Here is a 57,671-nt window from a genome sequence, read left to right as displayed (position 1 = left end):
GGTCAGCCATTGCGAAAGCATCGGCGAAGGTGGTCTTGTCGTTGGCGATGCGGAAGAGATTCTGGTTCGGAATGACGATAAGCGTATCGACATTCTTCTGCAGTTCTTCGATGCCAAGATCGGCAGTCTTCATGCGGCGGGCGCCTTCGAAATGGAAAGGCTTGGTCACGACGCCAACGGTGAGAATGCCACGTTCACGGGCAGCGCGCGCCACGACCGGAGCTGCACCCGTACCGGTACCGCCGCCCATGCCGGCAGTCACGAAGCACATATGCGTGCCGTTCAGGTGATCGACGATTTCGTCGATGCATTCTTCAGCAGCCGCGCGGCCAACCTCTGGCTGGGAACCAGCACCAAGGCCTTCTGTGACAGCAGCGCCAAGCTGGATCATGCGTTCGGACTTCGACATCGTCAAAGCCTGAGCGTCGGTGTTGGCTACGACAAAATCCACGCCGCGCAGACCGGCATTGATCATGTTGTTGACCGCATTGCCGCCGCCGCCGCCGACACCGAATACGGTGATGCGGGGCTTCAGCTCGGTGATATCCGGCTTTTGCAGATTGATAGTCATAGGTCCTTGTTCCTCTTAAGCCTTACCACCGCTTCGCCGCCGCGGTGTGGATTGGTTGTTACCCAGATGGTCACGCCCCAATAATTCAACACGCTATTTCAAAAGCTTACACAACACTTGCTACTCAGAAACTCTCTTTCAGCCATTGGCTGACACGTTGAATGCGCCCACCCGTACCGGTCATGAGACCGGAGGAAGCCGCTTTCACCGACCGCTCTTCTATCCCGGCCACCTGCGGGTAAATCAGAAGTCCAACGGTCGCGGCAAAAGCTGCCCCCTTAGCCGCCTCAGGCAATCCCGCTATTCCTAGAGGACGCCCGATTCGTACATTTCTTGCAAGGATTCGCCGGGCCGCCTCTGGCATACCTGGCAGCTGGCTTGCGCCGCCGGTCAGAACCACACGCTTGCCGACAATATGTCCAAGACCTGACTGGTTGAGCCTGTCGCGCACCAGTTCCAGCGTCTCTTCCACTCTTGCACGGATAATCCGCGTCAGCACCGAGCGCGGATATTGATTGGGTACATCACGCTCATCGTCGCCGATGGGCGGCACTGAGATGAGATCGCGGTCATCGGCAGCGCTCGGCAGAGCGGAGCCGTACATGACCTTGAGGCGTTCAGCGTCTTCCATCCGGGTGGAGAAGCCGCGAGCCACGTCCATCGTCACGTGATTGCCGCCGATGGCTACTGCATCGGCGTGAATAAACTTGCCTTCGGAGAAAACGGAAATCGTCGTCGTGCCGCCGCCCATATCGATGCAGGCCGCACCCATTTCAGCCTCGTCGCCGACCAGAGCCGCAAGACCGCTGGCATAAGGCGTCGCTACGATGGCTTCCACCGACAGGTGGCAGCGATTGATGCAAAGTTCCAGATTGCGCAACGGCGCTGCATCGGCAGTCAACACATGCATGTCGACGCCAAGGCTGTCGCCCAGCATTCCGAGAGGATCGCGAATACCACGTTCACCGTCGAGCGTATAACCGACAGGGAGTGAATGAACGAGGTGACGCTCGGCTGCGAGCGCCTGCTTGGCACCAGCGGCCAGAACGCGGCGAATATCAGTCTGCTCGACTTCATGGCCGCCCAGATTGACGCTTGCCGTGAAGGTTTCGCTCTTGAGGCGACCGGCTGAAATATTGACGATCAGGCTATCGACGGTAAGGCCAGCCATGCGTTCTGCTGCATCGACCGCAAGACGAATCGACTGCTCAGCCGCATCCAGATCGATGATGACGCCCGACTTGACGCCGCGCGAACGCTGATGGCCTATGCCCAGCACTTCCATACGATGCGTGCGACCCGGCAGCAGTGCGCCGCCTTCATGCGGACGCAACCGTGCGATGACGCAGGAAACCTTGCTCGATCCGACATCCAGAACCGTTAACAGGCGCACCTTGCGCCCTGCAGTTCCGCCTTGTGATGATCCCTTGCCGCCCAGAATACTCATACGCGCTTCCCCGTGCGGGATAGTTCTTTTTTACGCTCTGCCAGAAACTTCTGGCGCTGCTCCATGCCAGTTACCGTCAATTGGACCGTCACACGATCATCGAGACGAAGATCGACCGCAGCGATATCGCGCGACAGAAGATGCTGGTCCTGATCGAGCTTTTCGACCTGCGCCAATGCCTTCAGCGGATCGGTTTCCGGCAGCATGATGCGCACGCCATTATCGAGAAGCAGATCCCAGCGACGGTCGCCGACGCGGATGTAGGCGCGAACCTTTCCGGCCAGACCGGGATAGGCAGCAATCTCATCAACGAACCCTTTGACCTTCTTTTCCGCACCCTCACCCACGACGAGCGGCAGCGAATTGTAACGGCCGGAACGGAACGGAACGATCGTGTCGCCAGCGGCGTCGATCAGCGACAGGTCCTTGTCGTTCTGCCAGATGGCGAACGCCTTGCGCTCATGCAGCGAAACAAGAACGGTGCCGGGATAAACCTTGCGAACTTCTGCGCTTTCAACCCAGGGCAGCTTGTCGATGGACTGGCGCGCTTCTTCTGCGCTCAGGCCGACAAGAGACGTCTCGCCGTCGAGATCAAGCTGGCCCAGAACATCGATATCGGAGGTCTCGTTGTTTCCAACGACCTTTACATCCTCGATTGCAAAACCGAGCGTGGAAGCAGTCGCCTTGACCACCTCCGGCGTGTGACCGCCAACCGCCATGCCATAAAGGCCGGTAGCACCGAGGAAACCCAGCATGCCGACAGTGCCGGCATGGCGCGGAATATTAACATTGCCCTGGAAAAGGCGGACGGCAAAGCGGAACGGCTTGCGCAGGAAGCGCGGCAGGACAAAAGCAGCACCCATCGCCCCCGATGCATCCCGCATCGAGCCCGAGCGCCCATATCCGTCCGATTTTCCGTTCAACGCAAACAAGACGCGTCCTCCACCATCCAACTCAACAATTCACCGAAAGAGATACCAGCCGCTTTGGCGATATCAGGCACGAGCGAGGTAGGAGTCATCCCCGGCTGGGTATTGATTTCCAGCCAGATAACTTCGCCATCTTCAGAGAAACGATCATCGAAACGGAAGTCTGACCGGCTTACGCCCCGACACCCGATTGCCCGATGCGCCGTAAGGGCCATTGTTTGTATTTTTTGGTAAATATTTGGTAAAATTTTTGCCGGACACACGTGAGAAGACGCGCCTGCAACATATTTTGAATCATAGTCGTAGAACTGATGCCCTACCGGAATGATCTCGCACACGTCCATGACGCGATCACCCATCACAGCGCAGGTCAATTCCCGACCGGGAATGTATTGTTCGACCAGCACCTCAGCACCGTAATTCCACTCAGCCGAACTGATGATTTGCGGAGGATGCGCCTGATCCTCCTTAACGATCACAACACCAAAGCTCGAGCCTTCACGGACCGGCTTGACCACGTAAGGTGGCTCCATCGGATGCTCAGTACCGATTTCAAAACGGTTGAGCAGAAGCGAGGGAGCAACAGCAACGCCAGCAGCAGCCGCAACCTTCTTGGCGCGATCCTTGTCCATGGCAAGCGCCGAAGCGAGCACGCCCGAATGGGTGTAGGGAATCTGGAGATATTCGAGAACACCCTGAATAGCACCATCTTCACCGAAAGGACCATGCAGCGCATTAAACGCAACGTCAGGCTTCAGTTCGGCAAGAACGCTGGCAACATTGCGGTCCACATCAACACGCGTCACGCGATAGCCGCGCTCTTCAAGGGTCGCAGCGCAAGCTGCTCCGGAGGACAAGCTGACCGGACGCTCCGAAGAGAAACCGCCCATCAAAACGGCGACGTGCTTTCCCGTCATGTTAGCATCCCCTCTGCGCAATCCCCTGCGCATCAATTAAACAGAATCCGAGTAACCCAGCAGCACAGGCCGCAGGCACCCGCGGCAGGAAAATCCTGCCGAATCAAATCACTGTGTGGTTAACCCTAAAGAATCAGAGGATTGATTCCGTGACAAGACCCTATAGGAAGGGACGAACCTTACGCGTCGCTTGTGAAGGCAAAAAAGCCCGGAATATCAGGTAGAAAATCCGGGCAACTTTTTTATCAAAATTTTCCAAGAAACTCTTCAACCGGCTCACCCTCGCGGAACAAACCGAGACGTTTGATTTCCCAATGAAGGCGAATACCCGAATTTTCGAAAACTTTGGCGCGTACCGTTTCGCCCAAAGTCTCCAGATCATGCCCCGTTGCGGTGCCTGTATTGATCATAAAATTGCAGTGCATTTCGGACATCTGCGCGCCGCCGACACGCAAACCGCGACAGCCTGCCTTGTCGATTTCCTTCCAGGCCGACGTGCCTTCCGGATTCTTGAAGGTCGAACCGCCCGTCTTTTCGCGCACCGGCTGCACCGTCTCGCGATGGTGCTGCACCTCGTCCATGGCCTGCCTGATTGTATCAGGCTCGCCCGGATTGCCTTCGAACAATACGGAAGTGAAAATCAGATCCGGTGAGGCTGAGGAATGACGATAGGCGTAGCCCATATCGGCATTGGAAAGCACATGCACCTCGCCCTTTCGATCAAGTGCACGAACTTCCACGACGCGCTCGCGTGTTTCCACGCCGTTTGCGCCTGCATTCATGCGCAAAGCGCCGCCAATGCCGCCGGGAATGCCGTGGTAGAAATGAAAGCCAGCTAGCCTCGCTTCCAGCGCCGCTGCGGCCACACGCTTGTCAGGCGTCGCCGCCCCTGCCCGCAACTGCGTATCGGAAACCTGTTCGACTTCGCCGAAGCCTTTTGCAGAAAGCCGCACGACGAAACCGGGGACACCGCCATCGCGTACAAGCAGGTTGGAGCCAATGCCGACGACGAGGATCGGCATCTCTTCCGGCACGGCTTTCAGAAATACGGAGAGGTCCTCTTCGTCGGCAGGCTGAAACAGGACCTGTGCCGGTCCGCCAGCGCGGAACCAGGTGATTTTGTCCATACCGGCATCGGGTGTCAGCCGACCACGCAGGCCCGACAGTTTGCCGTCGAGCTTCTTCAGAAGCGTCTCGCCGCTTTCCATCTTACTTCTTACCCTGCTCAGCCAGTTCCTTCGGCAGTGCATATGCCCACTGCGTAATATTGCCTGCGCCGAGGCAGACCACGAAGTCGCCCGGCTCTGCAATCGACGCAACCAACGGTGCCAGCGCCTCTGGACCACTGGCATAGCGCGCATCGCGATGACCTGCGGTCTTGATGCGTGATACGAGCGTTTCGGAATTGATGCCGTCGATCGGGTCTTCGCCTGCCGTATAGACCGGCGCCACGATGACTGTATCGGCATCGTTGAAACATGCCGCGAATTCGTCAAACAGGCTTGCCAGACGCGTGAAACGGTGCGGCTGCACGATGGCAACCACACGGCCTTTCGTGGCTTCACGCGCGGCTTTCAGCACGGCGCGGATTTCAACCGGGTGATGGCCGTAATCGTCGAATATCTCGACGCCGTTCCATGTGCCGGTATGAGTGAAACGGCGCTTCACGCCGCCGAACGAGCCGAGACCGCGACGAATATCGTCGGGTGAAATACCCAGTTCGTGCGCAACAGCGATTGCTGCCGTCGCATTGGATACGTTGTGCTGGCCCGGCATCGGCAGACGCAGATCCTTGATCTCGGTCGCCTCACCCTTGCGGGAGCGGATCACGACATCGAACAGGCTCGCCGCACCATCCATGCGGTGATTGACAAAACGCACATCGGCCTGCGGGTTTTGGCCGTAAGTCACAATGCGGCGGTCTTCGATGCGGCTCACCAGAGCCTGCACTTCCGGATGATCGAGGCACATCACGCCAAAGCCATAGAATGGAACATTCTCGACAAACTGCGCGAAAGCCGCACGCACGGCATCGAAATTGCCGTAATGATCGAGATGTTCCGGATCAATATTGGTGACGACCGCGATATCGGCTGGCAGTTTGAGGAACGTGCCGTCGCTTTCGTCGGCTTCCACCACCATCCAATCGCCATCGCCCATACGGGCATTGGTACCGTAAGCATTGATGATACCGCCATTGATGACGGTCGGATCAAGATGCCCGGCATCAAGCAAGGCCGCAACCATCGACGTCGTGGTGGTCTTGCCATGCGTGCCGCCAATCGCGACCGCATGACGGAAGCGCATCAGTTCAGCCAGCATTTCGGCGCGGCGCACGATGGGCAGCAGCTTTTCGCGTGCCGCAACCAGCTCGGGATTGTTTTTCTTGATTGCAGTCGAAACGACAACCACTTCGGCATCGCCGATGTTTTCAGCCTTGTGGCCGACAAAGACCTCAATGCCTTTTTCACGCAGGCGCTGTACATTGGCGCTGTCGGACTGGTCAGAGCCCTGCACATGATAGCCAAGATTATGCAGCACTTCGGCAATACCGCTCATGCCGATGCCGCCAATTCCGATGAAATGGACAAGCCCGATATTCAGCGGCATTTTCATGGCCGAGTTCCTTCTTTAAATTCCTGAACTGATTTACCTGCTGCAATAGCCTCTGCCAGATCAGCAAGCAACCGCGCTGCATCCGGCCTACCAACGCTTTTTGCAGCTTTTGCTTGTGTTTCGAGGCGTTCGGGCTCATTCATCGCCGCCTGGAGTATCGTGGCCAAGCGTTCGGGCGACAATTCCGACTGGCGGACGACCTCGCCACCGCCGACAGCCGCGAGCGCTGCCGCATTCGCCGCCTGGTCATGATCGAGCGCATGCGGAAACGGCACCAGCATCGCCGGGCGACCGATCACCGTGATCTCGGAAACAGTCGAGGCACCGGAACGCGAAATCACAAACTGGGCATCCGCCATGCGTGCCGGCATATCGTTGAAAAACGGCGCAACATCAGCGGGAACACCAAGTTTCTTATAAGCTTCCCGCACGGCGGCTTCGTCTTCCTTGCGCGCCTGTTGGGTAATCAGCAACCGCGCCCGGTCTTTCTCTGGCAGCAAGGCCACGGCAGCGGGAATGGCTGTCGAAAAGAACTGCGCGCCCTGGCTGCCGCCAAAGACCAGCAGACGAAACCGTTCATCCGCCTTGACCGGTTTGTAGCGTGTTCCGGCAGCGGCCAGAACTGGAGGACGCACCGGATTGCCGGTCGTGACCGTCTTTTCAGCATAGGCCCCCCCGGTTTCGGGCAGGAAACCACCAGCAATTGCTTTCACACGACCTGCAAGCCCTTTATTGGCGCGGCCCATGACGGCATTCTGCTCGTGCACCATCGTCGGGATATTCATGTTGCTCGCGGCATAAAGCGGCGGCAGCGTCGGATAGCCACCAAAGCCCGCGACGAGTTTGGGCTTCAGCCGGCGGAATAATTTACGGGAATCGAGATTGCCCTGCCACAGCGACCAGAACGTCTTCAGGAGCGCTATCGGATTCCGGCCCGCAATTGTTGCCGAACGAATGACATGAACATGGTCTTCCGCGAAGGCACCCGCGAAACGCTGCGCGCGCGCATCAGTCGCCAGATGGACGTCCCAACCACGTGCCTTCAATTCATGCGCCAGCGCTTCCGCCGGAAAGAGATGGCCGCCCGTTCCACCGGCGGCCAGTACGATTACGCCTTTTGCCATCGGCTCCTCACAGCGCAGGAATGCGTTTGCCCATATCGACACCGCTACCGACCGTATGGGTCATCCGGGCTTCTGGACGGCGGCGCGTCAGAGCCAGAAGAATACCCATCGTGATGGCGATGGCGATGAGCGAGGAACCGCCATAGGAAATGAACGGCAGGGTCATGCCCTTTGCAGGCATGAGATGCAGGTTCACGGCCATGTTGATGATCGACTGGAAGCCGAACAGAATGACAATCCCCGAGACGGCCAGACGGGTGAACGGATCACGCTCGCGCAGCGCAATCGACAGACCGCGCACAACGATGAATGCGAAAAGCAGCATGATGATCATGCACAGAATGATGCCGTATTCTTCCGCCGCAACCGAGAAAATGAAATCGGTATGGCTGTCCGGGATGATGCGCTTGATAGTGCCTTCGCCCGGACCTTGTCCGAACCAGCCGCCGCGCAGGATCGCTTCACGACCGGCATCAACCTGAAACGTGTCGCCCTCGCCGGTCAGGAAGCGATTGACGCGCCCCGAAACGTGATCGAACACAAAATAGGCTGAAACACCACCGCAAACAGCAAGACCACCCAGGACCAGAATCCAGAACATCGGCAGGCCGGCGAGGAAGAACATGGCACCCCACGTACCTGTGGTCAGCATGGTCTGCCCAAGGTCAGGCTGGAGAACGAGCAGAGCGGCAACAGTGCCGAAAAGCAGCATGGCTAGAAAATTGCCGGGCATTTCGCCACCGCGTTCCCGCTCTGAGAACAGCCAGGCGCAAACCACCACAAACGCGGGCTTCATGAATTCCGACGGCTGGATGGAGATGCCCGCCAGATTGACCCAGCGCCGCGCACCCTTCACCTCGATGCCGAAAAACAGTGCGGCAACCATCAGCACGAGTGAAATACCAAGTAGGATCAATGCAAATCGCCTGATCTGACGCGGCGAGAGAAACGAAACGCCGATCATGACACCAACTGCCGGAACCATGAAGAAAATCTGGCGTTCTACGAAATGGAACCCGTCGAGGCCAATACGCTGGGCCACGGCAGGACTTGCGGCGAATGACAGCAGAATGCCAAGCCCCATCAGGGCCAGACATGCAGCGAGGAAGAAGCGGTCTATTGTCCACCACCAATTGGCGACAGGACCGCGATCGACACGGCTTACCATCAGCTTTTTCCTCCTATGGGCTCAACACCCGGAAGCGCCAGAACAGCGCTGCGGAATGCATCGCCACGTTTTTCAAAATTCTGGAACTGGTCGAAGCTCGCGCAGGCGGGTGACAACAGCACGACTGGCTCGGGAGCAGCATCGTTACCGGCATCGTGAGCCGCGTGTTCGACGGCGACCGCAAGCGTGTCGGAAATCTCAAACGGCGCTGCATCGCCGAGCGTTGCCGCAAACTGTGCTGCGGCTTCACCAATCAGATAGGCCTTGGCAATCCGCGGGAAGAACTCTGCCAGCGACGCAATTCCGCCAGCTTTCGGCACACCGCCTGCAATCCAGTAGATGTTTTGCGGGAAGGACGACAAAGCAGGAGCTGTTGCTTCCGCATTGGTCGCCTTGGAATCGTTGACGAACAAGACTTTCCCGCGATGCCCGACCTGCTCCATGCGATGAGCCAGACCAGGGAAACTCTTCAATCCGGCATGTATCTCTTCAAGGCTTAAGCCCACCGACAGACAGGCAACTATAGCCGCCAGCGCGTTCTGCGCATTGTGCGCGCCACGCAGCGAACCGATGCCTTCCAGCGAAGCGATTTCATCGATTTCGCCATCCTGCGACCAGAGCAGCTTTGCGCCGTCAGCAAAATAACCTTTGCCGAGGCGCTTTTCCTTGGAAATCCGCACGACATTTACGCCGTCACGATAGAGCCGGTCCGCAATGGCTTCGCAATAATGATCGTCAACGCCGACAATTGCCGTATCGCTCGCCACCACCAGACGTTCCTTGATCGCGGCGTAATTTTCCATCGAACCATGACGGTCGAGATGATCCGGCGTCAGATTCAGCAGGATGCCCGCCGTCGGGTTCAGCGAGGGCGCGAGATCAATCTGATAGGAAGAACACTCGACCACATAAAAGCGATCTGCCCGCGGCGGCTCCAGCGTCAGGATTGCCGTGCCGATATTGCCGCCCAGTTGCATATCCCGGCCAGAGGCCTTGATGATATGGGCGATCAAAGCAGTCGTCGTCGATTTGCCATTGGTGCCGGTAATGGCGATGAACGGGCAGTCGGGAGCAATATGATTGCGCTCGCGGACGAACAGCTCCACATCGCCGATGATTTCGACATCTGCGGCATGCGCCAGATCGACAGTCCAGTGCGGCTTTGGGTGGGTCAGCGGGACGCCCGGCGAAAGCACGAAGGCCGCGAACTGCGACCAGTCGGCCTGCCGTAGATCACCTGTGGCAATACCCGCGCTCTGGGCACGGGCAACGCTGTCTGGATTGTCATCCCAGGCAATGATCTTTGCGCCGCCCGCAAGAATGGCCTTGGCGGTCGCAATGCCCGACCCGCCCAGTCCGAAAAGGGCGACTGTCTTATCCTTGAGGGCGGTGATCGGGATCATTCGATATGCCTGTTATCTGAGCTTCAAGGTGGAAAGACCAATCATCGCGAGAATGATCGCAACGATCCAGAACCGGATCACGACCTGGCTCTCGGTCCAGCCCTTCTTTTCGAAATGGTGGTGGATAGGCGCCATGAGGAAGACGCGCTTGCCGGTCAGCTTGAAGGAGCCAACCTGAATGATGACGGAAAGCGCTTCGACGACAAACAGGCCGCCGATGATCGCGAGAACAATTTCATGCTTCGTCGCAACTGCAACCGTGCCCAGCATGCCGCCCAGCGCCAGCGAACCTGTATCGCCCATGAAGATAGCCGCGGGAGGCGCGTTGAACCATAGGAAGCCAAGTCCCGCGCCGATAACAGCGCCGAGAACCACGGCAAGTTCACCTGTGCCTGGCACGAAATGGATCTGCAAATAGTCGGCGAAGATCGCATTACCGGAAAGATAGGCGATGAAGCCGAAGGAGGCTGCAGCCACCATGACCGGCACGATTGCAAGCCCGTCGAGACCATCGGTCAGGTTTACGGCATTGCCTGCGCCGACCATGACGAAGGCGGCAAACGGAATGAAGAACCAGCTCAGATTGACGACGAACTGCTTGGCAAACGGGAATGTCAGTGAAGAGGAGAACGGCTCCTGCCCTGCCCGCATGATGACGAAAGCGGCAATAGCGGCGATCAGGAATTCGATGCCAAGACGCGCCTTGCCGGAAAAACCCTTGTCGGACTGCTTCGTCACCTTGAGATAATCGTCATAGAAGCCGATGGCGCCGAAACCTATCGTAACCAGCAGAACAACCCAGACATAGACGCTGGCCAGATTGGCCCAGAGCAGGCACGACACAAGAATGCCGGTCATGATCATGAGGCCGCCCATGGTGGGCGTACCGGCCTTCTTGAAGTGGGTCTGCGGACCGTCAGCACGGATCGGCTGGCCCTTCCCCTGACGCACCCGCAGCGAATTGATGATCGACGGGCCGAACAGGAACACGATCAGCGCCGATGTAATCATCGCGCCTCCGGTGCGGAAGGTAATGTAGCGGAACACATTGAGCGGTGTCATATGTTCGGCGAAGAAGGTGAGAAGCATCAACATGTAGAGAAAAATCCCTCAAATACCGCTTACTCCGCGGGTTCCACCGGCGGAAACTGGCTGATCAGAGCCTTGACGATTTTGGAAAAGCCGATCCCCTTCGACGATTTCACCATGATGACATCGCCCGGACGGACCGCCTTGATCACCAGAGGCAACAATTCGTCGGTGCTTTGCCTGTACTCGGTCTGAATTTCAACCGGCAAGGCATTTTTAAGTGCCGACATGTCCGGTCCACCGATAAAAAGCGCATTCACTTCGGCATCCACAATCGGGCGCGCCAGATCGGCATGAAGTTTGCCCGACTGGCGGCCAAGCTCCAGCATGTCCCCCAAAACAGCAATGCGACGGCCACGCGAGCCTTCCGGTGTTGTCGAATGCAGCAGCGACAGGGCTGCGCGCATCGAGGTCGGGTTCGCGTTGTAGCTTTCGTCAATCAGCGTGAACGTTCCCTCGGGATGCTGAAGCACATGGCGTGCGCCGCGACCACCTTCGGCGGAAAGCGTCGCCATGGCCATCATCACCTTGGCAATATCGGCCCCGACCAGATCAGCGGCACCGAGAACAGCAAGCATATTCTGCACGATATGACGGCCCGGCATGCCAACCTTCACCGCTGCTTCCTGCGTGCCGATCTTCACCGTCATGCACGAGCAGGTAGGATGAAGCTTCACTTCGCGCAGGCGGTAGTCGGAACGGGCATTTTCCCCGAATGTGGCAATGTGTTCGACACCGGCCTTTTCGGCCAGTTCTTCCAGCTGCTTGAAGCGCTTGTCGTCGCGGTTGAGAAGCGCATAACCACCTGGAACAATACCTTCGAAAATCTCCGCCTTGGCAACGGCGATTTCTTCCAGATTGGCGAAATGACCGAGATGCGCGGGTGCTATCAGCGTAATCAGCGCCACATGCGGACGCACCATCTTCACCAGCGGACGAATTTCATCGTGGTGGTTCATGCCAATTTCGAAGACACCGTAATCGGTATCAACTGGCATGCGTGCAAGCGTCAGCGGCACACCCCAATGATTGTTGAACGACGCCACTGAGGCATGAACCTTGCCAACTTCCGAAAGCACATGACGCAAGGCTTCCTTGGTCGTCGTCTTGCCGACGGAACCAGTCACAGCGATGATCTGCGCCTTCGAGCGTGCCCGCGAGGCAATCCCAAGCTTGGTCAGGGCCTCAAGCACATCCTCGACCACGATCATCGGCACTTTTGAATTGCCGAATGCGGGCAGACGATGCTCGGCCACCACGAGAAGACCTGCACCGGCAGCCATGGCAGAGGTTACGAAGTCATGCCCGTCGAATTGTTCGCCCTTGATCGCGAAAAATGCCTCGCCGGGTTTCAGCGAGCGGCTATCAATGGAGATACCGGTTATACCAGCAGGAAGGATGCCGAAGGGCCTGCCTTCCATGGCTTCAACCATATCGTTGGACGTCCAGAGCCAGTCACTCATTCCGAGCGCTCCTCAAGGCGGGCAGCAAGTGCTGCAGCAACTTCCGCATGATCCGAGAACGGCAGGGTAATATTGCCGACAATCTGCCCTTCTTCGTGCCCCTTGCCTGCAACGACCAGTGTATCACCCGGCTGCATCATGGACACGGCGGTGAAGATCGCTTCACGACGATCACCGATTTCGGTCGCACCCGGCGCTGCCGCCATGATTTCGGAGCGAATTTGGGCTGGAACCTCCGAACGCGGATTGTCGTCCGTGACGATCGCCACATCCGCCAGTCGCGAGGCGATCTCGCCCATGATCGGACGCTTGCCCTTGTCGCGGTCGCCACCGCAACCGAAAACCACGATCACCCGGCCCGTCGTAAACGGGCGCACGGAAGTCAGAACATTTTCCAGTGCCTCGGGCTTATGGGCGTAATCGACATAGGCCGGGGCGCCATCTTCCGTCGCGCCGACGAGATCGAGTCGTCCCGGTGCGCCTTTCAGGAGCGCCAAGGCACGCATTGCAGCTGCAGCCGGAACGCCCGTAACCATGGCAAGCCCGGCGGCAACCAGTGCATTTGCGACCTGAAAATCTCCGGCGAGCGGCAGTTCGATCTCAAAAATCTCGTCGCCGATGCGCACTTCGACATGCTGGCGGAAACGCTCGTGTTCCACGCGCTTGAGCGCAATGAAATTGCCTTTCCGGCCAACCGTTTTCACGTCGCATCCGGCAAGCGTTGCCGCTTCGATGGCCTGCGCCGAGAAATGATCGTCGGAGAAGATGATGGCTGGCGCGCCCTTCGGCAGCAACGTATTGAAGAGGCGCATCTTCGCACCAAGATATTCTTCGATGGTCGCGTGATAATCCATATGGTCGCGACCGAGATTGGTGAAGGCACCGGCAGCGAGCCTGACGCCGTCCAGACGGCGCTGGTCAAGGCCATGCGATGAGGCTTCCATAGCCGCATGAGTCACACCTTCATCGGCAAGCTCCGCCAGTACACGATGCAGTTCCACCGGATCGGGTGTGGTCAGCGAATTATAGTCACTGCGGGTCGGCGAGAATACGCCGGTCGTGCCGATATTCGCCGCAGGAAAACCGGCATAGGCCCAGATCTGCCGGGTAAAGGACGCAACGGAAGTCTTGCCGCTGGTACCTGTAACGGCAACCATAACTTGTGGCTGCTTGCCATAGAACTGCGCCGCAGCAACTGCCAATGCAAGGCGGGGATCATCGACATGAAGAACCGGCACACCTGCATCAGCGACAGCCGTATCCTTGCCTGCGATAATGGCGCTTGCGCCGCGCTTGACGGCATCGGCGACAAAAGCCGCACCGTCCGCTTTCACGCCCTTCAGCGCTGCGAAAAGAAAACCGCGTTCGACCTTGCGGGAGTCCGACGTAACGCCGGTGATCTCCACCTCACCGGCATTGCCGGAGGCCAGTTCCTTAAAGAGAGCGATTTCCTTCAGTTTCATGGTCATACCAAATCCAGATTCAGTTGTGCGCGTTTCGCTGCAAAGGCTGCTTTATGCGAATCAGTCGTATTCGTTGGAAACCATTGCTGGCGGCACTTCCTGTTGAAAATCAGGCCTGCCGCTTAAATTGCTAACCATTGCTGGCTGGGCTTCGAGCTGGAAATCGGGTTTCACACCGAGGAACGAAGCAGACCGGCGGATGATCTCCGAAACCATCGGTGCTGCATTAAGACCAGCGGTTGCGCTGAACTTGCCTTCTTCCGGCTTCGGTTCGTCAATGATGGTCAGGACGACATAGGTCGGATCATCCATCGGAAATGACGCCAGAAATGCGTTGAAGCGCACGTCCTTCGAGTAGCGGCCATGCACGACCTTTTCCGCCGTGCCGGTCTTGCCGCCGACGCGATAGCCCGGAACCGTGGCCCGCTTGCCGGAGCCGCCCTGGGCGGTTGCATTGAGACGGTAGAGGTAGCGCATATCCGCAGAAACCTGTGGATGAATGACCTGCTTGGCCACCTGATCGGCCTGAGCCTGCGATCGCATCAGGAAAGTCGGCTCCATCAGCTTGCCACCATTCATCAGCGCGGCAGCACCAACCGCCGTCTGCAGCGGTGTCGTCATCATGCCATGACCGAACGAAATGGTCATCGAATGGACCTTCTTCCACACGCGCGGCTCGACGGGACGCGCCACTTCCGGCAACTCCGTCTGCATGCGGTCGAGAAGGCCGATCTTCTTCAGAAATGCGCGATGACCTTCGATGCCGACAGCATCGGCTTCGCGACCCGAACCGATATTGGACGAGAAGATGAAGACTTCCGGCAGTGTCAGCCAGCGGCCCTTGCCGTGGAAGTCGCGGATCGTCTGGCGACCGAATACCAGCGGACGGCTGGCATCGAGTTTCGACTGCAGGTTGAACTTACCTGAATCGAGCGCCATCGCCGTGGTGAAGCTCTTGATGGTCGAACCCATTTCATAGGTGCCTGCCGACATGCGGTTCAGGCGGTCCTTATCCAACGCATGGACCGGATTGTTCGGATCAAAATCCGGCACCGATGCCATGGCAATCACTTCGCCAGTCTTGACGTTCAGCACCACCGCACCGGCAGCAATCGCCCGGTAGCGTTCCATGGCCTTGACCAGCACGTCGCGCATGATGTGCTGCACGCGAATATCGATCGACAGGCGCACCGGCTCCAGCGACTGGCCGGTCGCAAGGCCGACAGAGCGCAAGTCGGTCAGCCCCTGGCTGTCGATATATTTTTCCATGCCCGCAATGCCCTGATTGTCGACATTGACGAGACCGAGGATGTGCGAAGCGGTTGGGCCGCCCGGATAGAAGCGGCGCTTTTCCGTGCGGAAGCCGATGCCCGGCACGCCGAGCGCCATGATCTGGCTCTGCTGCTTCGGGGTCAGCCCGCGCTTCACCCAGACGAAACCGGCACCGCTTTTCAGACGCCTATATGTCGCTTCCCAATCGAGATCGGGCAGCACCGTCGACAGCATTTCGATGGTTTCGTCGGGATCGACAATCTTGCGTGGCTCTGCATAAAGCGAAGCAGTCTTGATATCTGTCGCGAGAATTTCGCCGTTGCGGTCGAGGATATCCGGCCGCGATGCTAACTGGTGAACCGCCGGGCCTGCATTATCCTCGTTTTCGCCGCCGATGACACCGAAATAGATAAGCTTGCCGCCCATCACACCATAGATGCCGACAAAGCAGGCGATAGCCATCCAGAGGCGATTGCGCGCGCGATTGCCATGCTTCTTGCGCGAGCCGACAAACGCCATGTTGCCGGCCAGCTTTTCATCGCCAACCGGCTCAACACCGTCACCTGCCCGCATATTCTTTTTTCTGAAAAGTCTCAGCCGCATGATCAGTGCCTCGCCCCGCTTTTCTTGACGCTGCCGGTCGTGATGGCATCCTTTTCAAGCACGCCGCTTGCAAGCAGTTCGTCGCTGCCGGAGATGATCTTCTGGATATCATCAACCGGGCGTTCCGGAATTTCGCTGACGCCCAGCACAAGCTGTTCGGCTTCGATCGGCTGGAGGTTGAGTTCCTTTTCGTAGACACCAACGAGGCTTTGCAGGCGGCCAGGCTGAGTCATCAGAGCCCAGTCAGCGCGCAGGAGCGTGATCGTGTCCTTTTCGGAGTCGATCTGTCGCTTCAGCTTGGCGATGACCGCGATCTGCTTTTCCGCGTCATATTTGATCGTGTAGGTGACGGTCGCCGCCACCAGCATCGCCGCTATCATGATGATGTCGAAAGTACGCAGCACTCGTTTAACTCCGGGCCAGTTCGTTCGTCTCGGGCAGTTTGGGCAGTCCGAAAAGGGATAGATCGTCTTCCAGTGGCGGATTTTCCGTCCTGATGCTTGCGCGCAGCTTCGCCGAGCGCGCGCGCGGATTTCGTTCTTCTTCCTCTGCGGTCGGGCCGACAGCGCCCTTGACCGCAGGTGTAAAGCTCGGCAGACGCACATGCGTTTCCGGTAGATGGCGCGACCCCGCACTGCCGCCCGCACGGTCCGCGAAATAGCGCTTCACCATGCGGTCCTCGAGCGAATGGAAAGTCACGACAACCAACCGACCGCCTGGCTTCAGGATTCGTTCGGCCGCAAGTAGCGCACGCGCCAGTTCGCCCAGTTCGTCATTCACATAGACGCGCAGCGCCTGAAACACCCGCGTCGCCGGATGAATAGGTACTTTCGGATTACGACCCACAAGCGTTTCGATAGCGTTGGCAAGATCGAGCGTGCGCGTGAAAGGCTGCGCGGTCCGGCGCTTGTCGATCATGCGTGCGATGCGACCTGCGTGGCGTTCCTCGCCAAGAAAATTGAAGATGCGGGCAAGATCACCGGTCTTGAGGCGGTTCACCACATCGGCAGCGCTTGGTCCTTTTTTCGACATGCGCATGTCGAGCGGACCATCCTTCTGGAAGGAAAAGCCGCGCTCGGCCTCATCGATCTGCATCGACGATACGCCAATATCGAGCACAACGCCGTCCACCTTGCTGCCCGTTCCCTTAACCTTCGAGACAGCCTCATCAAGAACGGAGAACCGGGACTCGACCAGATCGAGCCTGCCCGGAAATTGCTTTTCCATCGCCCGCCCGGCTTCGATTGCAGTCGGATCGCGGTCAATCGCGATCACGTCCGCGCCCCTTTCCAGTATGCGGCGCGTATAACCACCGGCACCGAATGTCCCATCGACAATCACTGCGCCAGGTACAGGCTTCAGGGCGTCGATCACTTCGGCGATCAGCACCGGAACGTGACGGACTTCAGCCCCTTCGGCTTGAGAATTGTCTCCGCCGAGGCTTGCCATCATTCCGATCCTTTCCCGGGTACGCAGCCCGTTATCTAAAGCGTGTGGTGCTTTAATCGTTTGTTTTCGCACATGTCCTTGCCCCAAAATCGGTTCCCATTTTTGGGAGACATGCTGTGATATCTGCTTGCGGATTCCGGCCATTTGCCGTCAACTTGTCGACATGGCGGATTCGTTCGTCAGTTATCGGATATTAAGCTTAATGAAGCGTTATCCTTTGGGTCAGGTCCGCTGCAGAGCCCTCCTATTATCAGAATTTTCAACAGAGATTTTTTAAACAACGTCAGCGCTGGCTGGCGTCGAAAGCAGGCGCTGGCTTCACTCCACACACAATACATCACGAGCTTATGATTTGTGATGCCCCTCCCCCTGTTGACGCATTCCCATCATTGGCATATTTAATGCAAATAGTTTGCAACTGCATAAACACCCAAGGCATAAATTATGGCACCCCATGGAGCAGGCCCCTCCGGCGCTGGTGAAGTTACATTTGAAGGCTGGCGGCGAGATCGTGGCGAGGCATCCATGTCCGATGTTCATCGCTCCATCAGAGTCAATCGTTCCAGTTCGAAGTTCCGCCGCGCATTATCATTTTTCGGACCAGGCTATCTGGTAGCAGTTGGCTATATGGACCCCGGCAATTGGGCCACCTCACTCGCTGGTGGTTCCCGCTTCGGCTACACATTGCTATCCGTCGTCCTGCTCTCCAATATCATGGCGGTTCTCCTGCAGGCGCTCTGCGCGCGCCTCGCCGTCGCCACGGGCCGCGATCTGGCGCAGGCCTGTCGCGATGCATATCCGCGTTTTCTAGCCTGGCCGCTCTGGCTTCTGGCCGAACTTGCGATCTGCGCCACCGATCTGGCGGAAGTCATCGGCACGGCCATCGGCCTCAACCTCCTCTTCGGCATTCCGCTTGAAATCGGCGTTATCATCACTGCTGCCGATGTGCTTCTGGTTCTTTATCTCCAGAACAAGGGATTCCGCCGCATTGAGGCGCTCATCATCACCCTTCTGGGCGTGATCGCGCTCTGCTTCCTCATCCAGATTCTGATGGCGCAGCCGCAATGGGGGGCCGTCATAAAGGGATTTGCGCCAACGACCGAGATTATCCGCAATCCGGACATGCTCTATATTGCTCTCGGTATCATCGGCGCCACAGTCATGCCGCATAACCTCTATCTGCATTCCGGCATCATCCAGACACGCGATTACGGCCATACGACCGCTGAAAAGCGCGAGGCTATTCGCTTTGCGACGTGGGATTCCACGATTGCCCTGACTTTCGCGCTTCTGGTCAATGCATCGATCCTGATCCTGGCTGCGGCAAGCTTCAACGCCACCGGCAATACCGGTGTCGAAGACCTGGACAAGGCGCATGCCCTTCTCAACCCGCTTCTGGGATCAGCCCTCGCGCCAACGCTCTTCGCCATTGCGCTTCTGTGCTGCGGTCTGAACTCGACCATCACTGCGACCATGGCCGGACAAATCGTCATGGAAGGCTTCATCGATATTCGACTGAAGCCGTGGCTGCGCCGTGCGATCACCCGCTTTGTGGCCATTGTTCCGGCTGCCGTCGTAACAATCATGTACGGTTCTCGAGGGACAACCGAGCTTCTGATCCTGTCTCAGGTCGTGTTGAGCCTTCAGCTACCCTTTGCCGTCATTCCGCTCGTCATATTCACCGCCGAGAAAAAGAAAATGGGATCGCTGGTCGCGCCGCGCTGGGTGACCTTGCTTGCCGCTATCACCGCTGCAATCATCGTCGTGCTGAATATGAAGCTGATCTACGATTTCCTGTCCGGCGTACCAATTTAAGCCCCTCCCGAGGCTTTTCGAATGGGCGACTTCATATCTCGAAGCCGCCCATTCTTTTACTTCACCGCCGCATTGCCGCCATCAGCATAAAGCGCCGAACCAGCGACAAAACTCGACATCGGGCCTGCCAGAAACAGCGCAGCCTGTGCGATTTCTTCGGGCTGGGCGATCCGTTTCATAGCATGCAGGCCAGCCGCCCATTCCTTCTGTTTCTCATCTCCGCCCATCGGCGTATCGACACCACCCGGCAAAAGCGCATTTGCCCGGATGCCGCGAGCGCCGTAGTCTGCGGTTATGCCCTTCACCATCCCCATGAGGGCTGCCTTCGAGGTTCCGTAAACCGACATGCCCGGAATGCCGACGCTGGTGCCGACAAATGTCGAGGTGAAGACAATCGAGCCCCCACCCCTTTCAAGCATCAGCGGGATTTGTGATCTCGCTCCCAGAAACGCCGAGGTCAGATTACCTGCCAGCACCCCCGCCCAATCATCGGGCGCGATTTCGGCAAGCGGCGCGATAGGACCCACCGTGCCAGCATTGTTGACTGCTACATCAAGCCCACCGAATTTATCCTTCGCTGCCGCAGCAAGTGCCTCATGGGTTTCAGCTTCAGAAACATCGCCAGCAACACAATGCGCCTTTCCGCCAAACGCCGCGATCTCCTCCGCAACACGTTCGAGACCGGCAAGCCCACGGGCATTCAGCACAATGGCTGCGCCCTCTCTGGCAAAAAGTAATGCAGTGGCGCGTCCTATACCCGACGATGCGCCGGTAATGATTGCGACCTTGTCTTTCAAGCTGGACATATTGAGCCTCCATGATTTCGTGGAGGTCCCAATTAGAGTTCCGACCGCAACGCAACCATCCGTTTCTTGCGTTCGAATGTCGAAACAGTCTTGTGAGAAAAATTGTCAGTCGGTCTGTAAGCCGGGTTCTGTATGGCCGGGCTTTCGCCCGACGTGGCAGCCATTCATCTGGGACGGATGTCGCCACCCGCCTCGTGCAACCCACCCGGACGGCTGATCCGGAAACCGATTGCCAGCCCTTGCGAGCCAGCGCGCCGTCCCTATTCGGTTTTGCTCCCGATGGGGTTTACCGTGCCGTCTGCATTGCTGCAGACGCGGTGGGCTCTTACCCCACCCTTTCACCCTTACCCCGTCATCCCTGCCGTTTCATCACGCAACGGTACGGAAGACGGGGCGGTCTGCTTTCTGTGGCACTTTCCCTGGGGTCGCCCCCGCCGGGCGTTACCCGGCATCGTGTTTCCATGGAGCCCGGACTTTCCTCACCTGCCGCCTTTCGGCACATGACAGGCGCGGCTGCCCGACCGACTGACAGCGCGCATATAGCAACGATAACGGAATAGCGAAACCGGATTCCGGAAAAAATCTCAACTCAGCGGAAACAGAAAAGCCGACAGTGTCTCCACTGTCGGCTCTCCGTTCACATCGGGCGGCCTGTACTCTACGCGACCGCCGACGTAAATCTGCGTTCACATCAGAGCGCGCGCATATAGGCCTTGACTGAGCTGCAATACTTTGCGGAAGTCGGGTTCATGCGCGTAGCGCCGTGACCGGCATTGTACTTCAGGATCGTGCCGCAGGTGCTTCCACCGCCGAGCTTCTGTGCCATTGCAAGGTATTTCATGCCGAACTGGATGTTCGTGGATGGCTCGTAAAGGCCCTTGGCGGAACCCGTATAACCGAGGCCGCGTGCGGTCGAGAGCTTGATCTGCATCAGGCCGATTTCACCGGCCTTGCCGCGCACGTTCGGCTGGAAATTGCTTTCGTGACGCACAACCGCATGTGCCAGCGCGGAAGGCACACCATAGGTCGATGCGTAACGGTTAATGATGTTGGAGTAGGTGCTGCCACCCTTGGCGCTACGGGCAGTCGTGTCTTTCGACTGCGCACGCTTGCCTGTGGACCCCTTGGTGGCCGGTGCCGCACGGCGGGTGACGACCGATGCCTTCTTAGGCGTTGTGGTTGGTTTTTCCGCCTCCGCAGACTTGTTCTGCTGGCGTGCCTTGAGGAGAGCTGCGAGGTTGGTCGGTTCAGTTGAAGGGGCACTCAGTGCTGGATTCAGGCCAAACGAACTCATCGCGCCGACAAGGGCGCAAACAACAACAAATTTAGTTTTCATAACCTACCGTCTTGGAACGTTTCTTTTGTCAGACCGCCCGTCTTGGGAGAGGCAGTCCTGTTTTTTGATCCCGCCCGATAAGGGTTGTTAGGCCCGTGTCCGCTGGGATTGAGCGATGAAGTGCCGGGCAAATGCAGCTGAAGATTGGTTGCAAAAGTAAAATAGTCTTACAGGTTGTAACATTTGCGATTCACGCATCGACAAGCGGAACCTTTGTCGAAATCCTCCGGCAGCCACCTGGATCAATCTATTTTTTTGAAATCATTACGGAAATGCAAATCAACGCTAAATAGAAAAGTTGCCCGCACACACCTGGTCAGGCGGTAACATTTTGCAGGGAAAAAATTAGCCTGTAGAGGGTATCTATAGTAGATACATCGGCCACACCGTCCACATTTTGTGTCCGAAAATGACGCTGAAAGGCCTTAATCACGGTTTCTGTGCCTTCATCGAAGACACCCGTGATGGCCATCTCATAGCCATAAAGTGCCAGCATGGATTGCAAGGCTTCGACAGGCTGACCGTTTTCGCCACGTGCCAGAAACCGTCCACCGCGGATCGATGTCGGCTCGATATAGTGCCCGACGCCCGCATCGTGGAGCCGCTTCCAGGGGAAGTTATGGCCGGGATCGGTCTTGCGCGACGGTGCTATATCCGAATGGGCCAGAACATTTTCCGGCTTGATGGCATAACGCTCGCATATATCGCGGCAGAGGCGGATGAGTGCATCGACCTGCGCATCCTTGAAGGGCGGATAATTTTCGAGATTGCCAGGATTGACGATCTCGATGCCGATAGAAGCGGAATTGATGTCCGTTTCACCCTTCCAGAAGCTCTTGCCCGCATGCCAGGCACGCGCCTTTTCCGAAACCATCTGTACGATCCGCCCATCTTCATGGACAAGATAATGCGCGGAAACTTCCATATCCGGCGATTTCAGAACCTGCACCGCTTCTTCGGCAGTCGCCAGCCCGGTATAATGGAGAATGAGAAAGGCGGGCACCTTGCCATCGCGGCGAGGACCGAAATTGGGCGACGGATCGAGCGTTACCCCGGCGAAATCGGGCTGCTCGAGCGCCAGCTCCTGCAACAATTCACTCTCGATTTCGTTCACGCTGCTCATGCAGCCTCCAGATTCTTCTCAATGCTCGCCCAGGCAGCGTTTATCGCCGCCAGACGCCTGTTGGCAATGGTTATGAATTCCAGCGGCAAGCCTTCTGCGACCAGCCGGTCAGGATGATGCTCCTTGACCAGCGAACGATAGCGCTTGCGGGCCATCTCGAAGGAAACACCGCGCTCCAGCCCCAGAATGGCATAGGGATCGTCGGCGCCACGCTGGACATGCCGGATAGCGATCCGATCGAAAGCAACTTCGTCATAGCCGAAAATATCAGCTACGCCCGCAAGAAAGGCCATTTCCTTTTCGTGCACATAACCATCGGCAGTGGCGATATGAAAAAGGCCGTCGAGAATGTCTTCCAGCAAATGACAATCGGTCTGCCCTTCGCTGCATAATCCGGCAAGCTGGCGCGCATAGGATTCATAGCCTGCGACGTCCTGCTTGGCGAGATCATAGAGCCGCGCGACATGCGCCGTCTCTTCCTTCGGCACGGAGAATATGTCCTGGAAGGCGCGGATTTCATCCTGGGTAACCACCCCGTCGGCCTTCGCCATTTTGGCTGAAAGCGCGATCATCGCGATGGAAAAGGCCACCCGACGACGCGTATCGGCATCGCCCTCGAAAACGGTGCGCACGGCTTCGATAACGCCAGTAATGGCATTCGACGCCACGGACGTTACAAACTCACCAATGCGAACCCAAATCGACATGGAACTTTTCTATAGAATTCCGAATGAACTGAAAACCGTCCACACAGACGAAAGCCGAAAAAACAAACATTTAGAAAGAATGAGAAGGCATTGGCTTAGATTGTTGCCGTGTTCCGCAACGAACGCTTACTGCTGAGGTTCGCGTTCATCGAATGAGCGCTGTGCGACCGTAGCTGCCGCGTCTCCCGCCGTCTGCGCCTGCTGATCCGTCTGCCCCACAGATTTTGCCGCAGCGACAGCATTTGTGCGCGCACGTTCAATGGCTGCCGCTTTCTCTTCCGGGCTTATTACACCGGAACTATCGCGGAGCGATTTGACCAGATCGGGGCCTTTTTCCGTGCTTCCTCTTTCTGTCGGTTTTGCAGGCTGCGATACCGCCGCAGCTCCCTGCTCGCCGCCGTTGGTTGTGGCAGCGGTCTCGTCACTTCCCTTGCCGCAGGCGGCAAGCGCAACAAGAACAATCGCAGAGATGAAAAACAGGGCGTTACGGTTCATGACAAAAGCCATAACCGAACCGAGCCTGCGTTGAAACACGGAAAACGCAGAATGCCCGTCTTTTCCCGACGTGGTTGCTTTAACGTTCATCTCAAAACCCATTGGCACGAATGGCGACCCGGAGACCGGATCGCCATCCAAATGCAGACGCATGATGCGTCACGGCTCTGCACCATTAGTTGGCAGGTGCCGTGCCCGTACCCGGCGTTGATGGTGCCGGATTGGTTGGGGCTGGCGTCGTCGTCGTGTCATTGTTCGAAGGCGCTGCCGGCGCGGATGGTGCCGGTGCGTTGCTCGTGTCATCCTTCTTGTCGTTGCAAGCTGCAAGGCCGAGAAGTGATACGGCGGCGACGGAAGCAATCAGAAACTTCTTCACGTTGGCTCTCCTTCCTAGATCAGGCTCGTTGGCCTGGTTTCAGGCATCAAATGGCAATATTGCCAAACGCCTCTCTCTGTTTTCTCCGTGCGTGACCGGTTTGTCCGGCCAATCACCTTTACGGTCGCTCATCGACACAGAAATCCTGTCGACTGGGACCGTCACACAAGAAAACGGCAACAGCGCGAAAAAGTTCTCTCAAATAGTCTTACCGGCCGTAATAAACCGACAGTATTAAAGGCGTATAGCGGCATTCATCAGGTTTAAAAATCCGCAGTTAATTCGTCACGCCCCTGTCATTGGACGATGTTTAACTTTGCGAAATCGAAGTCGGGATTCGTGCATCAGGGGAACTTTTAATGACAGAGCAAACATCAGCCGACACAATTCTCAAACGTGCCGTAACCCAGAACAGCGCCCTCTCGCGTGCGGGCTTTTCCGAAAGGTTGTTTGCCTGGCTCTTCAAAGGGCTAGTCTATCCGCAGATTTGGGAAGACCCCGAAGTCGATATGGCTGCTCTGGCCATCAAGCCGGGTCACCGCATCGTCACCATCGCGTCCGGCGGATGCAATGCCATGTCCTACTTGACCGCCGCGCAGATCGCATGACCGTGCAGAACGCGAGCTACACCGACTTTCTCGCTGCCAAGCCTGGCTCTTCCGTCGACCGTTACATTCTGCTGGACGCGCAGGACTGGATGAATGACGAACAGCTCAATGCCCTCTGGAGTGAAATTACCCGTACGGCAGCAGCAAATGCCCGTGTCATCTTCCGTACTGCAGCGGAACCGAGCCTGCTTCCGGGACGGGTGGCACCACAAATTCTGGACCGCTGGGAATATCAAGCGGATGAATCCCGCACCCTGCATGACCGCGACCGCTCGTCGATCTATGGTGGTTTCCATCTCTATACGCTGAAGGATGCCTGACATGTTGCGCAGCCCGTGGAGCGTTCAGGGTGTCAAACATGCCAATCTCATGGATCGGGTCTATCGCCGTCAGCGGCATTTCTATGATGCTACCCGCAAGTATTATCTTCTGGGCCGGGACCCCATGATCGCGGGACTGTCCGTGCCCAAGGAGGGCACAGTTCTGGAGATCGGCTGCGGCACAGGTCGCAATCTGGTGAAAGCTGCGGAAAATTATCCGGATGCGAAACTCTTCGGCATCGATATTTCAGCAGAAATGCTGGATACGGCACGCCGGGCGGCAGAGCGCGCAGGCATTGAAGATCGCGTCCGGCTTGATCGCGCAGATGCAGCCCAGTTCGACCCTGATCGACTGTTCGGACAGACCGGCTTCGACCGGATTTTCATTTCCTATGCCGTATCGATGATCCCGCAATGGCAGTCGGTCATTCGTGAAAGCATCCGGCACCTTAATGCAGATGGGGAATTGCATATCGTCGATTTTGGAAATCAGGCCCGCCTGCCGCGCTGGTTCGGAAAGGCACTCTTCAAGTGGCTCGAATGGTTCCATGTCACGCCGCGTTTCGACTTGTTCTCGGTTTGCGATCAGTTCGCGCAGGAACGCAGTGCTGTCGTTGAAAAGCGTATTCTTTATCGTGGTTTTGCCTGGATAACGATCATTCGTTCGACAACGTCGCCCGCTCCCAAAGATTAGCACCAAACTTGCCCGCCAGACTGGTGACGTCCGGCTTCGGATCGCGTAACCGTTAGAGGACTGATTCGCGACACGGAACCCCTTTATGAACCGTCTGGCCAGCTACAGCATTCTCGCCCTCGGCGCATTTATTCTTTCCGCCTGCACGACGGTGGATTACGACTTTTCCGACGTAAAGAAATCAGGCAGCTCAGTGGCGCGGATCGCACCGCCGTCCGGCCCTGTGAAAGCGCCGCGCTTCGGCGATCGCGACCCGCATGACTGGACCGGCAAGACGCCCTGGCATTATCCGATACACGGCACCGATGTTTCCAAATATCAGACCAATGTGGACTGGAGCGCCGTGCGCGCCAGCGGCATTTCCTTCGCCTTCATCAAGGCGACGGAGGGCGGCGACCGCGTCGATGACCGTTTCAAGGAACACTGGAACGGCGCCCATCAGGCAGGCATCGCGCGGAGCGCCTATCATTTCTATTATTTCTGCCGTCCGGCTATCGAACAGGCACGCTGGTATATCCAGAACGTACCGCGTGATCCGAGCGCGCTTCCGCCCGTTCTCGATATGGAATGGAACCCGCAGTCGCCAACCTGCAAGCTGCGCCCCAATGCTGCCGTTGTGCGCAAGGAAATGCGCATCTTCCTGCAGGCGCTGGAAAAGCATTACGGCAAGCGTCCGATTGTTTACACGACGGTCGATTTCTTCGATGACAACGACTTGCGGCAGATGGCTGACTATGCGTTCTGGCTGCGCTCCGTTGCCGGTCATCCGGATGAGAAATACGGTCCCCATCCGTGGACGTTCTGGCAATATACGGGCACCGGCTCCATTCCAGGCATCAAGGGCGACGCCGACATCAATGTCTTCGCCGGCGATGCCAACGCATGGAAAAAGTGGCTGGAAAGCAACAAAGTTCGGTAACACAGCGCAGTTTGGCAGTTCACACCAAGTTTTGCTTCATTTCCGGGGCTTGTTGAGGCAATAGCTAAAACAATCCTCGGATGGAGCGGCTTGCTCCCAATCTATTAGTGTGAGTTACCAATGAAGTTTTTTGCTTCAGTTATCGCAGCCGCCTTGCTTGCATCGACAGCCATGTCCCATGCACAGGCTGCCGCTTCTCCCGCGCCCGCTGCGACGCCAACTGAAAACACCGTCAATCTTCCCAAGCCGGAATGCGAGATCGATTACGGCCAGTGGATGGACAATCTGACCAAGGAAGCCCGTGACGCCGGTGTCGGCGAAAAGGGCATCGCCGAATTGCACAAGGCCATGCTTGAGCAAAAGGTGCTTGATCGCGACCGCAAGCAGACTGTTTTCAATCTGACTTTCACCGAATTTTCCAAGCGCCTCATCTCGGAAGCGCGCCTGAAAAAAGGCCGTGAAAATCTGGTCAAATATGCAGATGTCTTCAAGAAGGTCGAAGATACCTATGGCGTTCCGGGGCCAGTCCTTGCCGCCTTCTGGGGGCTTGAAACCGACTATGGTGCCATTCAGGGCGATTTCGACACGTTAAATGCGCTCGTTACCCTCTCCTACGACTGCCGCCGTCCAGACCTGTTCCGCCCGCAGTTGATTGCCCTTCTCAAGCTTTTCGATCAGGGCGTCGTCGATGCGGCAACCACCGGCGCATGGGCTGGCGAGATCGGCATGATGCAGCTTCTGCCGAAGGATTATCTTGAACGTGGCGTCGATGGCGACGGCGACGGTAAGGTCGACCTGAAGAACAGCGTTCCCGATGCCATGATGACTGCCGGTCGCATGATTTCGGAACTCGGCTGGAAGCGTGGCCAGCCTTGGCTTGAAGAGGTGCGTCTCACCAAGGATCTGCCTTGGGAAGAAGCAATCCGCACCAACCGCAAGCCGCATTCATGGTGGGCTGAGCAGGGTGTGATGGGCCTCAACGGTCCGCTTGGCGCAGATGATGGCGATGCGTCACTTCTGCTGCCGCTTGGCCGCAAGGGACCGGCTTTCCTGTCTTATCCCAACTTCGACGTATTCGTGGAATGGAACAAGTCCATAGTCTACGCCACAACCGCCGCTTATTTCGCGACCCGCCTCGCTGGTGCGCCAGCCTTCGATCCGGGCAACCCGGTTCCGGGCCTGACGCAGGAGCAGCTTAAGGAACTCCAGACCAAGCTTCAGGCCCGCGGTTACGACATGGGCGAAAAGATCGACGGTGTGTTCGGTCTCCTGACCCGCGATGCCGTGCGCGCTGAGCAGATGCGTCTTGGAATGCCCGCCGATTCCTGGCCGACCCAGGAGCTTCTCGACAAGCTGTAAGCAAATCATAAGGCGCGGGATCATCCCCGCGCCTTTTCCTATTCTGCTCTCACCACGAATGCCCGTTTCATGCTCACTACCCTGCTCGTCGTCCTTCCCGTTTTCGCGTTGATTTTCTCCGGCTGGGGTGCCTTCAAGCTGAAAATACTCGGGCCTCATGCGATAGCGGAGCTGAACCGTTTCGTCGTCTATCTGGCACTGCCTGCTCTTCTCTTCGACATCATGGCCAATACCCATGGCAGCGAGCTCTGGCAGCCGGGTTTCATCGCAGTATTTCTGCTTTCAAGCGCAATTGCGTTCGCCTTGCCCTTTCTGGTGCGGCTGCGTGGAAGGCTGCCTCTGGCAGATACTGCGCTTGACGGGCTGAACGCCGCCTATCCGAATACCGGCTATATGGGCATTCCACTTTCGATGATCGCCTTCGGGTCAGGCGTTTTGGCAGCGACCACCATTTCGATCATCATCACCGTCTGCGTCACCTTTGCTTTTGCGATCGTGCTGATTGAAATCGGCTTGCAGACCGAGAAGAAGCCGCTTCATCTCGTCTGGAAGGTCATGCGGTCCCTGATCCGCAATCCGCTGCTTGTCGCTCCGGCGCTTGGCGCTGTGGTGTCCTTTCTGGGGCTCGCCATCCCCGCCCCGGCGGAAACTTTCCTGAAGATGCTCGGTGGCGCCGCATCCCCTTGCGCGCTGGTGGCGCTTGGCCTGTTCCTCGCCCAGCCGCGCAAGATCGAACGCGAAAGCGTCAATGCCATTGCTTTTCTTGTTTCAGTCAAGCTCATCGTCCAGCCTCTCGCAACCTGGCTGCTGGTGGTCTATGTATTTGGACTGCCTCCCCTGCTCGCACAAAGCGCGGCTCTTCTTGCAGCACTTCCGACCGGCACGGGCCCCTTCATGCTGGCCGAGCATTATCGTCGCGAGGCAGCGATTACCTCCAACGTCATCCTCTATTCGACAGTGATATCTATCCTCACCTTGTTGGCATATTTGGCGCTAATTCGCTAAAAATCGCAAAAAACATGCCAAAAAACCTGTGGCAACTGCGGCGAAAACAGTACCAAACGTGGCAGTTCGGTGTCTTTTTCATGAAATGTGAATAAATTTTTCTAGTCAAATATTTCAATAGTTTAGGTGGTAAACGATAGGTTTATTTCTCCATCACGGCAGATTGCAGTGCGAAATCTTCTTTTGTTCGAGGCGTTTTGCGCTTAGATTCGAGCTTCCTACCAGCGCGCGTCCGGTCACCCGGACGCATATGAAGGAGACAGACCAATGGGACTTACGCGATCTTTGAATGTCCTCATGATCTGTGCGGCATTTGCATTTGTTGCAGCGTTGATAGCAGGCGTCATCCCTTAGGGGAATTAGCCTAAACCATTACGGCGGCTTCGGTTTTGAGGATAGGCCAACCCGCACGAAAACAAGAAAGCCCGGCGTCACCGCCGGGCTTTTTATGTTTAGGCAACTTCCAGAGTTGCTTCCGTCTTTGGCCTTATGCCGATCATGTGACAGATCGCAAAGGGCAGATCGGCGCGATTCATCGTGTAGAAATGGAAATCCTGCACGCCGCGTTCGATCAGATCCATCACCTGCTCGGCGGCAATTGCAGCGGCTACCAGCTGATGTGTCTGCGGATCGTTGTCCAGTCCTTCGAAACGCTCCGCCAGCCAGCTCGGAATATGGGTCGCCGACCGCGCACAGAAATTCTTGACCTGCTTGAAATTATGCACTGGCAAAACACCTGGAACGATCGGGATATAGATACCCGCACGGCGAACGCGCTCGACATAACGTTCGTAAAGATCGTTTTCGAAGAAGAACTGGGTAATGGCGCGTGTCGCACCATTATCGACCTTGCGCTTCAGCATATCGATATCGGTTGCAAAATCCGGGCTTTCCGGATGCTTTTCCGGATAGGCGGAAACTGAAATGTCGAAATCCGCAATATTGCGCAAACCAGAGACCAGTTCGGCACCGTTCTGATAGCCACCCGGCGTCGGCACATATTTCTCGCCGATACCGGCGGCTGGATCGCCGCGCAGCGCCACGAAGCGGTTGACACCGAGTTCTGCGAATTCACGCACGACGCGATCAACTTCCTCGCGTGTCGCATCCACGCAGGTTAGATGCGCCGCTGGCTTGACGTCGGTTTCCTTGAGGATGCGCGCCACGGTGCGTGTCGTGCGTTCACGCGTGGAGCCTCCGGCACCATAGGTCACGGAGACGAATTCAGGCTGCAGCGGAGCAAGCCGCGTCACCGTATCCCAGAGACGCTGTTCCATTTCCTCCGACTTGGGCGGGAAGAATTCGAACGATACCCGGGTGGTCTGGCCAACATCCGGTCGGCGGGAAAGACCGTAAAAACCCATCAAACTGTCTCCGTCATGCTTATTGTCTGTTTTTGCCGCATGTCTTTATCCCAAAACCGGTTCCGACTTTTGGGAGGCATGCGAAACCGGATCGGCGATGAGAAGGCGTGGATCGCGGGCGAGCCACAGCTTCACTGTCAGCCCCTCATCCCCATTGGCCGCCTTCGGCTCCAGTTCCAGTGTCTTTTCCGGCTCAAGACCGGCATCTCTCATCCAGCCCAGCATCTGTTCATCGCTGAAGCCAAGCCGCAAATGTGCGTGTTCCTCGCGCAGGAACTCGAGCTTGTGCGGTGCGAAATCGACGATCAGCAATCGCCCGTTGGGACGCAAAGCCCGCGCCGCTTCGCGAATGGCGGCAAGTGGATCATCAAGGAAGTGCAGAACCTGATGAATGGTCACCAGATCGAAGCTCTCACGCTCCACCGGCAGCGCATAGACATCGCCCTGACGAACCTGCGCATTGCCAACGGCTGCGAGATCGAGATTGGCGCGCGCCATAGCCAGCATATCGCGATTGATATCGATACCGACACCGCGAAGGTAAAGCGGCGCAAAAAGCTCCAGCAACCGGCCCGTTCCCGTGCCGACATCGAGCATCGCCTGAAACGGTTTGTCACCGACAACCTTCTTGAGGGCCACTTCGACCGCATTCTCGGAAACATGCAGCCTGCGAATCTGATCCCAGCTACCGGCATTGGCGCTGAAATAGGCGGCGGCCTTTTCCTGACGGCTGGATTTCACCTGCAACAGGCGTTCCATGTCACGTTCAACAAGAGCATCGGTGTTGTCGAGACGAGCCAGAAGCCCGCGTGCAAGGTCACCGCTGATCGCATTGTCAGCGAGACGGAAATAAGCCCATGCGCCTTCCTGATAGCGATCAATGAGATCGGCTTCCGCGAGCAGCTTCAAATGACGCGACACGCGCGGCTGGGATTGCCCCAATATCGTCGTGAGGTCGGAGACGGTGAGATCACCGCGCGAAAGAAGTGCAAGAATGCGCAAGCGGCTTGGCTCAGCCACCGCCTTTAGCACATCTACCATCAGATCGAGTTGCAGTTGCAAACCGGCCATGCCTTCCGCTCTTTGTTGACGCATTTTCTCATTCACGGCCCATCACGGATATCCGTAAAAGATATAAAGATATGTTTATATGGAAAGCAGTTCCTGTGCAAGCGATTTTCGTGACAGAATGGCCAAGCAAAGGATTCGCACAAACAACTGACTGTAAGGATGAGCCATGGGTGCAGGCACAATGCGTCAGAAAGCAATCGCCAAATCGCTGACGCTTCTGCTTCCGGCGATACCCTATTCGGATTCCGAGCCTATCCGTGCGGCAGCGCTCAGCCCTCATATGAAGATGCTGCCGCCATCCACTGCCGTCTGGCTGGCGACAGTCGCGCATGTGCGTCACACGCATACCGATTACGATGCGCTACGTGATGATGGATATGACAGGGATTCAGCGCGCTTCTTCGTGCTCGACGCAATCAATGCCAAGCTGACCGAATGGCGCGCGACACGGCTTCTGTCGCCGGAAGACGACGAGGCGGTGAATATGTAAAAACGCCGCCCGGAGGCGGCGTTTTTACTGATGAATGTGATCTGATTATTCGGTACCGTGCCCCTGCAGATAGCCGTGCTCACGCGGGTTCGGCATGAAGATGCTGACCGCAAACACGATGACCATCATGATGGTCACGTACCAAAAGAAGCCGCTTTCCATACCCTGCTGCTTGAACCAGAGTGCCACATATTCAGCGGTACCGCCGAAGATCGCATTGGCGATGGCATAAGCAAAGCCGACACCGAGCGCCCGCACTTCCGCCGGAAACAGCTCTGCCTTCACGATGCCGCTAATCGAGGTGTACATGCTGACAACCGCCAGAGCGATCACGATATAGATGAATGCCATGGTCGGGCTCTGCACCGAACCGATCAGCGTCATGAGCGGAATCGTGGTCAGGATCGAAATACCGCCAAAGCCGATCATCATCGCCTTACGGCCAATCTTGTCGGACAACGCGCCGAAAAGCGGCTGCATCAGCATGTAGGCCAACAGCACGAAGGTCATGGTTTCGCTGGCCGTTTCCTTGCTCATGCCAGCGGTGTTGACCAGATATTTCTGCATATAGGTGGTGAAGGTATAGAAGGCGAGCGAACCGCCAGCCGTGAAGCCGACGACGACAAGGAAGGCCTTGCGGTGGTTCTTCCAAATATTGGCAAAGCTGCCTGCCGCCTTGTTGCTGCGGGTTTCTTCCGTCGAGGTCTCGTGAAGGGTCCGCCGCAGGAATAGTGCGACGATGGCCGCAACGCCGCCAATAGCGAAAGGAATGCGCCAACCCCAGGCATGAAGCTCGTCCGACGTTAGGAAGAACTGCAGCACCACGATCACCAGAACAGCAAGCAACTGCCCGCCAATCAGCGTGACATACTGGAACGACGAGAAGAAGCCCCGGCGCCCGGCCAGCGCCACTTCGCTCATATAGGTAGCGGTGGTACCATATTCGCCGCCGACCGAAAGGCCCTGCAGCAAACGCACGATCAGCAGCAGGAATGGTGCCAGAACACCGATTGTTTCATAGGTCGGCAAAATGGCGATGGCGAAGGAGCCAAGGCACATCATCGTGACCGAAATCAGCATGGATTTGCGGCGACCGAGCTTGTCGGCAATGCGGCCAAACAGCCAGCCGCCGATGGGGCGCATGAGGAAGCCAGCCGCAAAAATCGCAGCCGCATTCAGCAGCTGACTGGTCTGATCCTCGGCAGGGAAAAACTGCGATGCGAAATAAAGTGCACCGAAGGAATAGACGTAAAAATCGTACCACTCCACCAGATTACCCGATGCGCTGGCCACGATGGCAAAGACGCGGCGGCGCGTGTCATGGGCATCATGTGCCGCTTCGACCTCGCCATTGGCGTCAGCATGCATTTCTGCATTGTTCATTCTGAAAACTCCCGATAGCAGGCGGTTCTCAAACAGCCTGCAAGCCGCCGACCCCAGGCAGGGATTACCGAAATCGGCGATTGTTTCACTTCATAAACATAAAACTGCGAACCGCATTTCAACTGGAAAGCAGGCTCGCATTTGAAATGTCCTCCCGGTCGAAATCATACTGTTTGGATCAATTGCGAAGACGCAAAGACGCCTGAAACAGTCCTTGAACCGGCAGCCTCGGCGTTCATTTCCATTGAAAAGTAAAAACGGAGCAAGAGCATCGAAACCGGCCTCCTGAACGAAATCGCAACGGGGATGGCGCGCATCGCGGCGTTGCGATCATGACGGCTCCATATCTAGAGCGGTTTCAGGATGCGGCCAGACCATAGGAACAAAATCGTTTGCATGCAATCTATTCCAATATGAGAAGTTGCTAAAAGATATGATTGGCGTCGCCGTGCAATGATGCGGAAACATAATGCATTGAAATAATTATATAATAATCAATTCTCTCTACACAGGCAATCGATCAATTCCCCGTGTAGAGTTGTCTGTCGGGCGACTATTTCTTCTGAACAACCAGAAAAATACGTGGGAAACGCAGCAGGACTTTCCCATCGACAGCCGCCGGATAATGCGTCGCAATCCTCGCCTTGTAAGCTTTCAGATAGTCGGCCTGCTCCTGTTCATCGAGCGGATCGAGAAACGGTCGCAACCCTGTCCCCTTCACCCATTCCACAATCGCATCAACGCCATCCAGCGGGTGGTTATAGACCGTATGCCATATGTCGAGCCGCGCAGCCTGACCGGCGAGCGCGTTATAATATTCCATCACCGGCGGCAGAGGTCCCCTGCCCTTGGTGCCGATCTTGGCGACGAAGGCCTCTGTTTTTGCGACGTCACGCATACCAACATGGGTCTGCTCGCCCATATTATCCGGCATCTGGACGGCCAGCACCGCGCCGGGTTGCAGCAGTGACAACAGCCGCTGCAATTGCTCGATATGGTCCGGCAACCATTGGAAAACAGCATTGGAAAACAGCACATCCGTTTCGGCATCCGGCTCGAAACTGGCGGCATCACTGATGAAGAACTCTACGTCTGGCAGACGGGTCTTCGCCTTTTCGATCATGTCTGGCGACGTATCGAAGCCTGAAATCTGTGCATCCGGCCAGCGCTCCACAAGAAGCTCGGTCGAATTGCCGGGTCCGCAGCCGATATCCACCACCTTGCGCGGCGCTGGCAGGGGTATCTGCGCCAGAAGATCGCGCGCCGGGCGGCTGCGTTCATCTTCAAACTTCAGATACTGTTTTGCGGACCAGTCTTTCATCGTCTTTCCTTTCATCACGTGAAAAGGGCCTGAAATAAAAAGGCCGGTGCGATGCACCGGCCTTGGAAGTCATTATCGGGTAAGCGGCTTATACGTTACCCGCTTCGGGTTGACACTCTCGGGTCCGAGACGACGAACCTTGTCAGCCTCATAATCTTCGAAGTTGCCTTCGAACCATTCAACATGGCTATCGCCTTCGAAGGCGAGGATATGTGTCGCGAGACGGTCGAGGAACATACGATCATGGGAGATGATAACAGCGCAGCCAGCATACTTTTCAAGCGCATCTTCGAGCGCTGCCAGCGTTTCCGTATCAAGATCGTTGGTCGGTTCGTCGAGCAGCAGAACGTTGCCGCCTGCCTGCAACATCTTGGCGAGATGCACGCGGTTGCGCTGACCGCCGGACAGATTGCCAACCTTGGCCTGCTGATCACCACCCTTGAAATTGAACGCACCGCAATAAGCGCGGGAGTTCATTTCGAACTTGCCGAGCTTGATGATGTCGTTGCCGCCGGAAATTTCTTCCCAGACATTCTTGTTCGGATCGAGGTGGTCGCGGCTCTGATCGACATAACCAAGATGCACAGTATCGCCGATGCGGATCGAACCGGAATCCGGCTTTTCCTGACCGGTAATCATCTTGAACAGCGTCGACTTACCGGCACCGTTTGGACCGATAACACCAACAATGCCACCTGGAGGCAGCTTGAATGTCAGGTCTTCGATCAGCATACGGTCGCCAAACGACTTGGTCAGACCTTCAGCTTCAATAACCACCTGACCGAGACGTTCGCCTGCCGGGATCAGAATCTGGGCATCGCCCGGACGCTGGTTTTCCGCAGCTTCAACGAGCTGATCGTAAGCCTTGATACGAGCTTTCGACTTGGCCTGACGTGCCTTCGGGCTTGCGGCAATCCACTGGCGCTCACGCTCAAGAGCTTTCTGACGCGAATCTTCTTCACGTCCTTCCTGAATCATGCGCTTGGCCTTGGCTTCGAGATAAGCCGAGTAGTTGCCTTCGTAAGGAATGCCACGACCGCGGTCGAGTTCGAGAATCCAGCCGGTCACATTGTCGAGGAAGTAGCGATCGTGCGTGATGAGCAGGACAGCGCCCTGATATTCGCGCAGATGCTTTTCCAGCCAAGCGGTGGTTTCAGCGTCAAGGTGGTTGGTTGGTTCGTCGAGCAGCAGCAGATCAGGCTTCGAAAGCAGCAGCTTGCAAAGCGCAACGCGGCGACGCTCACCGCCCGAAAGCTTGGTGACATCGGCATCGGCTGGCGGGCAGCGCAAGGCTTCCATCGCCATTTCAACCTGGCTTTCCAGATCCCAGAGGTTCTGGCTGTCGATGACATCCTGAAGCGCCGCACCTTCGTCGGCGGTTTCATCAGAATAGTTCATCATCAGCTCGTTATAACGCTCAAGAATGGCGGTCTTCGCAGCCACACCTTCCATAACGTTGCCAAGCACAGTTTTTTCTGGATCGAGATGCGGTTCCTGCGCGAGATAACCGCAAGTGGCACCGTCGGCGAGCCACGCTTCACCGGTATATTCCTTGTCGAGACCGGCCATGATCTTGAGGATCGTCGACTTACCGGCACCGTTGGGGCCGAGAATACCGATCTTCGCATCTGGATAGAATGACAGATGAAGGTTTTCGATAACCTTCTTGGCGCCGTAGGCCTTATTCAGCCCGGACATATGATAGATGAATTGGCGTGCCATAAAGCGCGTCGTCTCCGCAGGTTGAGAAGCGCGATCGGTCCAATGCTTACCGAGCCGCGCGGAAATTGTTGACGCGTATGTAGGCTAATTATGCCCCGGAAGCAAACGGCAACCCGCGAAACAGAAGCAGTGGCAACAGCCAATCAATGTTTGATGAGAACCATAAATAATGAAACCGGGCGCGGATATTTCCGTCACCCGGTTTCCCCTCTGGCCACCGTCCGCGAAAGTTTCCTCCCTTTCATCGGACGGCCTGCAAGTTATGACGTGAAATCCTGTTTAAAACGCCCCTGATTGCCCTTCAAAAACCCTGTCTGCAAAACTAGATTTGCCCAAGCTTTTGCGCTTTTCAAGCGGAATCTGCACAAAAAACGTAATTGCCTAAAATTCATTCACACTCCGTTCCAATGCCTGTTTAAGCGACGCCGCATCGTGGGAGATTGACTATTTGCGCGGCATAAAATCAGATGGCGAAATGACATTCAAAACCATTCATCATCTGACGGTTTCCGACAAATCGGAACTCCCGTTCCGCACCGTCCGCGCCGGGACACCGCGAGGAGTTGTCCAGATATGCCATGGCCTTGCCGAACATTCCGCGCGCTATGAACGTTTCGCCTCCGCCTTGGTCGCGGCGGGCTACCACGTCTATATCCACGACCATCGCGGGCATGGCACCAATATCGGCGCTCATGCGACGAGAGGAATGTTCGCACAAAAGCTGGGCCATGTTGTAGCTATCGAGGACGTGCGCGCGCTTAACCGACATATTCACGAGAACCATCCGGGTCTCCCGATCGTGCTTTTCGGACATTCCATGGGCGGGCTGATCACACTGAACTATGTGCTGAACTACGCCGATACAGTCGATGCGGCCGCGATCTGGAACGCCAATGTCGATGGCGGTGTGGAAAGCGCTTTGGCACTCGCACTCCTTTATACGGAGCGCATGCTGAAAGGTTCGGACGTTCCAAGCGCCATTCTGCCGAAAATGACCTTCCGCGCCTGGGGTCGATCCGTACAAGGCCACCGCACGCTATTCGACTGGCTTTCGCATGATACGGCGGAAGTCGATGCATATGTCGCCGATCCGCTTTGCGGCTTCGACGCCAGCGTGGCGTTATGGATCGACATTTTCCGCATGATCCGCCGTGGCGCTGATGACCGGAACTTCTCGAAAGTCCCGCGAAACATGCCGTTCAGTCTCGTTGGCGGGGCCGAAGACCCCGCAACGGTGAACGGCGCTGCCGTGCGCAGGCTGGCGGAGAGAATGCTGAAAATGGGTTTCGAGCGTGTCCAATGCATGATCCTGCCCTGCACCCGCCACGAGAGCCTCAATGAGATCAACCGGGATGAAGTGACGCAGAATTTTCTGGATTGGCTGGAGGAGGCTCTTCCGTATCCGGCTATGTCCGGCTAAAAAACGGCAGTCAACCGATCAATCGAGCTATTATCCGGGCCAGAACTCACGTTTACTTGAACCGTCTTGGCTTTGCCATCCAATCAATGCTATGGAGCGCGCCTTGCGCTTTATCGGGTTTCCGGGCAGGAAAGCCGAGCTTAAGCAGATAGCGCGAGGAATAAAGGAACACTCCGCTTGGACACACCGACGATTTCTGTGGTTATCCCCTGCCGCAACGAAGCCGACAATCTTGCCTTTTTGCTGGATGAAGTCGATGCCGCCATGCAGGGCCGCGCATACGAAGTCATCGTCGTCGACGACGGTTCGACGGACTCAACCAGCGATGTACTCGCAGGCCGCATTCATGCAGGCAAGCCACTGCGCCATCTGCGCCACGACCGGTCGTCAGGCCAGAGCGCCGCTGTGCGTTCCGGCGTTTTCGCAGCACGCGGCAAGATCGTCGTGACCATGGACGGCGACGGACAGAACAACCCCGCCTATCTCCCCGTTCTGGCAGATGCGCTGTTAAAGGCCGGGCCTGATTACGGCATTGCTGCCGGACAGCGCCTCAAGCGTACGGATACAAAACTCAAGCAGCTTTCGTCACGCTTTGCCAATAATCTGCGCGGCGCGATCCTCAAGGACAAGACCCGCGATTCCGGCTGTGGCCTGAAAGCGCTGCACACTGACCTGTTCCGACAACTGCCTTTCTTTGATGGATGGCATCGCTATCTGCCTGCCTTGGCGATCCGCGAGGGCTTCGACGTCGTGCATGTCGATGTGGTCGACCGCGAACGCCGCCACGGCAAATCCAATTACGGCATTCTGGACCGTGGAGTGCGCGGCATTCTGGATCTTTATGGCGTCTGGTGGCTGCGGAAGCGCCGCAAGGTCGTTCCGCGTGTGAGAGAGATCACCCATGACTGATATTTTCAACAGCCTGTCACAGTGGCTGCACGAGGTCTTCGTGGCGCAGTGGGATGGCTGGATCGTGCTGGGCTTCGTCGCTCAGGCCTGCTTCACCATGCGCTTCGTCGTGCAGTGGCTGGCATCCGAAAAGGCGAAGCGCAGCGTCATGCCGGTCGCCTTCTGGTTCTTCTCGCTTTTCGGCGGCACCTTGCTGCTGATCTATGCGATCCAGCGCAAGGACCCGGTCTTCATCGCGGGCCAAGGCCTTGGCCTCGTCGTCTATATCCGCAATCTCTGGCTCATCGCCAATGAGAAGAAGCGGCTGACGGTCGGGGAGTAACTCCCCGGCATTTCCAGAGCGCACCCCGAAAAGTGTGAAACGGTTTTCGGAAAAGATGCGCGTCAAAATAAACAGTTAGAGCGCGTTTCGGACGCAACACCGGTTTCCACTTTTGCTGGAAATGCTCTGGTCAGGCCCGAAGCGTCCGGCCGACGGAACGATAATCAAGGCCGGTGCCTGCAATGTCTTCTGCCTTGTAGACATTGCGCAGATCGATCAGCACATTTCCGGCCATACCATTGGCCACCCGTTTCAGATCGAGCGCACGATAGGCGTTCCATTCGGTCAGCAGGGCAACAACGCCTGCGCCCTTCGCCGCTTCATAGGCCGAATTGCACCAGACAACATCCGGCAGCACCGCCCTGGCAGCGTCCATGGCTTCAGGATCATGCGCCTGCACCTTGATCCCTGCTTTCTGAATGGCCGCGATAATGTCGAGCGCAGGAGACTCGCGGATATCATCGGTGTTCGGCTTGAAGGCGACGCCCAGGACAGCAACCGTGTCTGCACCGTTTTCCTTGGCAGCAGTCACGATCCGTTCGGCCATCGACTGTTTGCGCGTCTCATTGACCGCAATGACCTGTTCGATCAGCGATTGCGGCGCATCATATTTCTTGCCCGTCGCAGCGAAGGCACGTGTGTCCTTCGGGAAGCACGACCCGCCAAAGCCCGGACCGGCATGCAGGAATTTCGAGCCGATGCGGTTATCCATGCCGATTGCGCGAGCCACTTCCTGCACATTGCCGCCAGTCTTCTCGCAAAGGTCGGCAACCTCGTTGATGAATGTCACCTTCATGGCCAGAAAGGCATTGGCCGCATATTTGATGATCTCGGCATTTTCCAGCGACGTGACGACCATCGGCGTTTCACGCAGGTAAAGCGGACGATAGAGGCGCTGCATTGCGGTTCTGCCGCGTTCGTCTTCCACCCCGACAACCACACGGTCGGGTCGCATGAAATCCTCGATTGCCGAACCTTCCCGCAGGAATTCCGGATTGGACACCATTGAGAACGAGACACCCGGATTGGCAGTCTTGATGCGGTCGCGTATGCGCGCATTGGTACCGACCACGACCGTCGACTTGATAACGACCACGGCACCAGGCTTCATGGCAGCGGCGATTTCATCCGCAGCCGCTTCAATATATTGCAGGTCCGCCTCGCCATCTCCGCGACGGGATGGCGTGCCGACCGCGATGAAGATGACGTCAGCGTCCGCGACACTTGCCGGAAGATCGGTACTGAACTCCAGCCGGCCATCGCGAATATTGCGGGTCATCAGTTCATCGAGCCCCGGCTCGAAGATGGTGACTTTCCCGGCCTTCAGCCGTTCGATGATCGATGGATTCTTGTCGACGCAGGTGACGTGAAAGCCGAATTCGGCAAAACACACACCCGAAACCAGCCCCACATAGCCCGTTCCGATCATCGCCAGCTTCATATGTTCAGTCCTTCAGTTGCCTTCGCGAGAGCCTGTTGAGCTTCCCGACCCCGTTTGCCGGAAATGACGGCGTTAGAGAACCGGGGAGCCGTTCACTTAAAGTTACATGCAGACCGGAAGCGTCAAACAACTTCATTTGCAGGCAGCCAGAACCGAAATATCGGTAGGCTTACAGCCATTTGTCGTAGTCGGACACCAGGAGATGTAGCGGCTTCTCGTTTTCTTCGATATTCGAAAAACGGCCGATCGGCTCGCGGAAAATATTGTCGGTCAGGTCGTCGTTGACAGTCGAAACCTCGCCAATCAGCACATCGCCGCCCTCGCCCCAGAAAGCATGCCAGTTGCCCGGCAGCAGCGTCACGCTTTCGCCCGGCTGCAGCTTCAGGTGAGCACCAGCCTTCTGCGTCACAAGGCGTCCGTCGGTGGCAACCGTCACGTCGGTTTCCTCATCCACACTGCCATCCGGCAGTGAATTGAACAGTTCCAGCACCAGTGTGCCGCCACCACGATTGATAATGTCTTCGGCCTTCACCACATGGCGGTGCATCGGAGAAAGCTGGTTCTTGCGCGAGATCATGATCTTTTCGGCATAAAGCATGCCACCGCCGCGCTTGAGGTCCTCGGCATTGCCGTTGCGCGTGGTGAAGAGAAACAGGCCGAGATCGGCAAATTTGCCCTGCCCGTAATCGGTGATATCCCAGCCAAGGCGCGCGTCGCGAATAGCATGCGCATCCGAAGAGGTCCGCGCCTTCAATTCCTCGGGAGACCAGTATGCGAAAGGCGGCATGACATAGCCGAAAGAGCGAATGAAAGCGTCGCTTTCGCGGATGATTTCGTTGATTTCAGAACGTTTCATGGCCACCGAGCCTCCCATGGAATGAAACAGATTGGGATGTGGTTGACGTGGTAACTGGCTTTTAAACCAATTTGCAATCCCGGAAACGCTCCGAAGGCATATGTAACACATATTTGCTACGATCTGATCACGCCGCAAAAGCGACATTTTGGCGTGTCGTCTTTACGCGAAAACCATGTCGCATCCCAATGCGCGTTTAGAATAGTTCAGTGATTGAATCAGAATAACGGAAGCTAGTTCACAGACCTCGGGAGATGTGAGCAAGCCATTGAGATAACGGGATAAGCCGTGCTTCCGGAAGACAAAGGGAACACCGGATCGAGCCATAGTCGCTGGGAGAACAGCAGAGGGCAGATCCAAGATGGAAAGCAAGGGTTCGATTCTATGGACGTTCGCAACGAAATGCTGGGGCTGTTGACCGGGCGCGACCCCAATTTCAGCCTGGAGCAAAAATTCTACACCGATCCGGAATATCACAAGCTGGATTTGGAGAATATTTTCTACAAGGACTGGCTGTTTGTGGGCCATGATTGCGAATTGCCGAAGACCGGTTCCTATATGACCGTGCAGATCGGCGCTTATCCCGTTGTCATCGTTCGCGATGCGCAGGGGGGCATTCGTGCTTTCCATAATTCCTGCCGCCATCGCGGTTCGCGCATTTGCGCGGCCGAAAAAGGAACTGCAGCAAAGCTCGTCTGCCCTTATCATCAGTGGACCTACGAACTGGACGGACGCCTGCTCTTCGCACGTCAGGTCGGCCCTGATTTCAAACCTGCCGAATATGGCCTGAAGCCGGTGCATTGTGAAACCGTCGCCGGCTATATCTATGTCTGTGTCGCCGAGGAAGCGCCTGATTTCGGTGCTTTCCGCAATCTGGTTGAACCCTATCTCGCGCCGCACAATATCAAGGACGCAAAGGTCGCTTTCGAAAGCTCGATCATCGAAAAGGGCAACTGGAAGCTCGTCTGGGAAAACAACCGTGAGTGCTATCACTGCGCCGCGAACCATCCAGAACTCTGCCGCACCTATCCGGAAGCTCCTTCGGCAACCGGCGTGCAGGGTGTGATGGAAGACCCCGAGATCAACCAGCTCTGGAAAAATTGCGCCAACGTCGGCCTGCCTGCGGAATTCAACATGTCCGAGGATGGACGCTATCGCATCACCCGCATTCCGCTTCTGCGCGACGCGGTGAGCTACACCATGTCCGGCAAGGCAGCCGTCAAGAAGCCTTTGAGCGATCAGGTGGCTGGCAACACGAATATCGGCGCAATGCTGCTGTTCAACTATCCGTCGACCTGGAACCATCTGATGGCGGATCATGCGATTTCCTTCCGCGTTCTGCCGATCAGCGCCGAGGAAACGCTCGTCACCACCAAATGGCTCGTCCACAAGGATGCCGTCGAAGGCGTGGATTACGATCTTGATGAGCTGACCCATGTTTGGATCCAGACCAATGACCAGGACCGGCAGATCGTTGAAGAAAATGCGGTTGGCATTCGCTCGCCCGCTTATCAGCCCGGCCCGTATTCGGTCGAACATGAAGGCGGCGTGATGCAATTCCTCGAATGGTATACCAACACCATTACACCGCGCCTGCGTGGCGAAGCAGCAAAGCTCAGCCGCGTCGCCTGATAGTGTATGCGAATTGAGAAGTGAGAAGGCCATGCAGCCTCTGAAATATCTGGACGAGATGCTGCCGTGGAACGACAGGTTGCAGATGCTGGAATGCATCTCGGCCATCGAAGAAGCGCCAGACGTGATGACCTTCTCCTTCAAGACCACCGAGGACAACTGGTTCCGCTATACGCCAGGCCAGTTCATCACTCTGGAACTGCCGATAGAACGGGCGGATGGTCTTGGCCCGGTGCTTCGGACTTATACGCTTTCCTCGACCCCATCCCGTCCCTACCATATCTCCGTCACGGTCAAGGCGCAGAAGGACAGCATAGGCACCCGCTGGATGCTCGACAATCTGCGCCCGTCGATGAAGATCAAGGCTTACGGGCCGAACGGCGATTTCTCGCTTGCCAACCATCCGGGCGAAAAATATCTCTTCGTTTCTGCCGGCTCCGGCATCACGCCGATGGTCTCCATGACGCGCTGGCTCTTCGACTGCGCACCGGCAACCGACGTCGCCTTCATCAATTGCGCGCGCACGCCGGACGACATCATCTTCCGCCGCGAACTGGAACTGCTTACCGGTCGCATGGAAGCAATGCATCTGGCTTTCATCGTGGAACAGTCGTCACCGCGACACGTATGGCTGGGTCTGCACGGACGCATCGACCGTGCCCGGCTTGAATTGCTGGCGCCTGATTTTCTGCATCGCAAGGTGTTCTGCTGTGGACCGGAACCATTCATGAACGGTGTACGCGGCCTGCTGGAAGACGCTGGCTTCAACATGGCCAACTACCATCAAGAAAGCTTTAACCCGGCCAGCGAGATTTCGTCGGTTCCGGTGCCATCCACGCTCTCCGAAGCAGCGAGCACTGTGGCAGCACCCGCCGCCCCGGCACCGGCAGTTGCCGCCGCAAGCGTCGTCTTCAGCCTTTCAGGTGTGGAAGTCGAATGCACGGAAAACGACACGATTCTGCTTGCCGCACGTAATGGAGGTCTCAAGATTCCGAGCGCCTGCGAGTTCGGAATCTGTGGCACCTGCAAGGTGAAGTGCCTCGGCGGCGAAACCGAAATGAACCACAATGGCGGCATTCGCGACGATGAAATCGCCGAGGGCTATATCCTCGCCTGCTGCAGCCGCCCACGTGGACGCGTGGAGATCGATGCCTGATAACGGAGCCTGAATCAAAAAGCGGCATGTGTGTGCGAAAATGGTGATTTTCGAGTACCGGAGCGGCGCGTACTTAAGGGTACGTGAGCACCGAAACGCAGAAAATTGCCATTTGCAGCCACACAGGGCGACTTTTGGAACAGGCTCTTAGGCTTTTTTCAGAAATTCGGTCCGCAGCACCAGTCCCTTGACCTGCTTGGTGCTGCAATCGACTTCGTCCGGATTTCCGGTGAGGCGAATGCCCTTGACCAGCGTTCCCCGCTTCAGTGTCGTCGAGGTGCCCTTGACCTTCAGGTCCTTGATGAGCGTGACGGAATCGCCGTCATTCAACTGAGTGCCATTGCTGTCGCGGACGATTACGTCTGTCATGATCGTTTCCTGTCTGGTTCCTGATTGGAATCGTCCGTAGCACTCTTGCCGATGTTATACCAGAACGCGGCTTATTGCTGGTCTCGCGAACCCTGTCTGGCTATAGTCGGTTATGAAATGAGAAAAGCGAGTATTCCATGATCGGTCATGCACTTGTGGTTGTCGACGTCCAGAATGATTTTTGCCCCGGCGGCGCGCTGCCGGTTGATCGCGGCGACGAAATCATTCCCGCCGTCAACCGGCTGATCGATGAAAGCGAACACGTCATCCTCACGCAGGACTGGCATCCAGCCAATCATTCGAGCTTCGCCTCAACCCATCCTGGTACCAAACCTTTCAACACTGTCGAGATGGCCTATGGCCTGCAGACGCTCTGGCCCGACCATTGCGTGTAAGGCAGTCACGGTGCGGATTTTCACGCTGACCTGCAATGGACGCGGGCACAGCTCGTCCTTCGAAAAGGCTTTCGCATCGGCATAGACAGCTATTCGGCATTCTTCGAAAACGACCGCAGCACACCGACTGGTCTTGGCGGATATTTGCGCGAACGCGATATCGGTTCGCTCACATTGGTCGGGCTGGCCACCGATTTCTGCGTCGCCTATTCGGCGCTCGACGCCATAGAAGAAGGTTTTCAGGTGCGCGTCCGTCTCGATGCGTGCCGTGGGATCGACCTTAACGGCTCGATGGACATCATGCTGCAGAAGATGAAACAGGCTGGCGTCGAACTGATCGACGAGCCTGTTTCAGCATCGCATCTATTCTAGTGGTCTGATTCCGACATTTGCGTCCCTCTGATACAGGCGCCGAGCAAATGTCGGAATCGCAAAGACCACTAGTAACTTTATGTATCTAGTGGATTTTTCGAATTTGACGTTTGAAACAGCATCTCATTCAGTCGGGATTCAAACGTCAAATTCAATCCACTAGCTCGCCGTCCGGCATAACGACGAAGATCAGCACTGCAATGATCGTGATGAAGAACCGGAACGCGGATTCGATCCCGTTCCAGGTTTGCGACATCCACATACCGAACCATTCCCCGCCAACCGACATGAAACCGACCTGCCAGACCAGAAAGCCAAGCGACAGACCGGCAATGGCCCATTTCTTGGAGCGGTTGAAACTCGCTGCCCGTTCGGTCAGCCGACCGAGCATGGCGAATGTTCCGATCCAGCATAGAATTGCCGTCAGCGTCTCCGCCGCGATGATGAGAATATAGGCGGCATTGTGCAGCATTGGATTATCGATAGCGCGATATTTGATCGTCGCGTCGGGAAAGATCGTGTCCATCATCAGCACGTGCTGCACGAACCCGAAATTGGTGTCGTAATCGGTGATATTACCGAACGAAACCAGCGTTGCGAAAAAGGCAATCGCCGCCACGAAGGCGGTCTTGCTTAACCGTGTCACGATCATGGAAACGTCTCTCCCCGAAAAGGCCGCAGCATGCCGATCATGTCCCCTGAAACGATCTGCGGCATGAAAGCGATATCAATCGCACCCGGATGATGGTCCTCAACTCCGGCGATTCGGTCAAGACCAACAAAAAGGGCAGCCGAAGCTGCCCTTTTGATCCAGTCAGACACATCAGACTAGTGCCCTGCGACCTCTTCGGCTTCTTCCTGCCAGTTCGGATTGAGCCGGTTATAGCGCAGCGAAGACATGAACGAGAGACCGATCAAAGCGGCGCCGATAAGGCCGGTAATGACTTCCGGAATATGCACCAGCGTCTGGACATACATTATGACCGCCAGAACCAGGATCGCATAGAAAGCGCCATGTTCGAGATAGCGGTACTGGCCCAGCGTCTTGCGCTCAACAAGCATGATGGTCAGCGAGCGCACATAGAATGCACCAATACCAAGCCCTATTGCGATAATGAACAGGTTCGTAGTCAGTGCGAACGCACCGATAACGCCATCGAACGAGAAGCTGGCATCAAGCACTTCAAGATAGATGAAGGCGCCCAGGCCACCACGATGGACCATGTCCATCTGCTCCTGCGTGGCATCCAGAACCTCACCAAGCCCTTCGACAGCCAGGAAGGTCAGAAGACCGAACAGCGCGGCAATCAGGAATGTATGCGAGTGCTCGGCATCCAGTTGATAGGAGAAGAAGATAATCAGAGCGATTGCAACGCCGATCTCGACACCTTGCACGGAAGCGAATTTCGACATGCGGCTTTCGATGGCCTTGATCCAGTGCACATCCTTCTCGACATCGAAGAAATACTTCATGCCGACCATCAGCAGGAATGTACCGCCGAAGGCCGCAATGCCTGTATGCGAATCCGAGATCACGCGGGCATATTCATCCGGCTGCCAGATCGCAAGCTTCAGCGCCGAGATCGGATCGGTCCACATGGCAACCGCAACGATAGCCAACGGGAAAATGATGCGCATGCCGAAAACGGCAATCACAATGCCCCAGGTCAGGAAGCGATGCTGCCATTCCGGCGTCATGTCGCGCAGGATGCGCGCATTGACGATGGCGTTATCGAAAGAAAGTGAAATTTCGAGAACGCTCAGAACCGCACAGATGATGAAGACGGAGACCATTCCCCCAAAGGTGCCGGTCATTTCGTAGCCGAGCCAGAGAGCACCTGCGAGACCCAATACGGTGAAGACCATGGGCCAGATAAAGTATCGAAGAGTGGCCATTGCAAACCATCGAATTATTATTGTTATCAAACGGAAACAGGCACTGGTCGCTACAGCGCGACTTCCCGCGAAGCGAAATCCGCTTCCCGTCGCACGCTCTACCTGACCAATGCTCTTCCCGCCAAGGCGTATCGGCTATGTAAGTAGGCCATCAGATGCAAACAAGAGAAAGCGTGGCAATAATTTGGCTTCTTTGCGGATTTGATGTGCTGAAATATTTCGTTACTATTTCGTGATACTAAAGTAGAACGGTCGCGCAACTCCACCTGCTTGCCTCATAGTAAATTTTGCCGAAACGCCAGATTTGTACGAATTGTCACGTGGCAAAAACTTTATCTCAACATAAATTCATAGTGTGGGTGGCAAATCGCTGTCGGTTGCGCACCCTTCAGGAATAAGGGAATTCAACAAATGATTGCTCCGGAAGAGCTACAGCGTCGAATAGAAAGAAGACTTGCCGAGAGCAGTTTTTCACAGCCGGAACTTTTGATCCGGCGGGCGCATCGCATGGCGCAGGAAGGCAAAAACGGATCTGCCTCCGTTGCCGACGCGTTGCTCAAGGAAGCCGGATCGCAAATAAGTCTGCGTGAACTCTCTGAAATAATTGACCACAAGCCCTGGCTGCTCGAAACGATTATCAACGGTGCGGGAAAAAAGAGCGGTAACTCCGACCACCATTAAAACGTTTTCCTACAACAGCGTGAAACGGCTTTCGAAACTATAGGCGCCAAAGCGCGCTACGCTTCCAGCATTTATCTCCAGTACATGACTGCAAGGGGAGAAAGACATGATGATAACCGGACCTCAATGCCGCGCTGCCAGAGCTCTCGTGGAGTTCTCCCGCGATCGCCTGGCCCAACTATCCGGCATCGACACAGCGACCATTGAACAGTTTGAACGCAAGCTCGGCACGCCATCGGACGAACAAATACAGGCATTGGCCGACACCCTGGAAAAGGCCGGGGCGCTGTTCATTCCGGAAAATGGCGGCGGTGCTGGGGTGCGTCTGAAATTCAATCGCTCGGAAACTCGACGCATTGCCAATCTGGAGAACGAAGGCGGCCCGACTGCCTCCGATGACGTACCCTGAAACGAAAAAGGGCGGCTAACCGCCGCCCTTGAATCCATACAACTAGAGCATTTCCAGCAAAAATACGAAGCAGTTTTGCGCAGGATAATGCAACGAAACAAATACTTAGGCGATTTCTACGACTCCGTTTTAACCGGAACCGCTCAAAGTTACTTCTTCTCGATCAATGCCGGTGCTATCGGCAAAGGGTCCATCTTGACCGTTACAAGGTCCTTGGCATCAAGGTCCATATCCTTGAGGGATACGCTGCGCAAAACCTGATTGTCGTAGGTCTTGATGTAATAAATGTCATTTTTCATATCAGCGATCGAGGTCCACTGGGTATATTCCAGCGGAGCCTGCGGGTCTCGAATGAGACCTTTCGGAATATCGAAATTATTGGCGATATGCTCAGCCAGACGAACGCTTTCAGGGCCGCTGGGCAGTTTTGCTGCTGATAGCACATAGGCGCTTGCGCGCACGAAACGCGATGGCGGCGTAGAATCTCCCGGCACACCGAGCAGACCCGACCCCTGCCCCAGCGGCTTGATCGTCGCATTGTTAATGACGAGCGGCTTGGCGTTTTCAGGCGACAGATTGACGTAATTGCGCAGGTTCGTCAGATGCCAGTCGAAATTCGGTGAATTGGTCATGACACCAAGCGGATTATCATAAACCTTGAGCTTTCCATCGACCGGTTCAATGACAATCGAAGCTCCCGTCTCGTCATGCAACGTGTAATGGAACGGCGGCGCGATACCCAGGTTTTCCTGTTTCACATTGATGACGGAAACCGTATCGAGTGCGGCCTTGACCTCAGCGACTGTCGCAAAATTGGTTAGCGCCCAGCTCAGAAAATCCCAAGGCGCAAGACTCTTCGCCGGATCGGCCGTGGCCGGGTCCTGATACTGCGCGAAATCTGGAAAATAGAGAATTCCGCCCGCAAGCCCCTTTTCGTTCATACCGTCAGTAAGCGCCGGTACGCCAAAAGCATTCATCCCGACAGCCGCATACTGACCCTTCCACTTCATGCCGGGTTTGCCGGCCGCTGCAGTCGATGTTATTTCAAATTTGCGCGGAATGACGATGAGATCGGATTTCAGTTCGAAAGCGAACTCCATCGTGCGTGCGTAAACATAGCCATCATCCGTCGTCGGGAGAACAAAGCTCGTGCAGGCAAACGCAGCCTGTGGAACAACCAGACCAGCGCCGATAAGAGCCGTGGCGACACCGCGCGCAAAAACCTGGCGATATGACTTCCAGATAGAATGTTTCGTTTTCATGATGACCTCGTTACTCCACGATTTGTCATTTCAAAAATGTCCAAACTAACAACCCTTGCCTTACCCTGACGAACAGAGAGGCCCTCTCCCTTTTTCGAATAAATGGTTGCGCTCCATCAAAGTCAACAGAACAAACCTTAATATAAGTATCAATTTTCAGTTTATTTCGCGCAATGATTAACATATATATAGATCAAGATTTGAATCTGATGTATTATCGGAATTGCTAATACATAATCTAGGGGGTTTTTTCGGTGAAAGACGGAAGATCGCGTAACCATAACGGGAATTTACTGTTAAAATTTTCCAGAAATATTATATTAGCATCAACTGTTTTAATAGGTACATCAGCAGCATCGCTCGCTGCAGATGCCGTGGCGACACAACCAGAAATTCAGGATCAGCAGCGCTGGCGCGTGATCTTCAGCCCTTATGTTTGGGGCGCATCGCTGAATGGTAGCGCCGGCCTGCTGGGCCGCAGCACCGATGTGAATGTCCCCTTCCGCGAGATTTTCGACAATCTCGATATGAGCTTCATGGGCAATATCGACGTCAACAATGGGACGGTTGGCTTTTTTATCGACGGACAGTACGTCAAGACCAGCCAGGACGAAAATCTGCGGGATAACGAGCTTGCTCTCGATATCAAGACAACGACCCTGTCCGGCGGTGCATATTATCGCATCTATGAACAGCAGCTCGAAGGAACCACGCTCTTCGGAAACCAACGGGTTTTCGCAATTGAACCAACGGTCGGTGTGCGCTGGACAAAGCTGGAGGCCGGACTTGAAGTCGGTCCTTTCAGCGGATCACGCAAGGTGGAGTGGACCGATCCGTTCATTGGTACGCGCGTCTTTTACGACATCAACGACCGCTGGAACATTTTTGCAGAAGCCGACATTGGCGGTTTCGGGGCTGGAACCAAGCTCAGCGCCAACGGCCAGATTTATCTCGGTTACCGTACGCTCGTTTTTGATGTTCCGACGACATTCCGCGTCGGCTATCGGGCGCTCTATCAGGATTACAAAGACAACGACACTATCGAGAAGTTCAAGTATGACGTGACCCAGCATGGGCCGGTCATCGGTCTCTCCGTTACATTCTAGTTCACAGCACAATTAATCTCTGTTGCTCGACCCGCCGGTGATACCGGCGGGTTTTTGCTATTCGGCCCAGACCAGCGCAACCTTCTGCTGGAATATAGTCGGATGAGATCACCAAAATAGGGAAAGGATTGTTAGGGAGAACTTCCCTAAGTAAAACGCAACGACTCCCGATAATAATAAGCGGGAGATTTGAGTGCACACCGAAAAATAGAAAACGATTTTCGGGATGCGTGTCTAAAAAACAGTCAGAGCGCCGATCACATCCAATCAGAAGAAACGCGCGCTGACTTTGGGGGAATGAATGACTTACATCTTTGAGCTGCCGATTTACCTTTCGTTTGCGGCCTTCGCCATACTCGGGATTGTGTTTTATGCGGTCGGACGTTTCGCACTCGACATGCTGTCCAAACACGCAGCCAGTGATATTCTTTCCATTCCCATCGGCGCTTTCATCAGCACTATTGCGACAGCTTGGGCTTTATCGCTCGGCTTTGTTGCTGCGGACATATGGAGCGTTAATTCCAGGGCTGATCAGGCGATCAGTGAAGAACGTTCGGCCATTTCCCGTTTGATCGGAACCTCCCATACGGAAATATTGAACGCACCTGCACTTACTGCCGCCCTTACCGGCTATCGCCTTGCTGTAATCGACGACGAATGGCGCGACAAGATCAATGTCGAGCCGGCTGGTTCCGTGGAAACGGCGTTGCAGAACATAAGGCGCGAGATCATCAATCTGGCGCGCGGCGATGTACCCTCACCTGTTATCTCCCAGCTCATCAACGACTTCGATGAACTGCAGGACGCACGCAATACCCGTCTGGCTGTAGGATCGACCTCAATCGACTATTACAAATGGTATCTTGTGCTTTCGCTGACATTCCTGACAGCGATAACCATCGCAGCCACCCATGCTGACCGCGTACGAGCTGGCGTAAAGGCGCTCGTCATTTATTCGCTGACAGCATCGTTCTGCCTCTGGATTCTCGCAATCCATGCCAATCCATATCAGGGGCTGGAACGCCTTGAACCATCACTCCTTTTCACCAGCCACAAGCACGGCTAAGATACCGGAAGATTCGATCTATTTTATCCTGCTGAAATTACAGGGAAATCCGTTTAGAACGCGGAGTAGCGATTTGATAAAATTCCTGGGTGCTGGCGCCCTTATAGGTTTGGTGTTTCCCGTCGGAATGGCTTCGGCACAGACTTTCAGCGTCTGTCACGGCTATGAATGCCATTACCGAACAAAGGTTACGCTTACCGCGAAAGATGAACAGCGCATCCGGAATCTTCTGCAGAACGGTAGCCGTAGCGCAGATGGGGAGCGGAACGGATTGCGGACTGCGGTTGCAATCTTCGAACAGCGAAGCACCGCAGCCATCGGCGTTCGGGACAAGCCGAAAATGCAGTTCGGCAAGGCCCGCATCAAGGGCCAGATGGATTGCATCGATGAATCGACCAATACGGATAACTTCCTGCGCTATTTGCAGTCGCGCGGCTGGCTGAAGCATCACAAGGTCGCACGACGCACCTCTCGCGGCGCGTTCTTCGACGGTCGTTATCCGCACTGGACCGCCGTTATTGAGGACAGGAAGGGCCAGAAATGGGCCGTCGATTCCTGGTATGAGGCAGGCGGCGGGCCGCCAGATATAATGCCGCTGCAGCAATGGAAGCAGCGCGGCTATATGGGCGAGCGTTAAAACCCGTGCACCTGTCTTTCTAGTAACGATCTTCGCCTTATATCGCGTAGCGAGGGCATCCACCCAATCATCCTGACTAACGGGCATCCTGCCCCAGAGATTACCGGGCATTTTAGAGGGGACGATCCATGCCGATTTTGAAGCGGTCCTTTTCCAGCATCTGCACCACCACGCTCGTTGCAGGCAGCATGCTTGCCGCGCCGATTGCCGAAGCCTGCACGCGTTTCGTTTATCACGGAGCCAACGATCAGGTAATGACTGCGCGATCCATGGATTGGAAAGTAGACGTTGCAACCAACCTCTGGATTTTTCCACGTGGCATGAAGCGTTCCGGCGAGGCGGGCAAGAACTCGCTCCAGTGGACGTCCAAATATGGCAGCGTCATCGCTTCAGGTTACGACATTTCAACGACGGATGGGTTGAACGAAGCTGGACTTTCCGTCGGCGCACTGTGGCTGGTCGAATCCGAATATCCCAAATACGACGGTACCACCCCGGGTCTCAGCATCGCGGCATGGGCGCAATATGTGCTCGATAACTTTGCCACGGTCGATGAGGCAGTAAAGAAGCTGAGCACCGATCCTTTCACAATTGTAACGGACAAGGTGCCCGGCGAAGACAGGCTGGCGACACTCCATCTGGCGATATCCGATTCCAGCGGCGACAGCGCGGTCATCGAATATATCGACGGCAAGCAGGTGATCCATCACGGCAAGCAATATCAGGTGATGACCAACTCGCCGACCTATGACGAGCAGCTGGCGCTCAACTCTTACTGGACCCAGATTGGCGGTACAGTCATGCTGCCGGGCACCAACCGAGCCGCCGATCGTTTCGCACGCGCTTCCTTCTACGTAAATGCCATTCCGAAAGCCGAAGACCCGGTCGAGTCGATTGCCAGTGTATTCAGCGTCATCCGGAACACCTCGGTCCCCTATGGCCTGACGACACCTGACCAGCCGAACATTTCCTCGACACGCTGGCGGACAGTGGCCGACCAGAAGCGCAAGCTCTATTTCTTCGAGTCCGCTTTGACACCCAATGTCTTCTGGGTTGATTTGAAGAAAATCGACTTTTCACCAGAGAGCGGCAAGGTCAAGAAACTCGATCTAGGTGCCAATCAAACCAACACGTTCAATGGCGTCGTCAACGACAGTTTCAAGGAAAACGAGCCCTTCAAGTTCCTCGGCCTCTGAGCTGGTTCTGCAATTTTTTGCTGAACCAATCGCTCCCCGTTGCGTTAGTTAACCATAACCAAGCCAGAACGGGGGGCCAGAACGGAGGAACAACCAATGGACTGGAATCGCGTTGAAGGAAACTGGAAACAGGCCAAAGGCAGGATCAAGGAACAGTGGGGCAAACTCACCGATGACGATCTCGACCAGATCAACGGTCGACGCGAGCAGTTGGAAGGTAAAATCCAGGAACGCTACGGCCTAGAAAAGGACCGCGTGCGTTCCGATCTGGACGATTGGTACAATCGCCAGACCTGGCTTTCGTAAAGCCCACATTATTCCAGAGAAAGCCCTGCCAGTCGGCAGGGCTTTTCCAACTGTTACCGGCAGCCATCCACGCGCTGCAGTGATGCCGACAGCCCCATCAGGGAAAACGTATAGCGGGTCTGCGTGCCGCGTGCCGATGTCGCCTGCACGTTGAGCGTTTTGCCAGCGCGCATGGCGCGCATCAGCTTCGCCTCATCAGCAACATTTTCCGCCCAGGCACGATTGCCCTCGCTGAAGAATGGAAAGCGCGTGCCATCCACCATCACGTTGACCGAGCTGTCAGTCTTCAGCTCATACCCCATCACCAATTGAGGGCTGTATTGGCCATCCGCCTTGGAAATAATCACGAAATTATCGCCGTGCCGCACACCGGCGGGATGAAAATTGATCGGCACCGTCAAGGCATAGCACTTGTTACCCGCTAGGTCGGTGTTCTGGTAAACGCCCCAATCGCGGAACTCACCCAAATAACTCGTCTTCGCTGAAGCCGCGAGAGAACTCGCCACCAACCCTGCCAATGCCAGCGCAACGGTGGTTGCATTTTTTCTCATCGCCCAAAACCTCCATTTTGTTGCCAGTTCACGTCACTTAAAAAATTGTTTCATTGCGTTACTATTTTCTTAACGAACTGCTAAAATTTGTTGAAAGTTTGCGATGAGAACCAAAACACCGATCTGGTGAAACAGACCGGTGTTCTGCAAACCGGATCGAAACGCGCCCTAGAACCGGAATTGAAGCCCCAATGAGTAGCCAACCTCATTGCCGTCTTCATGTGCAAAACGCGCATTGATTTCGCTGAACAGGCCAATGTTCTCAGTTACTGCCAGCTGGGCTCCCAATTGGGCGCGCCCAAAGTCCTTATCGACACCTCCAAGAAAAGCAATTCGGTCGCGGCCATCGGCTATACTGGTCAGACGGATTGTCTCAGGGCGGCCATCAGCCAATTCCCGCACCCATTTCACACTCGTATATGGCCGTAGGACCATACCATTTGCGAACGTCATGGTGCCATGCAGACGCCAACCAATACTGGCCTCGAGCGAATCGAAATCCTGCTTCGCGTAGTCTAACGCGGTTCTGAAGACGTCCCCTTCATCGAAGCCATCAATACGGTAGCGCATATAATCGAGACCGGCCACCGGACCGCTCTTCATACCGGCCCAGCTGAAATCATGACCACCTTCGATGCGGGCACCCCAGAACAGTGCGGAAGTATCGGACTGCAATTGTTGATTCAGCAGAACAGGACCGTTCATTGCCTGCAGGAAGACCGAGCGATCATTATCGAAGCTGGTCCGCCCGATATTGATGTCGCCCGCAAACCAGTTGGAGGCCGCATCCTGATAAAGGGCGTACAAAGCCCCCTGCCAGCTATCGCCGTCAATCGAACCGTCATTGGCCAGCTTGTCCCGACTGCGCTGAAAGCTGAGGCTTCCACCGAGCGTCCACGCTTGATTGTAGCGATAATCACCGAGAAGGTGAAAGCCAAGACGATTGGCATCCGAAATTCCGGGCAGGTCGAAACCGCCACCCGGATATAACTCCCCTTCCACACTTGCTTCACCGCTGAACGTTCCGACGGCGCGATCGCTTTCAAGCAAAGTCAACCAACGACGGCTATGCAAACTCGTCAGTGCTTGATGCTGACGCTGCAATTGATCCGTCATTTGCCGGATCATCGTGCCTCCGGAAGCCGTCGAGGCAAGCAGATCTGCGCCCGTCAGTTCGAGGACGAGACGGGTCAGCAGCCTTGAAAAGTCCTGGAGTCTCTGGTCAATACGCTCCTGACCGAAGGCATTGGTGAGAACATCCTTATTGTCGAGACTCGGCGTATGCCATGTCGAACCGCCGGGGATCGCCGAATTGTCCGTCTGCTGATAACCGTCGAGATCGCCAAGTTCCCAGTTGGTCGCCTCAATGAACAGAACCGGCACACCGAGCCCGTTGAAACTTTCCCCATCGCTACAGCAACCAGTTCCAGCCGGATACTCATGATTGAGTCCGGGATTGGTAAAGAGCGGAATATCAAGCTCGTTCGCGATGCGCAAAATCTGGTCACGATAAGCAGTCAAAGCCGGATTATCGATGCTATTGCTGCCTGCATGGGCATACATCTTATCGCCGGTAATGAGGCTGTCGAGATTGATCATGCCGAGCATATTTGCGCGCTGTTCGTCACTGAGCGACGCAACATAGGCTCTAGATCCCCGCAGTCCCTCCTCTTCCGCTCCAAAACCGACCACTTCCAGACCATTTTCCAGAGGAATACCAGCTAGATTGCGGGCGATCTCGGTCAAGACGGCTGCACCGGAGGCATTATCATCGAGCCCCTGAAGCGTTGGACGGCCGTAATAGGTGTCGTAATGTGCGCCGAGAACCAGATACTGGTCGCTCGTGCCGGGTGCCGATGCAATAACATTCTGCGAACTGCGGCTGCCTGCCCAAGTAAAGTCCTGTCTGCTTGTCGCGTAACCAACACCGAGGCGCGACTGCATCCAGTCCGTCGCACCGACAAAACTGGCCGTACCGCGATAACGACCGGGATATTCAGTAATCAGTCGTTCAAGCGTCTCATTGGCATATTGTCCATAGTCATATGCCGACGCTTCTTTTGCTAAACCTGTGCTGGCAATACCAGCCGACAGAACAACTACATGCATCATACGGCGAAATGCCGATGTCCGTGTCAATGCCATCTTATGTGAAGCGATTATTCCTGCAGTACGGAGTCTATCCGGCCGCTTTCCCCACTTATAATACACCATGAACCCCAATCATTATTATGTTTCATGGTGTGATTGTTAGTTAAGCGAGCTTACGACGTCACGGAATTATTGAGGAGAATTCACATATAACTTACGTTCAAGGGAAGAATGACGGATCGTTTAAAGCCGATTCATTGAAAATGACGATAAACACAGTGCTGCAATACAAATGGAAATGCCGCCCATTGGCATAAAATAACTGAAGAAAAAATGGTGGGCCCGGAGGGACTCGAACCCCCAACCAAGCGGTTATGAGCCGCCGGCTCTAACCAATTGAGCTACAGGCCCCACGCACCCTTGCCCTACCCTAAAGAAAGCCGGGACACAAGCTGTCAAATGCATCAGTTGCCCTAATGCGCACATATTCAGTTGCGATGCATGCAACCTGGAGCATTTCCAGTAAAAGTGCGAAGCGGTGTTGCGTGGGATGATGCGACGAAACAAATACTTAAAGCGGCTCCAGCGACTCCGCATGAACTGGAACCACTCTAGAGCCACGGTCTTTCTGATTTGAACCGGCAGTTGCAATTGGCACGCATTTCGAATCTGATATCGTCGGCTTCAGACAAGAGCGGGAACTTAAGAAATAAATGATTTCAAAGGCAAAGCGGCTAACCGCACCGGTGCAACCAGCTTTGCCAGAGCTGCCTCAACTTTCTCTATAGGAGATTTTATGAACAACCGCGCTACCACTCTTCTTGCAACCTCCTTTTCTGCAATCATGCTCGCAGGCGCACTGACGCTGCCAGCTCTGGCACAGGAGAATCAGATGACGAAGCAGCCTGCGCGTATCGCCGTCACCGGCGAAGGCACCATGACCGCCTCGCCCGATATGGCCATCCTCAATCTCTCCGTATTGCGCGAGGCAAAGACCGCGCGCGAAGCCATGACCGCAAACAATGAAGCCATGGCGAAAGTACTCGAAGCCATGAAGAAAGCTGGCATTGAAGACCGCGATCTTCAGACCGGCGGCATCAACATCCAGCCGCGCTACGTCTATCCGGACGACAAGAACGGGCTGAAAGAGCCGAACATCACCGGCTATAC

At 56.0% G+C, this 57,671-nt stretch carries 54 protein-coding genes, 1 tRNA gene, 1 other RNA gene and 2 pseudogenes (2 of these 58 cut by a window edge); 22 read left to right on the top strand and 36 right to left on the bottom strand.

Annotated elements, in window-relative coordinates; all coding sequences use genetic code 11:
* The 15 genes from ftsZ to rsmH all read right to left on the bottom strand — a co-directional run.
* Positions 1-571, bottom strand: the 5' portion of a protein-coding gene (gene ftsZ / locus HWX93_RS06385) for a cell division protein FtsZ (protein ID WP_176036873.1). 1,127 nt of this gene lie to the left of the window's left edge; the window shows 571 of its 1,698 coding nt (coding positions 1-571); it begins with the start codon at positions 569-571; the stop codon falls past the left edge of the window.
* 124 nt (positions 572-695) lie between these two features.
* Complete coding sequence (gene ftsA / locus HWX93_RS06380) at positions 696-2,018, bottom strand: cell division protein FtsA (RefSeq protein ID WP_010659734.1); 1,323 nt, start codon at positions 2,016-2,018, stop codon at positions 696-698.
* Positions 2,015-2,950 carry a cell division protein FtsQ/DivIB gene (locus HWX93_RS06375; protein WP_176036872.1) on the bottom strand — a complete coding sequence of 312 codons (936 nt, stop codon included), beginning with the start codon at positions 2,948-2,950 and terminating at the stop codon, positions 2,015-2,017. Before HWX93_RS06375 ends, ftsA begins: the two co-directional genes overlap by 4 nt.
* The gene (locus HWX93_RS06370) at positions 2,938-3,864 is read right to left on the bottom strand and encodes a D-alanine--D-alanine ligase (RefSeq protein WP_176036871.1); all 927 of its coding nucleotides are present in this window, start codon (positions 3,862-3,864) and stop codon (positions 2,938-2,940) included. Before HWX93_RS06370 ends, HWX93_RS06375 begins: the two co-directional genes overlap by 13 nt.
* A 245-nt stretch (positions 3,865-4,109) precedes the next feature.
* Positions 4,110-5,072 (bottom strand): UDP-N-acetylmuramate dehydrogenase, encoded by a 963-nt coding sequence (gene murB, locus HWX93_RS06365; RefSeq protein WP_176036870.1) that lies wholly within the window; start codon positions 5,070-5,072, stop codon positions 4,110-4,112.
* Position 5,073: 1 nt separating this feature from the next.
* Entirely contained in the window at positions 5,074-6,480 is a 1,407-nt protein-coding gene (gene murC, locus HWX93_RS06360) for a UDP-N-acetylmuramate--L-alanine ligase (RefSeq protein ID WP_176036869.1), read from the bottom strand.
* A complete protein-coding gene (gene murG / locus HWX93_RS06355; protein ID WP_176036868.1) occupies positions 6,477-7,604 on the bottom strand; it encodes an undecaprenyldiphospho-muramoylpentapeptide beta-N-acetylglucosaminyltransferase in 1,128 nt (375 codons plus the stop codon). Before murG ends, murC begins: the two co-directional genes overlap by 4 nt.
* Before the next feature lie 7 nt (positions 7,605-7,611).
* Entirely contained in the window at positions 7,612-8,772 is a 1,161-nt protein-coding gene (ftsW, locus tag HWX93_RS06350; RefSeq protein WP_109989772.1) for a putative lipid II flippase FtsW, read from the bottom strand.
* Complete coding sequence (gene murD, locus HWX93_RS06345; protein WP_176036867.1) at positions 8,772-10,175, bottom strand: UDP-N-acetylmuramoyl-L-alanine--D-glutamate ligase; 1,404 nt, start codon at positions 10,173-10,175, stop codon at positions 8,772-8,774. The genes ftsW and murD overlap by 1 nt, the downstream gene beginning before the upstream one ends.
* A gap of 12 nt (positions 10,176-10,187) precedes the next feature.
* Positions 10,188-11,270 carry a phospho-N-acetylmuramoyl-pentapeptide-transferase gene (gene mraY, locus HWX93_RS06340; RefSeq protein WP_061346004.1) on the bottom strand — a complete coding sequence of 361 codons (1,083 nt, stop codon included), beginning with the start codon at positions 11,268-11,270 and terminating at the stop codon, positions 10,188-10,190.
* 26 nt (positions 11,271-11,296) lie between these two features.
* Positions 11,297-12,727, bottom strand: a complete 1,431-nt coding sequence (locus HWX93_RS06335; RefSeq protein WP_176036866.1) for a UDP-N-acetylmuramoylalanyl-D-glutamyl-2,6-diaminopimelate--D-alanyl-D-alanine ligase — start codon at positions 12,725-12,727, stop codon at positions 11,297-11,299.
* Complete coding sequence (locus HWX93_RS06330) at positions 12,724-14,196, bottom strand: UDP-N-acetylmuramoyl-L-alanyl-D-glutamate--2,6-diaminopimelate ligase (protein WP_109989769.1); 1,473 nt, start codon at positions 14,194-14,196, stop codon at positions 12,724-12,726. Before HWX93_RS06330 ends, HWX93_RS06335 begins: the two co-directional genes overlap by 4 nt.
* Before the next feature lie 54 nt (positions 14,197-14,250).
* On the bottom strand, positions 14,251-16,065 hold the full coding sequence (locus tag HWX93_RS06325) for a peptidoglycan D,D-transpeptidase FtsI family protein (protein WP_176036865.1): 1,815 nt from the start codon (positions 16,063-16,065) through the stop codon (positions 14,251-14,253).
* Between the two features lie 2 nt (positions 16,066-16,067).
* Entirely contained in the window at positions 16,068-16,469 is a 402-nt protein-coding gene (gene ftsL, locus HWX93_RS06320; protein WP_109989767.1) for a cell division protein FtsL, read from the bottom strand.
* Positions 16,470-16,473: 4 nt separating this feature from the next.
* Positions 16,474-17,517: a 16S rRNA (cytosine(1402)-N(4))-methyltransferase RsmH gene (gene rsmH / locus HWX93_RS06315; protein WP_176036864.1), complete on the bottom strand. Its 1,044-nt coding sequence runs from the start codon at positions 17,515-17,517 to the stop codon at positions 16,474-16,476.
* A gap of 441 nt (positions 17,518-17,958) precedes the next feature.
* Between rsmH and HWX93_RS06310 the strand changes: the two genes are divergently transcribed.
* The gene (locus HWX93_RS06310) at positions 17,959-19,329 is read left to right on the top strand and encodes an Nramp family divalent metal transporter (protein ID WP_176036863.1); all 1,371 of its coding nucleotides are present in this window, start codon (positions 17,959-17,961) and stop codon (positions 19,327-19,329) included.
* A 56-nt stretch (positions 19,330-19,385) separates the two neighbouring features.
* Here HWX93_RS06310 and HWX93_RS06305 read toward each other — a convergent pair whose 3' ends face one another.
* The 7 genes from HWX93_RS06305 to HWX93_RS06275 all read right to left on the bottom strand — a co-directional run bounded on the left by HWX93_RS06305 (position 19,386) and on the right by HWX93_RS06275 (position 24,172).
* Positions 19,386-20,135 (bottom strand): SDR family oxidoreductase, encoded by a 750-nt coding sequence (locus tag HWX93_RS06305; protein ID WP_176036862.1) that lies wholly within the window; start codon positions 20,133-20,135, stop codon positions 19,386-19,388.
* A gap of 101 nt (positions 20,136-20,236) precedes the next feature.
* An RNA gene (gene rnpB / locus HWX93_RS06300) (RNase P RNA component class A) lies at positions 20,237-20,664 on the bottom strand.
* A 162-nt stretch (positions 20,665-20,826) separates the two neighbouring features.
* Positions 20,827-21,471, bottom strand: coding sequence for a lytic transglycosylase domain-containing protein (locus HWX93_RS06295; RefSeq protein WP_176036861.1), 645 nt, complete (start codon positions 21,469-21,471; stop codon positions 20,827-20,829).
* 316 nt (positions 21,472-21,787) lie between these two features.
* Positions 21,788-22,594 (bottom strand): N-acetylmuramoyl-L-alanine amidase, encoded by an 807-nt coding sequence (locus HWX93_RS06290; RefSeq protein ID WP_176036860.1) that lies wholly within the window; start codon positions 22,592-22,594, stop codon positions 21,788-21,790.
* The gene (locus HWX93_RS06285) at positions 22,591-23,301 is read right to left on the bottom strand and encodes a J domain-containing protein (protein WP_109989761.1); all 711 of its coding nucleotides are present in this window, start codon (positions 23,299-23,301) and stop codon (positions 22,591-22,593) included. Before HWX93_RS06285 ends, HWX93_RS06290 begins: the two co-directional genes overlap by 4 nt.
* 126 nt (positions 23,302-23,427) lie before the next feature.
* Positions 23,428-23,886, bottom strand: a complete 459-nt coding sequence (locus HWX93_RS06280) for a hypothetical protein (protein WP_419190734.1) — start codon at positions 23,884-23,886, stop codon at positions 23,428-23,430.
* A gap of 85 nt (positions 23,887-23,971) precedes the next feature.
* On the bottom strand, positions 23,972-24,172 hold the full coding sequence (locus tag HWX93_RS06275) for a hypothetical protein (protein WP_109989505.1): 201 nt from the start codon (positions 24,170-24,172) through the stop codon (positions 23,972-23,974).
* Positions 24,173-24,531: 359 nt separating this feature from the next.
* Here HWX93_RS06275 and HWX93_RS23250 point away from each other — a divergent pair, with 359 nt between their 5' ends.
* The 6 genes and pseudogenes from HWX93_RS23250 to HWX93_RS06250 all read left to right on the top strand — a co-directional run bounded on the left by HWX93_RS23250 (position 24,532) and on the right by HWX93_RS06250 (position 29,077).
* The gene (locus HWX93_RS23250) at positions 24,532-24,780 is read left to right on the top strand and encodes a DUF3419 family protein (protein WP_419190719.1); all 249 of its coding nucleotides are present in this window, start codon (positions 24,532-24,534) and stop codon (positions 24,778-24,780) included.
* Positions 24,771-25,100 (top strand): annotated as a pseudogene (locus HWX93_RS23245) (DUF3419 family protein); the annotation flags it as partial. The gene HWX93_RS23250 and the pseudogene HWX93_RS23245, both read left to right, overlap by 10 nt.
* A 1-nt stretch (position 25,101) precedes the next feature.
* Entirely contained in the window at positions 25,102-25,794 is a 693-nt protein-coding gene (locus HWX93_RS06265) for a class I SAM-dependent methyltransferase (RefSeq protein ID WP_176036859.1), read from the top strand.
* Positions 25,795-25,879: 85 nt separating this feature from the next.
* Positions 25,880-26,713 (top strand): GH25 family lysozyme, encoded by an 834-nt coding sequence (locus tag HWX93_RS06260; protein WP_176036858.1) that lies wholly within the window; start codon positions 25,880-25,882, stop codon positions 26,711-26,713.
* Between the two features lie 120 nt (positions 26,714-26,833).
* Positions 26,834-28,072, top strand: coding sequence for a lytic murein transglycosylase (locus tag HWX93_RS06255; protein WP_061345990.1), 1,239 nt, complete (start codon positions 26,834-26,836; stop codon positions 28,070-28,072).
* A gap of 69 nt (positions 28,073-28,141) precedes the next feature.
* Positions 28,142-29,077, top strand: a complete 936-nt coding sequence (locus tag HWX93_RS06250; protein ID WP_176036857.1) for an AEC family transporter — start codon at positions 28,142-28,144, stop codon at positions 29,075-29,077.
* A 452-nt stretch (positions 29,078-29,529) separates the two neighbouring features.
* Here the strand turns inward: HWX93_RS06250 and metF are convergent, their stop codons facing one another.
* Together metF and HWX93_RS06240 are read right to left on the bottom strand one after the other, a co-directional pair.
* Positions 29,530-30,441, bottom strand: coding sequence for a methylenetetrahydrofolate reductase [NAD(P)H] (gene metF / locus HWX93_RS06245; protein ID WP_176036856.1), 912 nt, complete (start codon positions 30,439-30,441; stop codon positions 29,530-29,532).
* Positions 30,442-30,486: 45 nt separating this feature from the next.
* Positions 30,487-31,512, bottom strand: coding sequence for an ArsR/SmtB family transcription factor (locus HWX93_RS06240; protein ID WP_176036930.1), 1,026 nt, complete (start codon positions 31,510-31,512; stop codon positions 30,487-30,489).
* Positions 31,513-31,678: 166 nt separating this feature from the next.
* Here HWX93_RS06240 and HWX93_RS06235 point away from each other — a divergent pair, with 166 nt between their 5' ends.
* A complete protein-coding gene (locus HWX93_RS06235) occupies positions 31,679-32,002 on the top strand; it encodes a DUF2293 domain-containing protein (RefSeq protein ID WP_176036855.1) in 324 nt (107 codons plus the stop codon).
* Positions 32,003-32,047: 45 nt separating this feature from the next.
* On the opposite strand, the gene HWX93_RS06230 is transcribed toward HWX93_RS06235, so the two are convergent.
* The 3 genes from HWX93_RS06230 to ettA all read right to left on the bottom strand — a co-directional run bounded on the left by HWX93_RS06230 (position 32,048) and on the right by ettA (position 36,428).
* Positions 32,048-33,385 carry an MFS family transporter gene (locus tag HWX93_RS06230; RefSeq protein WP_176036854.1) on the bottom strand — a complete coding sequence of 446 codons (1,338 nt, stop codon included), beginning with the start codon at positions 33,383-33,385 and terminating at the stop codon, positions 32,048-32,050.
* Between the two features lie 553 nt (positions 33,386-33,938).
* Entirely contained in the window at positions 33,939-34,706 is a 768-nt protein-coding gene (tam, locus tag HWX93_RS06225; protein WP_176036853.1) for a trans-aconitate 2-methyltransferase, read from the bottom strand.
* Positions 34,707-34,778: 72 nt separating this feature from the next.
* Positions 34,779-36,428, bottom strand: coding sequence for an energy-dependent translational throttle protein EttA (gene ettA, locus HWX93_RS06220; protein ID WP_176036852.1), 1,650 nt, complete (start codon positions 36,426-36,428; stop codon positions 34,779-34,781).
* Between the two features lie 475 nt (positions 36,429-36,903).
* Between ettA and HWX93_RS06215 the strand changes: the two genes are divergently transcribed.
* The 3 genes from HWX93_RS06215 to HWX93_RS06205 all read left to right on the top strand — a co-directional run bounded on the left by HWX93_RS06215 (position 36,904) and on the right by HWX93_RS06205 (position 39,079).
* Positions 36,904-37,848 (top strand): alpha/beta fold hydrolase, encoded by a 945-nt coding sequence (locus tag HWX93_RS06215; protein ID WP_176036851.1) that lies wholly within the window; start codon positions 36,904-36,906, stop codon positions 37,846-37,848.
* A gap of 177 nt (positions 37,849-38,025) precedes the next feature.
* Positions 38,026-38,757 (top strand): glycosyltransferase family 2 protein, encoded by a 732-nt coding sequence (locus HWX93_RS06210; protein WP_010659700.1) that lies wholly within the window; start codon positions 38,026-38,028, stop codon positions 38,755-38,757.
* On the top strand, positions 38,750-39,079 hold the full coding sequence (locus HWX93_RS06205) for a lipid-A-disaccharide synthase N-terminal domain-containing protein (protein WP_109989516.1): 330 nt from the start codon (positions 38,750-38,752) through the stop codon (positions 39,077-39,079). The genes HWX93_RS06210 and HWX93_RS06205 overlap by 8 nt, the downstream gene beginning before the upstream one ends.
* 130 nt (positions 39,080-39,209) lie before the next feature.
* Here HWX93_RS06205 and HWX93_RS06200 read toward each other — a convergent pair whose 3' ends face one another.
* Both HWX93_RS06200 and HWX93_RS06195 read right to left on the bottom strand, forming a co-directional pair.
* Positions 39,210-40,520: a UDP-glucose dehydrogenase family protein gene (locus tag HWX93_RS06200; protein ID WP_176036850.1), complete on the bottom strand. Its 1,311-nt coding sequence runs from the start codon at positions 40,518-40,520 to the stop codon at positions 39,210-39,212.
* A 169-nt stretch (positions 40,521-40,689) separates the two neighbouring features.
* Positions 40,690-41,376, bottom strand: coding sequence for a D-lyxose/D-mannose family sugar isomerase (locus HWX93_RS06195; protein ID WP_109989518.1), 687 nt, complete (start codon positions 41,374-41,376; stop codon positions 40,690-40,692).
* A 384-nt stretch (positions 41,377-41,760) separates the two neighbouring features.
* On the opposite strand from HWX93_RS06195, the gene HWX93_RS06190 reads away from it, so the two are divergent.
* Both HWX93_RS06190 and HWX93_RS06185 read left to right on the top strand, forming a co-directional pair.
* Positions 41,761-43,008 carry an aromatic ring-hydroxylating oxygenase subunit alpha gene (locus tag HWX93_RS06190; RefSeq protein ID WP_109989519.1) on the top strand — a complete coding sequence of 416 codons (1,248 nt, stop codon included), beginning with the start codon at positions 41,761-41,763 and terminating at the stop codon, positions 43,006-43,008.
* A gap of 31 nt (positions 43,009-43,039) precedes the next feature.
* Positions 43,040-44,164 (top strand): hybrid-cluster NAD(P)-dependent oxidoreductase, encoded by a 1,125-nt coding sequence (locus HWX93_RS06185; protein WP_176036849.1) that lies wholly within the window; start codon positions 43,040-43,042, stop codon positions 44,162-44,164.
* A gap of 147 nt (positions 44,165-44,311) precedes the next feature.
* Here HWX93_RS06185 and HWX93_RS06180 read toward each other — a convergent pair whose 3' ends face one another.
* Positions 44,312-44,533, bottom strand: coding sequence for an alkylphosphonate utilization protein (locus HWX93_RS06180; RefSeq protein ID WP_010659694.1), 222 nt, complete (start codon positions 44,531-44,533; stop codon positions 44,312-44,314).
* A gap of 137 nt (positions 44,534-44,670) precedes the next feature.
* On the opposite strand from HWX93_RS06180, the pseudogene pncA reads away from it, so the two are divergent.
* A pseudogene (gene pncA / locus HWX93_RS06175) lies at positions 44,671-45,300 on the top strand (bifunctional nicotinamidase/pyrazinamidase).
* A 151-nt stretch (positions 45,301-45,451) separates the two neighbouring features.
* On the opposite strand, the gene HWX93_RS06170 reads toward pncA, so the two are convergent.
* Both HWX93_RS06170 and HWX93_RS06165 read right to left on the bottom strand, forming a co-directional pair.
* The gene (locus tag HWX93_RS06170) at positions 45,452-45,952 is read right to left on the bottom strand and encodes a DUF2165 family protein (RefSeq protein ID WP_176036848.1); all 501 of its coding nucleotides are present in this window, start codon (positions 45,950-45,952) and stop codon (positions 45,452-45,454) included.
* Between the two features lie 176 nt (positions 45,953-46,128).
* On the bottom strand, positions 46,129-47,196 hold the full coding sequence (locus tag HWX93_RS06165) for a DUF475 domain-containing protein (RefSeq protein ID WP_176036847.1): 1,068 nt from the start codon (positions 47,194-47,196) through the stop codon (positions 46,129-46,131).
* A gap of 411 nt (positions 47,197-47,607) precedes the next feature.
* Here HWX93_RS06165 and HWX93_RS06160 point away from each other — a divergent pair, with 411 nt between their 5' ends.
* On the top strand, positions 47,608-47,877 hold the full coding sequence (locus HWX93_RS06160; protein ID WP_109989524.1) for a hypothetical protein: 270 nt from the start codon (positions 47,608-47,610) through the stop codon (positions 47,875-47,877).
* Positions 47,878-47,983: 106 nt separating this feature from the next.
* The gene (locus HWX93_RS06155) at positions 47,984-48,286 is read left to right on the top strand and encodes a helix-turn-helix domain-containing protein (RefSeq protein WP_109989525.1); all 303 of its coding nucleotides are present in this window, start codon (positions 47,984-47,986) and stop codon (positions 48,284-48,286) included.
* Positions 48,287-48,435: 149 nt separating this feature from the next.
* Here the strand turns inward: HWX93_RS06155 and HWX93_RS06150 are convergent, their stop codons facing one another.
* Complete coding sequence (locus HWX93_RS06150; protein WP_176036846.1) at positions 48,436-49,548, bottom strand: linear amide C-N hydrolase; 1,113 nt, start codon at positions 49,546-49,548, stop codon at positions 48,436-48,438.
* A gap of 314 nt (positions 49,549-49,862) precedes the next feature.
* Between HWX93_RS06150 and HWX93_RS06145 the strand changes: the two genes are divergently transcribed.
* From HWX93_RS06145 to HWX93_RS06125, 5 genes are all read left to right on the top strand, one after another.
* Positions 49,863-50,654 (top strand): hypothetical protein, encoded by a 792-nt coding sequence (locus tag HWX93_RS06145; protein ID WP_419190732.1) that lies wholly within the window; start codon positions 49,863-49,865, stop codon positions 50,652-50,654.
* 301 nt (positions 50,655-50,955) lie between these two features.
* Positions 50,956-51,720: a hypothetical protein gene (locus HWX93_RS06140; RefSeq protein WP_109989528.1), complete on the top strand. Its 765-nt coding sequence runs from the start codon at positions 50,956-50,958 to the stop codon at positions 51,718-51,720.
* Positions 51,721-51,796: 76 nt separating this feature from the next.
* Positions 51,797-52,357, top strand: a complete 561-nt coding sequence (locus HWX93_RS06135; RefSeq protein WP_176036928.1) for a hypothetical protein — start codon at positions 51,797-51,799, stop codon at positions 52,355-52,357.
* 128 nt (positions 52,358-52,485) lie between these two features.
* The gene (locus HWX93_RS06130) at positions 52,486-53,553 is read left to right on the top strand and encodes a linear amide C-N hydrolase (protein WP_176036845.1); all 1,068 of its coding nucleotides are present in this window, start codon (positions 52,486-52,488) and stop codon (positions 53,551-53,553) included.
* Between the two features lie 96 nt (positions 53,554-53,649).
* A complete protein-coding gene (locus HWX93_RS06125) occupies positions 53,650-53,859 on the top strand; it encodes a CsbD family protein (RefSeq protein WP_176036844.1) in 210 nt (69 codons plus the stop codon).
* Positions 53,860-53,912: 53 nt separating this feature from the next.
* On the opposite strand, the gene HWX93_RS06120 is transcribed toward HWX93_RS06125, so the two are convergent.
* The 3 genes from HWX93_RS06120 to HWX93_RS06110 form a co-directional block, all read right to left on the bottom strand.
* Complete coding sequence (locus tag HWX93_RS06120; protein WP_109989531.1) at positions 53,913-54,410, bottom strand: invasion associated locus B family protein; 498 nt, start codon at positions 54,408-54,410, stop codon at positions 53,913-53,915.
* 168 nt (positions 54,411-54,578) lie between these two features.
* Positions 54,579-56,522 carry an autotransporter domain-containing protein gene (locus HWX93_RS06115; protein ID WP_176036843.1) on the bottom strand — a complete coding sequence of 648 codons (1,944 nt, stop codon included), beginning with the start codon at positions 56,520-56,522 and terminating at the stop codon, positions 54,579-54,581.
* Positions 56,523-56,835: 313 nt separating this feature from the next.
* Positions 56,836-56,912: transfer RNA gene (locus tag HWX93_RS06110), tRNA-Ile, on the bottom strand.
* Between the two features lie 385 nt (positions 56,913-57,297).
* Here HWX93_RS06110 and HWX93_RS06105 point away from each other — a divergent pair.
* Positions 57,298-57,671, top strand: partial view of an SIMPL domain-containing protein gene (locus HWX93_RS06105; protein ID WP_109989532.1) — the beginning only. 382 nt of this gene lie beyond the right edge of the window; 374 of the gene's 756 nt are visible here — the first part of the coding sequence; its start codon is at positions 57,298-57,300; the stop codon falls past the right edge of the window.

The sequence above is a fragment of the Brucella tritici genome (genome assembly GCF_902825325.1).
In the GTDB taxonomy this organism is placed as follows: Bacteria; Pseudomonadota; Alphaproteobacteria; order Rhizobiales; family Rhizobiaceae; genus Brucella.
The sequence above is the reverse complement of the archived record's forward strand: the minus strand, read 5'-3'. Positions and strand labels throughout refer to the sequence as shown.

Coding starts and splice junctions, on each gene's coding strand:
- ftsA (WP_010659734.1), bottom strand. CDS start 2,018: ATGAGTATTCTGGGCGGCAAGGGATCATCACAAGGCGGAACTGCAGGG.
- HWX93_RS06370 (WP_176036871.1), bottom strand. CDS start 3,864: ATGACGGGAAAGCACGTCGCCGTTTTGATGGGCGGTTTCTCTTCGGAG.
- murB (WP_176036870.1), bottom strand. CDS start 5,072: ATGGAAAGCGGCGAGACGCTTCTGAAGAAGCTCGACGGCAAACTGTCG.
- murC (WP_176036869.1), bottom strand. CDS start 6,480: ATGAAAATGCCGCTGAATATCGGGCTTGTCCATTTCATCGGAATTGGC.
- murG (WP_176036868.1), bottom strand. CDS start 7,604: ATGGCAAAAGGCGTAATCGTACTGGCCGCCGGTGGAACGGGCGGCCAT.
- ftsW (WP_109989772.1), bottom strand. CDS start 8,772: ATGGTAAGCCGTGTCGATCGCGGTCCTGTCGCCAATTGGTGGTGGACA.
- murD (WP_176036867.1), bottom strand. CDS start 10,175: ATGATCCCGATCACCGCCCTCAAGGATAAGACAGTCGCCCTTTTCGGA.
- mraY (WP_061346004.1), bottom strand. CDS start 11,270: ATGTTGATGCTTCTCACCTTCTTCGCCGAACATATGACACCGCTCAAT.
- HWX93_RS06335 (WP_176036866.1), bottom strand. CDS start 12,727: ATGAGTGACTGGCTCTGGACGTCCAACGATATGGTTGAAGCCATGGAA.
- HWX93_RS06330 (WP_109989769.1), bottom strand. CDS start 14,196: ATGACCATGAAACTGAAGGAAATCGCTCTCTTTAAGGAACTGGCCTCC.
- HWX93_RS06325 (WP_176036865.1), bottom strand. CDS start 16,065: ATGCGGCTGAGACTTTTCAGAAAAAAGAATATGCGGGCAGGTGACGGT.
- rsmH (WP_176036864.1), bottom strand. CDS start 17,517: ATGATGGCAAGCCTCGGCGGAGACAATTCTCAAGCCGAAGGGGCTGAA.
- HWX93_RS06310 (WP_176036863.1), top strand. CDS start 17,959: ATGGCACCCCATGGAGCAGGCCCCTCCGGCGCTGGTGAAGTTACATTT.
- HWX93_RS06305 (WP_176036862.1), bottom strand. CDS start 20,135: ATGTCCAGCTTGAAAGACAAGGTCGCAATCATTACCGGCGCATCGTCG.
- HWX93_RS06295 (WP_176036861.1), bottom strand. CDS start 21,471: ATGAAAACTAAATTTGTTGTTGTTTGCGCCCTTGTCGGCGCGATGAGT.
- HWX93_RS06290 (WP_176036860.1), bottom strand. CDS start 22,594: ATGAGCAGCGTGAACGAAATCGAGAGTGAATTGTTGCAGGAGCTGGCG.
- HWX93_RS06285 (WP_109989761.1), bottom strand. CDS start 23,301: ATGTCGATTTGGGTTCGCATTGGTGAGTTTGTAACGTCCGTGGCGTCG.
- HWX93_RS06280 (WP_419190734.1), bottom strand. CDS start 23,886: ATGAACGTTAAAGCAACCACGTCGGGAAAAGACGGGCATTCTGCGTTT.
- HWX93_RS23250 (WP_419190719.1), top strand. CDS start 24,532: ATGACAGAGCAAACATCAGCCGACACAATTCTCAAACGTGCCGTAACC.
- HWX93_RS06265 (WP_176036859.1), top strand. CDS start 25,102: ATGTTGCGCAGCCCGTGGAGCGTTCAGGGTGTCAAACATGCCAATCTC.
- HWX93_RS06260 (WP_176036858.1), top strand. CDS start 25,880: ATGAACCGTCTGGCCAGCTACAGCATTCTCGCCCTCGGCGCATTTATT.
- HWX93_RS06255 (WP_061345990.1), top strand. CDS start 26,834: ATGAAGTTTTTTGCTTCAGTTATCGCAGCCGCCTTGCTTGCATCGACA.
- HWX93_RS06250 (WP_176036857.1), top strand. CDS start 28,142: ATGCTCACTACCCTGCTCGTCGTCCTTCCCGTTTTCGCGTTGATTTTC.
- metF (WP_176036856.1), bottom strand. CDS start 30,441: ATGGGTTTTTACGGTCTTTCCCGCCGACCGGATGTTGGCCAGACCACC.
- HWX93_RS06240 (WP_176036930.1), bottom strand. CDS start 31,512: ATGGCCGGTTTGCAACTGCAACTCGATCTGATGGTAGATGTGCTAAAG.
- HWX93_RS06235 (WP_176036855.1), top strand. CDS start 31,679: ATGGGTGCAGGCACAATGCGTCAGAAAGCAATCGCCAAATCGCTGACG.
- HWX93_RS06230 (WP_176036854.1), bottom strand. CDS start 33,385: ATGAACAATGCAGAAATGCATGCTGACGCCAATGGCGAGGTCGAAGCG.
- tam (WP_176036853.1), bottom strand. CDS start 34,706: ATGAAAGACTGGTCCGCAAAACAGTATCTGAAGTTTGAAGATGAACGC.
- ettA (WP_176036852.1), bottom strand. CDS start 36,428: ATGGCACGCCAATTCATCTATCATATGTCCGGGCTGAATAAGGCCTAC.
- HWX93_RS06215 (WP_176036851.1), top strand. CDS start 36,904: ATGACATTCAAAACCATTCATCATCTGACGGTTTCCGACAAATCGGAA.
- HWX93_RS06205 (WP_109989516.1), top strand. CDS start 38,750: ATGACTGATATTTTCAACAGCCTGTCACAGTGGCTGCACGAGGTCTTC.
- HWX93_RS06200 (WP_176036850.1), bottom strand. CDS start 40,520: ATGAAGCTGGCGATGATCGGAACGGGCTATGTGGGGCTGGTTTCGGGT.
- HWX93_RS06195 (WP_109989518.1), bottom strand. CDS start 41,376: ATGAAACGTTCTGAAATCAACGAAATCATCCGCGAAAGCGACGCTTTC.
- HWX93_RS06190 (WP_109989519.1), top strand. CDS start 41,761: ATGGACGTTCGCAACGAAATGCTGGGGCTGTTGACCGGGCGCGACCCC.
- HWX93_RS06185 (WP_176036849.1), top strand. CDS start 43,040: ATGCAGCCTCTGAAATATCTGGACGAGATGCTGCCGTGGAACGACAGG.
- HWX93_RS06180 (WP_010659694.1), bottom strand. CDS start 44,533: ATGACAGACGTAATCGTCCGCGACAGCAATGGCACTCAGTTGAATGAC.
- HWX93_RS06170 (WP_176036848.1), bottom strand. CDS start 45,952: ATGATCGTGACACGGTTAAGCAAGACCGCCTTCGTGGCGGCGATTGCC.
- HWX93_RS06165 (WP_176036847.1), bottom strand. CDS start 47,196: ATGGCCACTCTTCGATACTTTATCTGGCCCATGGTCTTCACCGTATTG.
- HWX93_RS06160 (WP_109989524.1), top strand. CDS start 47,608: ATGATTGCTCCGGAAGAGCTACAGCGTCGAATAGAAAGAAGACTTGCC.
- HWX93_RS06155 (WP_109989525.1), top strand. CDS start 47,984: ATGATGATAACCGGACCTCAATGCCGCGCTGCCAGAGCTCTCGTGGAG.
- HWX93_RS06150 (WP_176036846.1), bottom strand. CDS start 49,548: ATGAAAACGAAACATTCTATCTGGAAGTCATATCGCCAGGTTTTTGCG.
- HWX93_RS06140 (WP_109989528.1), top strand. CDS start 50,956: ATGACTTACATCTTTGAGCTGCCGATTTACCTTTCGTTTGCGGCCTTC.
- HWX93_RS06130 (WP_176036845.1), top strand. CDS start 52,486: ATGCCGATTTTGAAGCGGTCCTTTTCCAGCATCTGCACCACCACGCTC.
- HWX93_RS06125 (WP_176036844.1), top strand. CDS start 53,650: ATGGACTGGAATCGCGTTGAAGGAAACTGGAAACAGGCCAAAGGCAGG.
- HWX93_RS06120 (WP_109989531.1), bottom strand. CDS start 54,410: ATGAGAAAAAATGCAACCACCGTTGCGCTGGCATTGGCAGGGTTGGTG.
- HWX93_RS06115 (WP_176036843.1), bottom strand. CDS start 56,522: ATGATGCATGTAGTTGTTCTGTCGGCTGGTATTGCCAGCACAGGTTTA.